Annotated in this window: 52 protein-coding genes and 2 pseudogenes (2 of these 54 only partly in view); 29 read left to right on the forward strand and 25 right to left on the reverse strand. The window is 71.3% G+C overall.

Annotation, left to right across the window (positions count from 1 at the left end; genetic code table 11):
- On the reverse strand, nt 1-502 hold the start of the coding sequence (locus tag ACQPYA_RS04855) for a phospho-sugar mutase (RefSeq protein WP_433531440.1). Its footprint begins 1271 nt before the window's first position; only the first 502 of its 1773 coding nucleotides appear in the window; the start codon lies at nt 500-502; its stop codon lies off the left edge, out of view.
- 48 nt (nt 503-550) lie between these two features.
- Nucleotides 551-2590, reverse strand: a complete 2040-nt coding sequence (locus ACQPYA_RS04860) for a serine/threonine-protein kinase (protein ID WP_433531441.1) — start codon at nt 2588-2590, stop codon at nt 551-553.
- A gap of 247 nt (nt 2591-2837) precedes the next feature.
- Between ACQPYA_RS04860 and ACQPYA_RS04865 the strand changes: the two genes are divergently transcribed.
- Entirely contained in the window at nt 2838-4421 is a 1584-nt protein-coding gene (locus ACQPYA_RS04865) for an acyl-CoA mutase large subunit family protein (RefSeq protein WP_433531442.1), read from the forward strand.
- A gap of 461 nt (nt 4422-4882) precedes the next feature.
- Nucleotides 4883-6142, forward strand: coding sequence for an amidohydrolase (locus ACQPYA_RS04870; RefSeq protein WP_433531443.1), 1260 nt, complete (start codon nt 4883-4885; stop codon nt 6140-6142).
- On the opposite strand, the gene ACQPYA_RS04875 is transcribed toward ACQPYA_RS04870, so the two are convergent.
- Nucleotides 6099-7070, reverse strand: coding sequence for a DUF4349 domain-containing protein (locus ACQPYA_RS04875; RefSeq protein WP_433531444.1), 972 nt, complete (start codon nt 7068-7070; stop codon nt 6099-6101). The two genes, ACQPYA_RS04870 and ACQPYA_RS04875, sit on opposite strands and share 44 nt — an antisense overlap.
- 118 nt (nt 7071-7188) lie before the next feature.
- Here ACQPYA_RS04875 and ACQPYA_RS04880 point away from each other — a divergent pair, with 118 nt between their 5' ends.
- Genes ACQPYA_RS04880 through ACQPYA_RS04890 form a run of 3 tightly spaced genes read left to right on the forward strand, consistent with a single transcriptional unit; the run spans nt 7189 to nt 9572 of the window.
- Nucleotides 7189-7821: an MBL fold metallo-hydrolase gene (locus ACQPYA_RS04880; protein WP_433531445.1), complete on the forward strand. Its 633-nt coding sequence runs from the start codon at nt 7189-7191 to the stop codon at nt 7819-7821.
- 4 nt (nt 7822-7825) lie between these two features.
- Nucleotides 7826-8761 (forward strand): hypothetical protein, encoded by a 936-nt coding sequence (locus ACQPYA_RS04885; RefSeq protein ID WP_433531446.1) that lies wholly within the window; start codon nt 7826-7828, stop codon nt 8759-8761.
- A gap of 31 nt (nt 8762-8792) precedes the next feature.
- Nucleotides 8793-9572 carry an SCO6745 family protein gene (locus tag ACQPYA_RS04890; RefSeq protein ID WP_433531447.1) on the forward strand — a complete coding sequence of 260 codons (780 nt, stop codon included), beginning with the start codon at nt 8793-8795 and terminating at the stop codon, nt 9570-9572.
- A gap of 74 nt (nt 9573-9646) precedes the next feature.
- Here ACQPYA_RS04890 and ACQPYA_RS04895 read toward each other — a convergent pair whose 3' ends face one another.
- On the reverse strand, nt 9647-10102 hold the full coding sequence (locus ACQPYA_RS04895; protein WP_433531448.1) for a gamma-glutamylcyclotransferase: 456 nt from the start codon (nt 10100-10102) through the stop codon (nt 9647-9649).
- A 106-nt stretch (nt 10103-10208) separates the two neighbouring features.
- Here ACQPYA_RS04895 and ACQPYA_RS04900 point away from each other — a divergent pair, with 106 nt between their 5' ends.
- On the forward strand, nt 10209-11612 hold the full coding sequence (locus tag ACQPYA_RS04900; RefSeq protein ID WP_433531449.1) for an NAD(P)H-quinone dehydrogenase: 1404 nt from the start codon (nt 10209-10211) through the stop codon (nt 11610-11612).
- A gap of 42 nt (nt 11613-11654) precedes the next feature.
- On the opposite strand, the gene ACQPYA_RS04905 is transcribed toward ACQPYA_RS04900, so the two are convergent.
- Nucleotides 11655-12395: a DUF998 domain-containing protein gene (locus ACQPYA_RS04905; protein ID WP_433531450.1), complete on the reverse strand. Its 741-nt coding sequence runs from the start codon at nt 12393-12395 to the stop codon at nt 11655-11657.
- 625 nt (nt 12396-13020) lie between these two features.
- Here ACQPYA_RS04905 and thrS point away from each other — a divergent pair.
- The gene (thrS, locus tag ACQPYA_RS04910) at nt 13021-14244 is read left to right on the forward strand and encodes a threonine--tRNA ligase (RefSeq protein ID WP_433531451.1); all 1224 of its coding nucleotides are present in this window, start codon (nt 13021-13023) and stop codon (nt 14242-14244) included.
- Nucleotides 14245-14388: 144 nt separating this feature from the next.
- On the opposite strand, the gene ACQPYA_RS04915 is transcribed toward thrS, so the two are convergent.
- The 5 genes from ACQPYA_RS04915 to ACQPYA_RS04935 form a co-directional block, all read right to left on the reverse strand.
- Entirely contained in the window at nt 14389-16323 is a 1935-nt protein-coding gene (locus ACQPYA_RS04915; protein WP_433533379.1) for an ABC transporter ATP-binding protein, read from the reverse strand.
- 247 nt (nt 16324-16570) lie between these two features.
- Nucleotides 16571-18304, reverse strand: a complete 1734-nt coding sequence (locus ACQPYA_RS04920) for an ABC transporter ATP-binding protein (protein WP_433531452.1) — start codon at nt 18302-18304, stop codon at nt 16571-16573.
- A complete protein-coding gene (locus ACQPYA_RS04925) occupies nt 18298-18765 on the reverse strand; it encodes a MarR family winged helix-turn-helix transcriptional regulator (protein WP_433531453.1) in 468 nt (155 codons plus the stop codon). The genes ACQPYA_RS04920 and ACQPYA_RS04925 overlap by 7 nt, the downstream gene beginning before the upstream one ends.
- Before the next feature lie 80 nt (nt 18766-18845).
- Nucleotides 18846-20285, reverse strand: a complete 1440-nt coding sequence (locus ACQPYA_RS04930) for a GuaB1 family IMP dehydrogenase-related protein (protein WP_433531454.1) — start codon at nt 20283-20285, stop codon at nt 18846-18848.
- Between the two features lie 15 nt (nt 20286-20300).
- The gene (locus ACQPYA_RS04935; RefSeq protein ID WP_433531455.1) at nt 20301-20897 is read right to left on the reverse strand and encodes a LysE/ArgO family amino acid transporter; all 597 of its coding nucleotides are present in this window, start codon (nt 20895-20897) and stop codon (nt 20301-20303) included.
- Between the two features lie 51 nt (nt 20898-20948).
- Here ACQPYA_RS04935 and ACQPYA_RS04940 point away from each other — a divergent pair, with 51 nt between their 5' ends.
- The gene (locus ACQPYA_RS04940; RefSeq protein ID WP_433531456.1) at nt 20949-21863 is read left to right on the forward strand and encodes a LysR family transcriptional regulator ArgP; all 915 of its coding nucleotides are present in this window, start codon (nt 20949-20951) and stop codon (nt 21861-21863) included.
- Nucleotides 21864-21951: 88 nt separating this feature from the next.
- On the opposite strand, the gene ACQPYA_RS04945 is transcribed toward ACQPYA_RS04940, so the two are convergent.
- Complete coding sequence (locus tag ACQPYA_RS04945) at nt 21952-23703, reverse strand: acetyl/propionyl/methylcrotonyl-CoA carboxylase subunit alpha (RefSeq protein WP_433531457.1); 1752 nt, start codon at nt 23701-23703, stop codon at nt 21952-21954.
- A gap of 183 nt (nt 23704-23886) precedes the next feature.
- Between ACQPYA_RS04945 and ACQPYA_RS04950 the strand changes: the two genes are divergently transcribed.
- The 3 genes from ACQPYA_RS04950 to ACQPYA_RS04960 all read left to right on the forward strand — a co-directional run bounded on the left by ACQPYA_RS04950 (nt 23887) and on the right by ACQPYA_RS04960 (nt 26901).
- Nucleotides 23887-24846: an ATP-binding cassette domain-containing protein gene (locus ACQPYA_RS04950; RefSeq protein WP_433531458.1), complete on the forward strand. Its 960-nt coding sequence runs from the start codon at nt 23887-23889 to the stop codon at nt 24844-24846.
- Between the two features lie 17 nt (nt 24847-24863).
- Nucleotides 24864-25619: an ABC transporter permease gene (locus tag ACQPYA_RS04955; protein ID WP_433531459.1), complete on the forward strand. Its 756-nt coding sequence runs from the start codon at nt 24864-24866 to the stop codon at nt 25617-25619.
- A 70-nt stretch (nt 25620-25689) separates the two neighbouring features.
- On the forward strand, nt 25690-26901 hold the full coding sequence (locus tag ACQPYA_RS04960) for an MFS transporter (RefSeq protein ID WP_433531460.1): 1212 nt from the start codon (nt 25690-25692) through the stop codon (nt 26899-26901).
- Nucleotides 26902-26925: 24 nt separating this feature from the next.
- On the opposite strand, the gene ACQPYA_RS04965 is transcribed toward ACQPYA_RS04960, so the two are convergent.
- The 5 genes from ACQPYA_RS04965 to ACQPYA_RS04985 form a co-directional block, all read right to left on the reverse strand.
- Entirely contained in the window at nt 26926-27579 is a 654-nt protein-coding gene (locus ACQPYA_RS04965; protein WP_433531461.1) for an O-methyltransferase, read from the reverse strand.
- A 9-nt stretch (nt 27580-27588) separates the two neighbouring features.
- A complete protein-coding gene (locus tag ACQPYA_RS04970; protein ID WP_433531462.1) occupies nt 27589-28248 on the reverse strand; it encodes a Maf family protein in 660 nt (219 codons plus the stop codon).
- A gap of 177 nt (nt 28249-28425) precedes the next feature.
- Complete coding sequence (gene mycP / locus ACQPYA_RS04975; RefSeq protein ID WP_433533380.1) at nt 28426-29559, reverse strand: type VII secretion-associated serine protease mycosin; 1134 nt, start codon at nt 29557-29559, stop codon at nt 28426-28428.
- Nucleotides 29560-30967: 1408 nt separating this feature from the next.
- Nucleotides 30968-31441 (reverse strand): hypothetical protein, encoded by a 474-nt coding sequence (locus tag ACQPYA_RS04980; protein ID WP_433531463.1) that lies wholly within the window; start codon nt 31439-31441, stop codon nt 30968-30970.
- Nucleotides 31442-31548: 107 nt separating this feature from the next.
- A complete protein-coding gene (locus tag ACQPYA_RS04985; protein WP_433531464.1) occupies nt 31549-31761 on the reverse strand; it encodes an acyl-CoA carboxylase subunit epsilon in 213 nt (70 codons plus the stop codon).
- 161 nt (nt 31762-31922) lie between these two features.
- Between ACQPYA_RS04985 and ACQPYA_RS04990 the strand changes: the two are divergent.
- Both ACQPYA_RS04990 and ACQPYA_RS04995 read left to right on the forward strand, forming a co-directional pair.
- Nucleotides 31923-33238 (forward strand): annotated as a pseudogene (locus ACQPYA_RS04990) (protein kinase domain-containing protein); the annotation flags it as partial.
- 30 nt (nt 33239-33268) lie between these two features.
- On the forward strand, nt 33269-34021 hold the full coding sequence (locus ACQPYA_RS04995; protein ID WP_433533728.1) for a hypothetical protein: 753 nt from the start codon (nt 33269-33271) through the stop codon (nt 34019-34021).
- A gap of 55 nt (nt 34022-34076) precedes the next feature.
- Here ACQPYA_RS04995 and ACQPYA_RS05000 read toward each other — a convergent pair whose 3' ends face one another.
- Nucleotides 34077-34832, reverse strand: coding sequence for a GH25 family lysozyme (locus ACQPYA_RS05000; RefSeq protein WP_433531465.1), 756 nt, complete (start codon nt 34830-34832; stop codon nt 34077-34079).
- Nucleotides 34833-35037: 205 nt separating this feature from the next.
- On the opposite strand from ACQPYA_RS05000, the gene ACQPYA_RS05005 reads away from it, so the two are divergent.
- The 3 genes from ACQPYA_RS05005 to ACQPYA_RS05015 are packed head-to-tail and all read left to right on the forward strand — an operon-like array spanning nt 35038 to nt 37213.
- Nucleotides 35038-35781 carry a M50 family metallopeptidase gene (locus ACQPYA_RS05005; RefSeq protein ID WP_433531466.1) on the forward strand — a complete coding sequence of 248 codons (744 nt, stop codon included), beginning with the start codon at nt 35038-35040 and terminating at the stop codon, nt 35779-35781.
- 60 nt (nt 35782-35841) lie between these two features.
- The gene (locus ACQPYA_RS05010; protein ID WP_433531467.1) at nt 35842-36342 is read left to right on the forward strand and encodes a SigE family RNA polymerase sigma factor; all 501 of its coding nucleotides are present in this window, start codon (nt 35842-35844) and stop codon (nt 36340-36342) included.
- Nucleotides 36335-37213, forward strand: a complete 879-nt coding sequence (locus ACQPYA_RS05015) for a hypothetical protein (protein ID WP_433531468.1) — start codon at nt 36335-36337, stop codon at nt 37211-37213. The genes ACQPYA_RS05010 and ACQPYA_RS05015 overlap by 8 nt, the downstream gene beginning before the upstream one ends.
- 67 nt (nt 37214-37280) lie before the next feature.
- On the opposite strand, the gene ACQPYA_RS05020 is transcribed toward ACQPYA_RS05015, so the two are convergent.
- The gene (locus ACQPYA_RS05020; RefSeq protein WP_433531469.1) at nt 37281-38864 is read right to left on the reverse strand and encodes an acyl-CoA carboxylase subunit beta; all 1584 of its coding nucleotides are present in this window, start codon (nt 38862-38864) and stop codon (nt 37281-37283) included.
- Nucleotides 38865-38940: 76 nt separating this feature from the next.
- On the opposite strand from ACQPYA_RS05020, the gene ACQPYA_RS05025 reads away from it, so the two are divergent.
- The gene (locus tag ACQPYA_RS05025; protein ID WP_433531470.1) at nt 38941-39825 is read left to right on the forward strand and encodes a biotin--[acetyl-CoA-carboxylase] ligase; all 885 of its coding nucleotides are present in this window, start codon (nt 38941-38943) and stop codon (nt 39823-39825) included.
- A 189-nt stretch (nt 39826-40014) separates the two neighbouring features.
- Nucleotides 40015-40569, forward strand: coding sequence for a PH domain-containing protein (locus ACQPYA_RS05030; RefSeq protein ID WP_433531471.1), 555 nt, complete (start codon nt 40015-40017; stop codon nt 40567-40569).
- Between the two features lie 72 nt (nt 40570-40641).
- Here ACQPYA_RS05030 and ACQPYA_RS05035 read toward each other — a convergent pair whose 3' ends face one another.
- Entirely contained in the window at nt 40642-41358 is a 717-nt protein-coding gene (locus tag ACQPYA_RS05035) for a GtrA family protein (RefSeq protein WP_433531472.1), read from the reverse strand.
- A gap of 63 nt (nt 41359-41421) precedes the next feature.
- Nucleotides 41422-41949: a GtrA family protein gene (locus ACQPYA_RS05040; RefSeq protein WP_433533381.1), complete on the reverse strand. Its 528-nt coding sequence runs from the start codon at nt 41947-41949 to the stop codon at nt 41422-41424.
- Between the two features lie 428 nt (nt 41950-42377).
- Between ACQPYA_RS05040 and ACQPYA_RS05045 the strand changes: the two genes are divergently transcribed.
- The 3 genes and pseudogenes from ACQPYA_RS05045 (at nt 42378) to ACQPYA_RS05055 (ending at nt 45958) form a co-directional block, all read left to right on the forward strand.
- Nucleotides 42378-44228 (forward strand): phosphoenolpyruvate carboxykinase (GTP), encoded by a 1851-nt coding sequence (locus ACQPYA_RS05045; RefSeq protein WP_433531473.1) that lies wholly within the window; start codon nt 42378-42380, stop codon nt 44226-44228.
- A gap of 31 nt (nt 44229-44259) precedes the next feature.
- Nucleotides 44260-45099: pseudogene (locus ACQPYA_RS05050) on the forward strand (hypothetical protein); the annotation flags it as partial.
- A gap of 88 nt (nt 45100-45187) precedes the next feature.
- Nucleotides 45188-45958 (forward strand): isoprenyl transferase, encoded by a 771-nt coding sequence (locus ACQPYA_RS05055; protein WP_433531474.1) that lies wholly within the window; start codon nt 45188-45190, stop codon nt 45956-45958.
- Nucleotides 45959-45999: 41 nt separating this feature from the next.
- On the opposite strand, the gene otsB is transcribed toward ACQPYA_RS05055, so the two are convergent.
- From otsB to ACQPYA_RS05070, 3 genes are all read right to left on the reverse strand, one after another.
- Nucleotides 46000-46824, reverse strand: coding sequence for a trehalose-phosphatase (gene otsB / locus ACQPYA_RS05060; RefSeq protein WP_433531475.1), 825 nt, complete (start codon nt 46822-46824; stop codon nt 46000-46002).
- Nucleotides 46825-46893: 69 nt separating this feature from the next.
- Complete coding sequence (locus tag ACQPYA_RS05065) at nt 46894-47247, reverse strand: hypothetical protein (protein ID WP_433531476.1); 354 nt, start codon at nt 47245-47247, stop codon at nt 46894-46896.
- Nucleotides 47248-47406: 159 nt separating this feature from the next.
- The gene (locus ACQPYA_RS05070) at nt 47407-47847 is read right to left on the reverse strand and encodes a helix-turn-helix domain-containing protein (RefSeq protein ID WP_433531477.1); all 441 of its coding nucleotides are present in this window, start codon (nt 47845-47847) and stop codon (nt 47407-47409) included.
- 264 nt (nt 47848-48111) lie between these two features.
- On the opposite strand from ACQPYA_RS05070, the gene ACQPYA_RS05075 reads away from it, so the two are divergent.
- From ACQPYA_RS05075 to ACQPYA_RS05095, 5 genes are all read left to right on the forward strand, one after another.
- Nucleotides 48112-48456, forward strand: a complete 345-nt coding sequence (locus ACQPYA_RS05075) for a hypothetical protein (RefSeq protein WP_433531478.1) — start codon at nt 48112-48114, stop codon at nt 48454-48456.
- 28 nt (nt 48457-48484) lie between these two features.
- Nucleotides 48485-48817 (forward strand): hypothetical protein, encoded by a 333-nt coding sequence (locus ACQPYA_RS05080; RefSeq protein WP_433531479.1) that lies wholly within the window; start codon nt 48485-48487, stop codon nt 48815-48817.
- A 343-nt stretch (nt 48818-49160) separates the two neighbouring features.
- On the forward strand, nt 49161-50585 hold the full coding sequence (locus ACQPYA_RS05085; RefSeq protein WP_433531480.1) for a PhoH family protein: 1425 nt from the start codon (nt 49161-49163) through the stop codon (nt 50583-50585).
- Nucleotides 50586-50876: 291 nt separating this feature from the next.
- Entirely contained in the window at nt 50877-51548 is a 672-nt protein-coding gene (locus ACQPYA_RS05090; RefSeq protein ID WP_433531481.1) for a lytic transglycosylase domain-containing protein, read from the forward strand.
- Nucleotides 51549-51701: 153 nt separating this feature from the next.
- Nucleotides 51702-52355, forward strand: a complete 654-nt coding sequence (locus ACQPYA_RS05095) for a rhomboid family intramembrane serine protease (RefSeq protein WP_433531482.1) — start codon at nt 51702-51704, stop codon at nt 52353-52355.
- Nucleotides 52356-52459: 104 nt separating this feature from the next.
- Here the strand turns inward: ACQPYA_RS05095 and glpX are convergent, their stop codons facing one another.
- Nucleotides 52460-53491 carry a class II fructose-bisphosphatase gene (glpX, locus tag ACQPYA_RS05100; protein WP_433531483.1) on the reverse strand — a complete coding sequence of 344 codons (1032 nt, stop codon included), beginning with the start codon at nt 53489-53491 and terminating at the stop codon, nt 52460-52462.
- 135 nt (nt 53492-53626) lie between these two features.
- Here glpX and ACQPYA_RS05105 point away from each other — a divergent pair, with 135 nt between their 5' ends.
- From ACQPYA_RS05105 to ACQPYA_RS05115, 3 genes are all read left to right on the forward strand, one after another.
- A complete protein-coding gene (locus ACQPYA_RS05105; RefSeq protein WP_433531484.1) occupies nt 53627-54217 on the forward strand; it encodes a DUF4245 domain-containing protein in 591 nt (196 codons plus the stop codon).
- A gap of 107 nt (nt 54218-54324) precedes the next feature.
- Nucleotides 54325-55122 carry a hypothetical protein gene (locus ACQPYA_RS05110; RefSeq protein ID WP_433531485.1) on the forward strand — a complete coding sequence of 266 codons (798 nt, stop codon included), beginning with the start codon at nt 54325-54327 and terminating at the stop codon, nt 55120-55122.
- A gap of 170 nt (nt 55123-55292) precedes the next feature.
- A complete protein-coding gene (locus tag ACQPYA_RS05115; RefSeq protein WP_433531486.1) occupies nt 55293-56123 on the forward strand; it encodes a hypothetical protein in 831 nt (276 codons plus the stop codon).
- A gap of 50 nt (nt 56124-56173) precedes the next feature.
- Here the strand turns inward: ACQPYA_RS05115 and ACQPYA_RS05120 are convergent, their stop codons facing one another.
- On the reverse strand, nt 56174-56299 hold the 3' portion of the coding sequence (locus tag ACQPYA_RS05120) for an exodeoxyribonuclease VII small subunit (RefSeq protein WP_433531487.1). It continues 99 nt past the right edge of the window; only the last 126 of its 225 coding nucleotides appear in the window; its start codon lies beyond the right edge, outside the window — the gene reads right to left on this strand; its stop codon occupies nt 56174-56176.

A 56299-nucleotide genomic window follows, 5' to 3' on the forward strand; every position in this document is an offset into this window, starting at 1 on the left:
CGAGATAGACCTTGTAGCCGTTGTCCTGCGGCGGGTTGTGGCTGGCGGTCACCATCACCCCGGCGACCGCGCCCAGGTGCCGCACCGCGTACGCGAGCACCGGGGTGGGCAGCGGGCGGGGGAGCAGCAGCGCCGGGCGTCCGGCCCCGGTGGCCACCCGGGCGGTCTGTTCGGCGAAGGCGTGCGAGCCACGCCGGGCGTCGTACCCGATCACCAGGGGGCCGGTGCCGCCCTGGGCCGCGAGCCAGGCGACCAGCCCGGCGGCGGCCTGGGTGACCACCGCGAGGTTCATCCCGTTGGGGCCGGCGCGCAGCGGCCCACGTAGCCCGGCCGTGCCGAAGGTCAGCGGCCCGGCGAACCGGTCGGCCAACTCCGGCGCGCTGGTCGGGAGTAGGTCGAGCACCGCCCGCAGCTCCGCCCGGTCGGCCGGGTCGGGGTCGTCGGCGAGCCAGCGCTCGGCCCGCTCGCGGATGGTGTCGATGTCAGTGGTCTCCGCCGCCATTGGCCCTTGATAGCACGGCGACGGATCACCACGGACGCGTGCCCCGGCTCAGCCTGCGGAGGTGAGCTGGAAGGACTTGACCATCTCCTCGTAGATCGGCTTGCTCTCCTCGAACTGGGCGTCGTTCGAGGTGAGGTAGAAGGAGTAGATCCGCCCGTCGTGGGCCACCCCGTGCCACACCCCGTGCCGCATGCTCTCGCCCTCGCCGCAGGTGTACTCGAACTCGGCCGAGGGCTTGCCGGCCAGCTCCTTCTCGGCCATGGAGATCTGGGTGTACGGCCGGACGCAGCTGGTCGACGTGGTCTTCAGGCGGTTCTCGGCGCCCTGCGCCCAACGGGTGGAGCTGCCGCTGTATCGCTCGTTGAGGATGCGTACCCGGCGACCGTTGTCCTCGGGGTCGGTGTAGTCGATGTAGACGGCGCCTGAGGGGGCGGTCCGCTTCCAGCCCTTGGGCACCAGCACCTGGATGCCGCGCGCCGAGTGCTCCTGCATCTCGATGCCGGGGCCTTCGTCGGCGGTGCTGGACGGCTCGGCTACCGGGCTGGTGGGCGTGTCGCCATTACCGGTGAACGCCACGATGCTGACCAGCAGCAGCACCGCGAGGCCACCGGCCGCGGCCAGCTGCACCTTGCGCGGCCAGCCCTTCACCGTGCCGACCAGGCGGGTGCCGGTGGCCTTCGCCTTGTCGAGCGGGCCATCGCCGCCGCCGGTCGGGGCGGAAGCGCCGTACGGCTGGCTGGGCGCCGCCGGCCACCGGCCGCCGTAGTCGCCGCCGAGCCGCTGGGTCGCCTCCGGCTGGCCGGAGAAGCCGTACGTGCCGGCCGTTCCGGCGCCGATCCGCTGGGTGGCGTCGGCCCCGATGCGTTGGGTGGCGTCCGCGCCGATGCGTTGGGTGGCGTCCGCGCCGCCGTAGGTGCGACCCGTCGGCGCAGACGTGGCGGCACCCTGCTGCGGGCGGGCCAGTGCGTCGGCGCTGGTGTCCTCCATCGCGCCGGCGCTGGCCGCGGCGGCCTGGCCGGGGTGCTCGCCCCGGCGCAGCGCGGCCAGCCGGTCGGTCAGCGACTCGCCGGCGGCGAGCATCGCCCGGCCGCCGATCTGCCCGGAGGGCGTGGGCTTCGCCGGTGCGGCCGGCGCGGTGACCGGCGCGGGTTGCGGCACCTGCATCACCGAGTACGGGTCGGTCATCGAGTTGACCGCGGCGGCGGTGCTGCTCAGCGGCCCGGCGAGCAGTTCGCGCAGCATGGCGCGGGCGGTGTGCACGTCGAGCCGGCGGGCCGGGTCCTTCTCCAGCAGGCCCATCAGCACCCGGGTCAGCGAACCGCTGCGCTGCGGCGGGGCCGGCGGGTCCTCCACCACCGCGTGCATGGTCTCGATCGGGTCGCCGCGGTCGAAGGGCGGCCGGCCCTCGACCGCGGTGTAGAGCGTCACGCCGAGCGAGAAGAGGTCGCTGGGCGGGCCGAACTCCTGCCCCATGGCCCGTTCCGGCGAGATGAAGTGCGGCGAGCCGAGCACCATGCCCGGCGTGGTGAGCTGCACGTCGGTGGGCATCCGGGCGACGCCGAAGTCGGTCAGCACGCAGCGCCCGTCGGAGCCGATCAGCACGTTGGCGGGCTTGACGTCGCGGTGCAACACACCGATCGCGTGGGCCACCTCCAGCGCGCCGAGCAGCGCGATCCCGATCTTGGCGACCACCCGCTGGGCGATCGGCCCGTCCTCGATCACCATGTCGGCGAGGCTGCGGGCGTCGAGCAGCTCCATCACGATCCACGGCCGGCCACCCTCGGTGACCACGTCGTACACCTGCACCACCGCCGGGTGGGCGATGGCGGCTGCCGCACGGGCCTCGCGCAGGGTGCGTTCGTACATCGCGTCGCGGTCGCTCGGGGCCAGGCCCGGCGGGAGGACGACCTCCTTGACCGCCACGTCGCGGCGCAGAAGTGTGTCTGTGGCCCGCCAGACCGTACCCATGCCACCGTTGCCCACCGTGGAGCGCAACGAGTACCGGTCACCGATGACGGTGCCGGGTGTCGCGCGCGCGTTGGTGGGGGTGCTGACTGGTCCGCCGCTCCACGTCGGGATCTGAGTCACAGAAAAGCCACCGGGGGAAATCGAGAGGGCTGGGACACAACCCCCCTATCTTGCTGGTTCAGACGCCCGATGCGAAAGCCGGCGCGACGGACGATTACCATACTCGACGGTACGTGTTCGGCTCCTCACCTCTTGTCGTCGCTGGTCGGCGCGGTGTCGTCGCCGGTCGGCGGGGTGTCGTCGCCAGCTGGCGCGGTGTGCGGTATCCCTCACCCAGCCAGCGGCCCGATCGTCCTACCATCCGGTGATGAGCGAGCGGCGGTCGAGCGAGTCCGGTTTCCCGATCAAGGGCGTCTACACGGCGTCCGACCTTCCGGGCGATCTGGATTCCCGGCTGGGCGCGCCGGGCGAGTACCCGTACACCCGCGGGGTCTACCCGACCATGTACACCTCCCGTCCCTGGACCATGCGCCAGTACGCCGGCTTCGGCACCGCCACCGAGTCCAACGCGCGCTACCACCAGTTGTTGCGGGCCGGCACGATGGGTCTCTCGGTCGCCTTCGACCTGCCCACCCAGATGGGCTACGACTCCGACGACCCGATCGCGCACGGCGAGGTGGGCAAGGTCGGCGTGGCCATTGACTCGATCGAGGACATGCGGCTGCTCTTCGACGGCATCCCGCTGGACAAGGTCTCCACCTCGATGACGATCAACGCACCCGGCTCGGTGCTGCTCCTGCTCTACCAGCTGGTGGCCGAGGAGAACGGGGTGCCGGGCGCGGCGCTCAACGGCACCATCCAGAACGACATCCTCAAGGAGTACATCGCCCGGGGGACGTACATCTTCCCGCCGAAGCCCTCGCTGCGGCTGGTCGCCGACACGTTCGGCTACTGCCGGACCGAGGTGCCCAAGTGGAACACCATCTCCATCTCGGGCTACCACATGGCCGAGGCGGGCGCCTCCCCGGTCCAGGAGATCGCCTTCACGCTGGCCAACGGCGTCGAGTACGTGCGGGCCGCGATCGCCGCCGGGCTGGCCGTGGACGACTTCGCCCCTCGGCTGTCGTTCTTCTTCGTCGCCCGGACCACCCTGCTGGAGGAGGTGGCGAAGTTCCGGGCGGCCCGGCGGATCTGGGCCCGGCTGATGCGCGACGAGTTCGGGGCGCGCAACCCCAAGTCGCTGATGCTGCGCTTCCACACCCAGACCGCCGGTGTGCAGCTGACCGCCCAGCAGCCCGAGGTGAACCTGGTCCGGGTGGCGGTGCAGGGGCTCGGCGCGGTGCTCGGCGGCACCCAGTCGCTGCACACCAACAGCTTCGACGAGGCGATCGCCCTGCCCACCGAGAAGGCGGCCCGGCTGGCGCTGCGTACCCAGCAGGTGCTGGCGTATGAGACGGACCTCACCGGCACCGTCGACCCGTTCGCCGGCTCCTACGTGGTGGAGGCGATGACCGCCGAGATCGAGGCGGCGGCGGACGCGCTGATGGGCCGGGTCTTCGAGCACGGGTCGGCGGTGGACGCCATCGAGGCGGGTTTCCAGAAGCGGGAGATCGAGCAGTCCGCGTACCGGATCGCGCAGGAGATCGACTCGGGTGAGCGGGTGGTGGTCGGGCTCAACCGGTTCGCCATCGACGCCGAGGAGCCGTACGAGCCGCTGCGGGTCGACCCGACGATCGAGGCGGCGCAGGGCGAACGGCTGGCCAAGCTGCGCGCCGAGCGCGATGGCATCGCCGTCGAGCGGGCGCTGGCCGAGCTGCGTACGGCCGCGTCGGGCACCGGTAACGTGTTGTACCCGATGAAGGCGGCGCTGCGCGAGCGCGCCACCGTCGGTGAGGTGTGCGGGGCGCTGCGCGAGGTGTGGGGGCTGTACCGCCCGACCGACCGGTTCTGAACCGGCTCGGAGCGGCCTTCCGCTCGCGGAGCGTGTCGGGGCGGCCGTCCCGGGTACTCCCTCCCGGGTGATCTCTTCGACGCACAGATTGTGCGGTCGCCGGCTGCCCGAACGTGTGAATGTCCACGGGTCTCCGTTGCCAAGAGTGGTCGGGTAATTGTCGTACCGTCAGTTCATCGGCGTGACTAATGCGACAATTCGGAACGACGGCGAAGGGTTTCAAAGAGATTCCTGGCCAGTTGGCACGGTTACGCGTTGTAGGAGGTGAGGAGTGGATGACGGCGTTCGACCGCGATCTACCTGCTGTCCCGCTCACCTGCGGGCGCTCTCAGCAGGGCATACGTGACGCTGTGCGGTCCGATCATCACCGGAACGAGGTTGCGCAGCGTTACCGTCGGGGGTCTACGCTGTCTGCTGTCCCGGATGATCCATCCATTTCTAGTGATCGAGAAGAATTCGACGTGACGAGTGCGTTGACGATGCCGACCGGCAACCAGCTGGCGCCGTCCTGGCCGGAGGCGCTGTCCGGTGCCCAACCCCTGCCCTTCGAGCTGGACCACCTGCTCGCCCTCCGGGTACCGGGCCTGATCGCTACCCGCCGTCATATTCACTCACACCCCGAGCTCTCCGGCACCGAGTTCGAGACCGCCGCGCTGATCGCCCGGGAACTCTCCCTGGCCGGGCTGAACCCCCGCCTGCTGCCCAAGGGCAACGGGGTCATCTGCGACATCGACGGCCGCCCGGACGGGCCGGTGATCGCGCTGCGCGCCGACATCGACGCACTGCCGCTGACCGACGTGAAGGACGTGCCGTACCGCTCCACCGTGGACGGCGTCTGCCACGCCTGCGGCCACGACGTGCACACCACGGTCATGCTCGGCGTCGGCATGCTGCTCGCGCAGCTCGCCGACCTGGGCGAGCTGCCCGGTCGGGTCCGGCTGATCTTCCAGCCCGCCGAGGAGATCCTGCCCTGCGGCTCGCTGGAGGTGATCGAGGCCGGCGGCCTCGACGACGTGGTGCAGATCTTCGCGGTGCACTGCGACCCGAGCCTGCCGGTTGGCAAGGTCGGACTGCGGGTGGGGCCGATCACTGCCGCCGCCGACAACGTCAGCGTCCGGCTCACCGGGCCGGGTGGCCACACCGCCCGCCCGCACCTGACCGTCGACCTGGTCGACGCCCTCGGCCGGCTCATCACCGAGGTGCCCGCCCTGGTCAGCCGGCGGGTGCCGGCGAACAGCGGCCTGCTGCTGGTCTTCGGCCACGCCTCCGCCGGCACCCGGTACAACGTCATCCCCTCCGAGGCCTCCGCCTCCGGCACCCTGCGGGTGATGGACCGCGAGGCATGGGAGCTGGCCCCGAAGATCGTTTCTCAGGTGGTCCGGGACGTCATCGCCCCGACCGGGGCCACGGTCGACCTGGAGTACCTGCGCGGACGTCCGCCGGTCTGCAACGACGCGGCGGCCATCAAGGTGCTGACCGCGGCGACCACCACCGCGCTCGGCCCGGAGGGCGTCGCAGAGACCCCGCAGAGCATGGGCGGCGAGGACTTCTCCTGGTACCTGGAGTACGTCCCCGGCGCGCTGGCCCGGCTCGGGGTCGGCCGCTCCGGGCCGAACGTGGACCTGCACCGGGCGTCGTTCGACGTGGACGAACGGGCCATCCCGGCGGGCGTACGGCTCATGGTGCAGACCGCGCTCCAGGCACTGGCGGCGGCGCGCTGACGCCCGCCGGTGGCGGCGCGCCGACCGGCGCGACCGGAGCCGGTGCCACCGGCCGGCTCCGGCGGCGTCGACGGCTCAGCCACCACAGTGCCCCCAGCGGTACGCCGAACGCCAGCAGCCACGGCAGGACCGCCCCGAGCACGGTGAGCAGCACGGTCATCGAGGTCAGGAAGACCTTCCAGCCGCCCTTGAGCCCGACCAGGAAGCCGAGCTGGTTCTCCTCCTCGGCGGTGCTCGCCTCCGGCCCCACCAGGGTGACGGTGATCGTGGAGAGCGCGGTCAGGTCGCCCAGCCGCCGCTTCTTCGCCTCCAACGAGGCGAGGTCGGCCTCCCGGCGGCCCAGCTCGTTCTCCACGGTCACCAGGTCACCGATCGAGCTGGCCTGGGCGAGCAGCCGTCGCGCGCTCTCCACCCGGGCCCGCTGGCTGGTGATCCGCGCGTCGAGGTCGATGGTCTCCTCGGTCACGTCCTGGGTGTCGATCTGCCGGCGCTGCGGGACGCCGAGGCCCGCCAGCTGCTCCACGACCGCGTAGAACCGGTCCGCCGGCACCCGCAGCTGCAACTCCGCCACCGCGTCGGCGTCGACGCTGCGCCGCTGGTCCCCGCCGACGAAACCACCGGCCCGGGTGGCCGTGGCGACGGCGTCCCGCGCGGCGGTCTCCACATCGTCCACCTTCACCTGGATCGATCCGGTGTAGATGATCGACCGCTGGTCGACCCGGGTGTCCGCGGCACCCGCGCCGGCCTGCTCCGGCACCCTGCCCGTGTCGCCACCCGCCTCGGCCGGCGCGGCGACGCCGCCGGCCGCGTTGTCCGATGTCGCCGCAGAGTCGTCGCTGCCACTACTGCTGCAACCGGCCAACACCAGCAGCGTGAGCAGCGCCGCCAGCGCCGTCGTGCGGTGCCGGCGGATTCCTCTCACAGCCATCCCCGTTCCCCTTTCGTCTTTGCCCGCATCGAGGTGTTAGCTCGGACGCCACGCACCACCCCACGGGTTCCGGCAGACTGCGCTCAGGACGTCACGATTCGATATGGGAGGCATCACGATGCGGCTCACCAAGTACGCCCACTCGTGCCTGCGGGTCGAGCACGATGGGGGAGTGCTGGTCGTCGATCCCGGAGTGTTCAGCGAACCGGCCGTGGCGCTGGACGGGGCCGACGCGGTGCTGATCACCCACGAGCACCCCGACCACCTCGACGTCGAGGCGGTCAACCGGCAGCTGGCGCGGCGTCCCTTCGTCATCCACGGCCCAGCCTCGTTGGCCGGCCCGCTCGGTGACGCGGCCGAGGTGCTGCGCCCGGTCAACCCCGGGGAATCGTTCACCGCCGCCGGTGTCCCGGTACGCGCCCACGGCGGGCGGCACGCGGTGATCCACCCCGACATCCCGGTGGTGGAGAACCTCGGCTATCTGATCAACGACATCGCCTACCACCCGGGAGACTCCCTCGTCGTCCCGGACGACGTGCAGGTCGACACCCTCTTCGCACCGATCCACGCGCCCTGGTCGAAGTTCTCCGAGGTGGTCGACTTCATCCGCGCGGTGGCCCCGCGCCGGGTCTTCGCGCTGCACGACGCCCTGCTCAACGACCGCGGCTACGCGGTGCTCGACCGGCAGTACACGGCCCTGTCCGGCAGCGAATACCGACGGCTGGATCCGGGCAGCAGGATCGACGGCTGAGCCGATGCCCGACCCGCCACCCGATCTCGTCGAGGAGCTCTACCGCACGCCGCCGGACCAGTTCGTCGCCGCCCGGGACGCCGCCGCGGCCGAGGCGCGCCGGGCCGGCGACCCGCGGTCCGCCCGGGAGATAGCCCGGCTGCGCCGGCCCACGGTGGCCGCCTGGCTGGTCAACCTGCTCGCCATCGAACGACCGGAGCTGGTGGCCGACCTGGTGCAGCTGGCCGACGCGCTGCGGGACGCCCAGCGCGAGCTACGCGGCCCCCGCCTGCGGGAGCTTTCCGCGCAGCGGCGGGCTGTGGTCGGCGCGCTGGTCACCGAGGTACGCCGGCTCGCCGCCGGTGTCGACGGGGCCCCGTCGGCCGGGAAGCTGCCGTTGGCCGAGGTCGAGGCGACCCTGAACGCCGCCCTCGCCGACGCCGGGGTGGCCGAGCAGGTGCGCTCCGGCCGGCTGCTGCGACCCGCCCGGTACGCCGGGTTCGGCGAGGTGCCCCGGCCGCAGCTGCGCCTGGTGACCGGTGGGGAGGAGACGCCGCCCGTCACACCGGCCCGGCAGCGCCGGCCGGACCGGGGCGCATTCCGCGCCGAACAGGCGCAGCGGGCCGCTCGGGCCGAGCGGGCCCGCCGTCGCAGCGCGCTGGAGAAGGAGCTGGCGCGGGCGCGTACCGACCAGGAAGGGGCCGAGGCGGACCTGGCCGGCGCGGTGGCGGCCGAACGCGACGGGGTCGCCGCCCTGGACGCCGTCGAGACGGAACTGGCCGAGTTGGAACGCCGACGGGCCGTCGCCGAGCAGGAACTCAGCCGGTCCCGGTTGGCCCGCCGGGCCGCCGAACGGGCCGCCACCGCCGCCCGGCGTCGCAGCGGCGAGGTCGAGGCCGCAGTGGAGGCGCTGGACGCCGAGGAGGGGGATGCCGAGGCGGGCGACGGGCCGGCAGACTGACGCACATGGGTGGACCTTCGGGTGGACAGGGATGACGCCGGAGCAGCTCGCCACGGCCAGCAAGCCGACGGTGCTCGCGCTCGGGGAGGCGTACAGCCGGTGCCCCACCACGCTGCGCCGGGCCCGGCTGCTCGGCATCTCCGGCTGGGCCTTCTACGTTGCCGGGCGGGCCGGTGCGCTCGGGGACGTGCGGGCCGAGACGGCGGCCGCCACGCTCGGCTTCATCGCCCCCGATGCGGTGGCCGACGGCTGGGACGCCGCCCTCCGCGTGGTACGGCCGTCCGAGGTGGCCGCCGCCAGCCTCGCCGAGTGCTGCCGTTGGGGCGATGACCGGCTGACCGCCCTGCCCCAGGTCGACCGGCTGGCCGCGCTGCTGGAACGGGCCGTGACGGCGGCCGACGCCAGCGGGATGCCGCTCTTCGCGGCGTGGCGGGCGATGCCCTCGCCGGCCCGCACCCCGGGCGCCCGGGTCGCCGCCGGGCTGCGCCTGCTCCGGGAGCACTTCACCGGAGCCCACCTGCTCGCGGTGCGGGCCAGTGGGATGACACCGCTGGAGGCGGTGCTGGCCGGCCCGGAGGGGGAGAGCGGGGCGATGGCCTGCGGCTGGCCGCCGCCGTACCCGCCGGTCGGGTCGCTGGTGCGGCGTCGGCTCTGGGCCGAGGCGGTGACCGATCGGCTGGTCGCGCCCGCGTTCGCGACACTCGGCCCGGCCGACGACACCGAGCTGCTGGAGCTGCTGGCCGCGGCGCGGACGTACACGCAGGGGCTGAGGGCGCTGCCGGCACGGGCGACAAAACCGTCCGGATCGTGATGTACCGCCCGGTGTCCGGGGCCGGCACCCGGGCCGATGGCGGCCGGTAGCAGACTGGGGGCGTGGGATACGCGCTACGCCGACGCGGTGCCGGTGGGGCGGGACCGCAGTTCGATGACGTAGTCGTCCGGCGCGCCCGCCTTCTCGGCGGCGTTCGCGATCTCCGAGAGGTACCACGAGGTGGGCAAGCCGCCCTCGTAGCCGTCGAAGACGTACACCCAGGCCGTCACCTCGCCGTCCAACGTCGAGATGCGCACGGTCAGCTTCCGGTACGTGCCGGAGGTGACACCCTCGATCTCGTCCAGCTGCGCCGCGTCGTACGGGTGGATGTCGTAGAGCGCCACGAACACCCGCTCACCGGGCGACTCGGCCACCGTGCTGACCGCGCCCTCCCAGCCGATGACGTCCTCACCGGCGAAGGTGAGCCGCCAGCCCTCCAGCCAGCCCACGCCCACCATCGGCGAGTGCGGGCAGTAGGCGCGCATTCGGGCGGGGTCCAGGTTCGAGCCGTAGGCGGCGTAATGACGCACGGCGATGACGATAGCCCGCCCGGCGCGTGGGGGAGAATACGACGGTGCGTGTCGGACACCTCGGGGAGAAGAAAGTCACTGTGAGCATGGACGAGGGGCGGTCTTGGTGAGCCGGATCGTGATCATCGGCGGGGGGCCGGCCGGCTACGAGGCGGCCCTGGTCGCCGCCCAGTTGGACGCCGACGTCACCGTCGTGGAGGCCGACGGCGCCGGCGGGGCCTGCGTACTCTCCGACTGCGTACCCTCCAAGACCTTCATCGCCAGCTCGGAGGTGGTGACCGGGTACCGCGACACCGAGGTGTTCGGGGTGCACTCCGACGGCCTGGAGGCGGTCACCGTCGACGCCCAGGCGGTCCACGACCGGGTTAAGCGACTCGCCCTGGCGCAGTCCGCCGACATCCACGCCAAGCTGCTCAAGGCCGGGGTCACCTTCGTGGCCGGCCGGGCCCGGCTGGGCGAGGACACGCTCGGTCACACCCACCGGGTGATCGTCACGCCGGGCGACGACGAGGCGGCGTACTCGATCGACGCCTCGACGGTGCTGATCGCCACCGGGGCCACCCCGCGCCAGCTGCCCACCGCGGTCCCCGACGGCGAGCGCATCCTGACCTGGCGGCAGGTGTACGACCTGCCCGAACTGCCGGAGCACCTGATCGTGGTCGGCTCCGGCGTGACCGGTGCCGAGTTCGCCAGCGCGTACCTCGCGATGGGCATCGAGGTGACCCTGGTCTCCAGCCGGGACCGGGTGATGCCGCACGAGGACGCCGACGCCGCACAGGCGATCGAGCGGGTCTTCCGCGCCCGGGGCATGAGCATCCTGAACAATTCCCGCGCCGAGGGGGTACGCCGGACCGAGCGCGGCGTGGAGGTCACCCTCGCCGACGGTCGCCAGGTGTACGGCTCACACGCGTTGATCGCCGTCGGCTCCATCCCCAACACCACCGAGCTGGGCCTGGCGGAGTACGGCGTCGAGCTGGCCCGGGGCGGGTACGTCACGGTGGACCGGGTCTCCCGGACCAACGTCCCCGGCATCTACGCCGCCGGCGACTGCACCGGTGTGCTGCCGCTGGCCAGCGTCGCCGCCATGCAGGGCCGGATCGCCATGTGGCACGCGCTCGGCGAGGCGGTCCGGCCGCTGCGGCTGCGTACCGTCGCGGCGAACGTCTTCACCGACCCGGAGCTGGCCACCGTCGGCGTCTCACAGGACGAGGTGGACGCGGGCAAGGTGCCGGCCCGGCAGGTGATGCTGCCGCTGGCCGGCAACGCCCGGGCCAAGATGGACGAGGTGGCGGACGGCTTCGTCAAGCTCTTCTGCCGCCCCGCCAGCGGCCAGGTGATCGGCGGCGTCGTGGTCGCCCCCAAGGCCAGCGAGCTGATCCTCCCCATCACCATGGCCGTGGAGAACAACCTCACCGTCAACGAGCTGGCCCAGACCATCACCATCTACCCCAGCCTCTCCGGCTCGGTAACCGAAGCCGCCCGCCAACTGATGCTCCACGAACTCGAATAACCCCCCGCTCTCTCCCCCCGCCCCCACCCCCCGCCCCGCCGATCATGGAGTTGTGGTGGTCGATTGGTGGCGTTTGGTGCCCTTTGCGGGGCGCCACGACTGCATGATCGCGGGGCTGGGGGAGGCGCTGGGGCGGGGAGCGGGGGTCGGGAGGGTGAGGAGGGCCAGGAGGGTTACCTCGGTGAGGATCAGGGCGCGTTCGAGTAGGCCGTAGAGGGCGCGGTCGCCGGGGTAGGCGGACCAGGCCATGGCGGTGGCGAGCAGCAGGCTGGTCAGGGCCAGGGCGCGCAGCCAGCGGGCGGTGGTGTGGGCCTCGGCGGGTAACCGGGCGGCGAGCAGCCAGCCGGCGGCCGGCAGGGCCAGGAAGGCGACCACCGAGGCGTACCGGTGCACGTAGGCGGCGGTGTCCATCTCGGTGCCGGGCGGGTTGGTGGGCACCAGCCCGGACACCAGCAGCCCGCCGGCCCAGACCGCCAGCAGCAGTTGAGCCACCCCCACCCGATCCACGCCCACCCGTTCCGTCTCGGCCCGGTTTGGGCCCGGGTGTTCGGCGGTGTCGGGTGGAGCGAGACGGCGTAGCGTCGGGATGATCGCGGCCGACGCTACGGCGAGCGTGAGCATGGCGAGGTGGATGATGCCGCCGGAGTCGGAGACGGCGTAGTCGCTGACGGTCAGGGTCACCGGGTCGAGGTCGTCGACGCCCACGTGACCGATGACGGTGAGCAGCGCCGCGAGGGCGATCCCGCCGAGGGCCAGTACACCGCTGTTCCGGGTTCCAGGCATGCCTCAGCGTGGCTCCAGGCGCACCCCAGGCGGATCCGGGACGAGCACCGAAATCGGACCCCGGGACCACCCCTACCGGTCGTCGATCATCCCGGCTCCGCGACGACCAGTGACACCGGGGGTCGAGCCGTGCCGGGTGGCGGCAAGTGGCACTCTCCTCACCCTGAGGGCATCGAAGAGGGTTGTCGGTGGGCCGTAGTCGCCGGATCGTGCTCCGGCGGCGTACCGTTGTCGGCGCGCGGCCCGGTGAGCGTCGGGTCCCCCGTTCCCGACGCCCGGGCCGCCGCCGGGCTGCTGGCAGGTCCCGTGCCAGCGGCCCGGCCCCTCCCGCCAACCCCGTCGTCGCCGATCGTGCAGTTTCGGTCGGCATCATGCGGCTTTTGGCGCTCTGTGTCCGGATGGGAAGTGCAAGATCGCTGGCCGGGTTATCCGGGTGTGGTGTGGTACCTGGCGGAGTAGGGTGTGCGGCATGCGCAGTGTGGTGGGGACGACGACGCCGGGGGACCCTGGCGTGCCGCACTGACGTTTCTTCGTTGACTTCAGGCCCCGGGGCGGATCCGTCCCGGGGCCTCGCGCGTCTCGGCTGGGCGGTCGCCGGCGGGCCGTACCCGCAGAGGAGCGCGACATGATCGACCATCGCCGGCTCGGCCGGGAGCTGGAGCTGTTCGCCACCGATCCGCTCGCCGGCGCCGGGCTGCCGATCTGGCTGCCGGCTGGCGCCGCCGCCCGGCATGCCATCGAGGAGTACCTCCGTGACCTGGAGCGCCGGGCCGGCTACCAGCACGTGCACACCCCGCCGCTGGGCCGGCGTGAACTCTTCGAGACCTCCGGGCATCTGGGCTACTTCGCCGCCGAGATGTTCCCGGCCATGCGGCTCGGGGAGTCCGATGACGAGCTGATGCTCCGGCCGGCGCTCTGCCCGCACCACGCGCTGGTCTACCGGGCCCGCGGACGGTCCTATCGGGACCTGCCGCTGCGGGTGGCCGAGATCGGCGGGATGTACCGCGCGGAGCGCTCGGGGGTGCTCGGCGGACTGTCCCGGGTACGCGCCATCACCCTCAACGACGCGCACAATTTCTGTGCCCTGGAGCAGGTCGGCCAGGAGGTGTCGGAGATCCTCCGGTTGATCCGCGCGGCGCACGACGCGCTCGGGGTGCGGCCGGCGGGCGTACGGCTGTCGCGGCGCGGGCCGGGGGAGTACGTCGGCGACGACGCCGACTGGGCGTGGGCCGAGGAGTTGCTCCGCGCCGCGCTCGACGGCGAGGCGTACACCGAGGCACCCGGCGAGGCCGCCTTCTACGGGCCGAAGATCGATATCCAGGTGGTCGACGCCGCCGGGCGGGAGTCGACCATCTCCACCGTCCAGCTCGACTTCGACAAGCCGGAGCGGTTCGACCTGTCGTACACCGACCCCTACGGGGCGCGGCGGCGGCCGGTGATGGTGCACCGCAGCCTGGTCGGCAGCATGGAGCGGCTGTTCGCCTATCTGATCGAGGTGCACCAGGGCGCGTTCCCGCCCTGGTACGCGCCCGTGCAGCTGGTGGTGCTGCCGGTCGGCGGCGACCAGGCCGGCGCGGCCACCGAGCTGGCCGGTCTTGCCGAGGCGGCCGGACTGCGGGTCGAGGTGCAGGTCAGCGGCTCGCTGGGCGCCCGCATTCGGGACGCGGCCCACCGCCGGGCCCCGTACGTCGGCGTGGTCGGCCCCCGGGAGGCGGCCGACGGGTCGGTGTCCCTGCGCCTGCGCGACGGACGCGGGCTCGAACCGATGCCGGTCCCCGCCGCGGTCGCGCTGATCGCGGAGGTGGTGGCCGGTCGCGGCCACCACCTCCGGCCGCCGAGCCGCCGCTGATCTTCGGCCGAGCCGCCCGAGCCGCCGCTGATCCGTTGGGTCCCCGGCCGCCGTCGACGGCCGCCCGGGGCCGCCGCTCGACCCGGGTCGCGTGGCTGGCGGGTGTCGCCCGCCGGGACCGTCCCGGCGGGCGACACCGGAGCGTCACCCCGTGGGCGATCCCGCCGGTACGGCCACCGGGTCGTCGCCGCTCACCGCCTGCTGGAACTGGGACTGGTGGAGCCGGTGGTAGGCGCCGCGGGCCGCGAGCAACTCCTCGTGGGTGCCCTGCTCGACGATGCGGCCGTGCTCCATCATCAGGATCAGGTCGGCGTCGCGGATGGTGGAGAGCCGGTGCGCGATGACGAAGCTGGTCCGCTCCGACCGCAGCGCCGCCATCGCCCGCTGGAGCAGCACCTCGGTACGGGTGTCCACCGAACTGGTCGCCTCGTCGAGGATCAGCAACGATGGCTCGGCGAGGAAGGCCCGGGCGATGGTGATGAGCTGCCGCTCGCCGGCGCTGACGTTGCTGCCCTCCTCGTCGATCACCGTGTCGTAGCCCTCCGGCAGGCTGCGCACGAACCGGTCCACGAAGGTGGCCCGGGCGGCGGCGAGGATCTCCGCCTCGGTGGCCTCCGGTCGCCCGTACGCGATGTTGTCGCGGATGGTGCCCCCGAAGAGCCAGGTGTCCTGGAGCACCATGCCGATCCGGCCGCGCAGGTCGTCGCGGCGCATGGTGGCGACATCCACCCCGTCGAGCGTGATCCGGCCGGCATCCAGCTCGTAGAAGCGCATGATCAGGTTGACCAGGGTGGTCTTGCCGGCACCGGTCGGCCCGACGATGGCCACGGTGTGGCCGGGCTCGGCCACCAGCGACAGCCCCTCGATCAGCGGCTTGTCCAGGGCGTACCGGAAGGAGACCTGCTCGAACTCGACCCGACCGTGCGGGTCGGTCACCCGGGCCGGTGCCGCCGGGTCCGGGGTCTGTTCCTCGGCGTCCAGCACCGCGAAGACCCGCTCCGCCGAGGCCACGCCGGACTGGAGCAGGTTGGCCATCGAGGCGACCTGGGTGAGCGGCTGGGTGAACTGGCGGGAGTACTGGATGAACGCCTGCACGTCGCCGAGGCTCATCGTCCCCGACGCCACCCGCAGCCCGCCGACCACCGCGATCGCCACATAGCTGAGGTTCCCGATGAAGAACATCGCCGGCATGATGATCCCGGAGATGAACTGGGCGCCGAAGCTGGCCCTGAACAGCTCCTCGTTCTTGGCCTGGAAGGCCGCCTCCACCTCGCGCTGCCGACCGAAGACCTTGACCAGCTCGTGGCCGGAGAACGCCTCCTCGATCTGACCGTTCAGCTCGCCGGTGTGGGTCCACTGTGCGATGAACCGGCGCTGCGACCGCTTGGCGATCTGTGCGGTCACCACCACCGACAGCGGCACCGCGACCAGCGCCACCAGGGCGAGCAGCGGCGAGATCCAGAACATCATGCCGAGTACGCCGACCACGGTGAGCAGCGAGGTGAGCAGCTGGCTCAACGTCTGCTGGAGGCTCTGCGAGACGTTGTCGATGTCGTTGGTGACCCGGCTGAGCAGCTCGCCGCGGGGCTGCCGGTCGAAGTAGGGCAGCGGCAGCCGGTTGAGCTTCTCCTCCACGTCGGCACGGAGCTTGAGCACGGTCCGCTGGACCATTCCGTTGAGCAGCCAGCCCTGCCCCCACATCAGCAGGCTGGCCAGCAGATAGAGGCCCAGCGCCAGCAGCAGCACCCGACCCAGCGCCGCGAAGTCGATGCCCACCCCGGGCACCACGTCCATCCGGGCGAGCATGTCGGCGAAGTTGTCGTTGCCGGCCGCCCGGGCCGCGTCGACGGCCTGCTCGGCGCTGCCGCCCGCCGGGAGTCGTCGACCGATCACCCCGGTGAAGATCAGGTCGGTGGCGTGCCCGAGCACCTTCGGCCCGATCACGCTGAACCCGACGCTGACCACCGCCAGCGCGATGACCGCGATCAGGTGCAGGCGGTGCGGACGCAGCCGACCCAGCAGACGCCGGACGCTCGGCCCGAAGTTCATCGAGCGCTCCGCGGGCAGTCCCGCACTCATCCACGGGCCACCGCGCTGCCCACCCGGAGGCAGCCGCTTCGGCGTCCGCCCATCGCCGGCCACCTGCTGGGGTACGCCGTTCGTGCGCTGGGCCGGCCCTTCGCTCTGCTCCGGGCCGCCATGAGGCAGATTCGGGCTGAGCTGATGATTCGCTTGCTGGTGCTCGCTCATGCCGGCCCTCCGCTTCGCTCCGGGCCGCCATGAGACACATTCGCGCTGAGCCTGATGATTCGCTCGCTGCGCTCGCTCATGCCGGCACCTCCGTCGTCTGCTGGGACGCCACGATCTCGGCGTACGTCGGGCAGGTCTCCAGCAGGTCCTCGTGTCGGCCCATCCCGACCACGCCCCCGTCCTCCAACACGATGATCTGGTCGGCATCCACGATCGTGGAAACCCGCTGGGCGACGATGATCACCGCGGCGTCGGCGGTGACCGGCCGCAACGCCGCCCGTAGCCGGGCGTCGGTACCGAGGTCGAGCGCGGAGAACGAGTCGTCGAAGAGGTAGATCTCCGGCTGCCGGACCAGGGCCCGGGCGATCGCCAGCCGCTGCCGTTGACCGCCGGAGACGTTCGTGCCGCCCTGCGAGATCGGCGCGTCCAGCCCTTCGGGCATGGCCTCGACGAAGTCCCGGGCCTGGGCGATCTCCAGCGCCGTCCAGAGTTCGTCGTCGGTGGCGTCCGGATTGCCGTAGCGCAGGTTGCTCGCCACCGTGCCGGTGAACAGGTACGGCTTCTGCGGCACCAGCCCGATCCGGCGCCACAACTCGTCCGGCGCGAGGTCCCGGACGTCGACCCCGTCGACCAGCACCGCGCCGCCGGTCACGTCGACCAGCCGGGGAACCAGGGAGAGCAGGGTGGTCTTGCCCGCGCCGGTGCTGCCGATGACCGCCGTGGTGGTCCCCGGTGTCACCCGGAACGAGATGTCCCGCAGCACCGGCTCGGCGGCGCCCGGGTACTGGAACCGCACGCCGCGCAGCTCCAACTCGGCATGGGTTGGTGTCTCCGCGACGGGGTGTGCGGCGGGCAGCACCGAGGATTCGGTGTCGAGCACCTCGACGATCCGCTCGGCGCAGACCGCCGCACGCGGCGCCATCATCAACATGAAGGTGGCCATCATGACGGCCATCAGGATCTGCATCAGGTATTGCAGGAAGGCGGTGAGCGCGCCGACCTGGATGGCGCCGGCGTCCACCCGCTGCGCCCCGAACCAGAGCACCGCCACGCTGGAGACGTTGAGCACCAGCATCACCACGGGGAAGATCAACGCCATCAGTCGACCGGTACGCAGGGCGGTCGCGGTCAGGTCGGTGTTCGCGGTCGCGAAACGCCGGGTCTCGTACGGCTCCCGGACGAACGCCCGGACCACCCGGATCCCGGTGATCTGCTCCCGCAGCACCCGGTTGACCGTGTCGATCCGGGTCTGCATCAGCCGGAAGCCGGGCACCATCCGCCGGATGATCAGGCCCAGCGCGATCCCCAGCACCGGCACGCAGACCAGCATCAGCCAGGAGAGCCCGACGTCTTCCCGGAGCGCCATCACCACGCCGCCGACACTCATGATCGGGGCGGCGACCAGCATGGTGCAGCTCATCAGCACGAGCATCTGCACCTGTTGCACGTCGTTGGTGTTCCGGGTGATCAGCGAGGGAGCGCCGAAGCGGGCGACCTCCCGGGCCGAGAAGCGGTTGACGTGCCCGAAGACCGCGGCCCGCACGTCCCGGCCGAAGCCCATGGCGATCCGGGCGCCCAGGTAGACCGCCGCGATCGAGCAGACGATCTGCACCACGCTCACCGCGAGCATCCACCCGCCGGTACGCACGATGTAGTCGGTGTCGCCGCGGGCGACGCCGAGGTCGATGATGTCGGCGTTGAGGCTCGGCAGGTAGAGCGAGGCCATCGTGCCGACGAACTGGAGCAGCACCACGGCCGCCAGCGGCCGGTGGTACGGCCGCAGATGGTCGCGCAGCAGCCGGATCAACACTTCGGGCCTCCTGCCGTCGGGCCGAGATCGTCGCCGCTGCCGATGACCTCCAGGAGGAAACGCCGGACGACGGCCGCGTTGGCCGGGTCGGCGTCGACCGAGGTGAGCGGAGGTCGGGACTGGATCAGGGTGGTGAGCGCGTCGACCCGGGCCCGGCCGGCCGGGGTCAGCGCGAGTTTGATGCTGCGCCGGTCGTTGTCGTCGCGGTGCCGCTCCACCAGGCCGTCGCGTTCGAGGGTGTCGACGATGCCGGTGAGGGTGGCCGGGCGGACGAAGCACAGCTCGGCCACCGCCCGATGCGGCAGCTCGCCGTGCTGGGCGAGCGCCATCAGGGTGACCATCCCGGCCTGGGTGAGGCCGTGCTCGTCGGCGAGGTAGCGGTTCCACCGCTGGCTGGTGAGGTGCCCGGCGACCACCAGCAGCCGGCCGAGCGGCACGTCCCCCAACTGGATCAGACTCATGGCCCGTAGATTAGCTCCCTGACAGTCAGGGGCCAAACGAATATTCGGTCGCAGCGGTGACGAACCGGCCGCAACGTCGCTCACCAACTCGTCGGCAGCGGCATCCCCTCGGTGTAACCAGCGGTGCTCTGCACGCCGACCAACACCCGATCATGGAACTCGGCCAGGGTGCGCGCGCCCGCGTAGGTGAACGCGCTGCGTACCCCGGAAATGATCTCGTCGATCAAGTCCTCCACCCCCGGCCGGGTCGGATCCAGGTACATCCGGGCCGACGAGATGCCCTCCTCGAAGATCGCCTTGCGGGCCCGGTCGTACGGGCTGTCCTCGGCGGTCCGGGCGCTGACCGCCCGCGCCGAGGCCATCCCGAAGCTCTCCTTGTACCGCCGGCCGTCCGCGTCGGTGTAGAGGTCACCGGGCGACTCGTAGGTGCCGGCGAACCATGAGCCGATCATCACGTTCGACGCGCCCGCGGCGAGCGCCAGCGCCACGTCGCGCGGGTGCCGCACCCCGCCGTCGGCCCAGACGTGGCGGCCCAGTTCCCGGGCTGCCGCCGCGCAGTCGAGCACCGCCGAGAACTGCGGCCGGCCCACCCCGGTCATCATCCGGGTGGTGCACATCGCGCCCGGACCGACACCGACCTTGACGATGTCGGCACCCGCCTCGACCAGGTCGCGTACGCCATCGGCGGTCACCACGTTGCCGGCCGCCACCGGGACCTCCCGGTCGACCCCGCGGACGGTCCGCAGGGCGGAGATCATCCGCGCCTGGTGGCCGTGCGCGGTGTCCACGACCAGGGTGTCCACCCCGGCCGCCAGCAGCGCCGCCGCCTTGCCCGCCACATCGCCGTTGATCCCCACCGCCGCCGCGATCCGCAGCCTGCCCCGGTCGTCCACCGCCGGCTTGTAGAGCGTCGCCCGTAGGGCGCCCGGCCGGGTGAGCACCCCGACCAGCCGACCCGCGTCGTCCACCACCGGCGCCAGCCGGCGCCGGCCGGCGGAGAGCCGCTCGAAGCCGGTACGCGGATCCGCGTCCGCCGGCACGGTGTGCAACTCGGTCGACATCACGTGCTGCAACTGGGCGAAGCGGTCCACCCCGACGGTGTCGGCCTCGGTCACCACGCCCAGCGGGCGGCCGGCCTCGTCGACCACGACCACCGCGCCGTGCGCCCGCTTCGGCAGCAGGTGGATCGCGTCGCCGACGGTGTCGGTCGGACCGAGCGCGATCGGCGTGTCATGCACCAGGTGCCGCTGCTTGACCCAACCGACGACCTCGGCCACCACCTCGATCGGGATGTCCTGGGGGATCACCGCGATGCCGCCCCGCCGGGCCACCGTCTCGGCCATCCGCCGGCCGGCGACCGCCGTCATGTTCGCCACCACCAGCGGGATGGTGGTGCCCGTGCCGTCGCCGGTGGAGAGGTCGACGTCGAGCCGCGAACCCACCTCGGAGCGGGCCGGGGCCATGAAGACGTCGTTGTAGGTCAGGTCGTACGCCGGAGTCGCGTCGTTGAGGAACCGCACCCGGCCATCATTCCGTCAGCCCAGCAGCAGCGCGACCGCTACCACCACCATCATCACCGCGATCACGCCGTCGAGGAACTGCCAGACCCGGGTACGCGCGAGCAGCGGGGCGAGCCGGTAGGCGCCCGCGCCGAGCGCGGTGAACCAGAGCACGCTGGCCGCCGCCGCGCCGAGGCCGAACAGCCAGCGGTGCGGGTGTTGCTGGGCGATGCCGCCGAGCAGCAGCACGGTGTCGAGGTAGACGTGCGGGTTGAGGTAGGTGAAGGCGAGGCAGGCCAGCAACGTCGCGCCGAGCTGGGCCGGCGGGCGTTCGGCCGGCGTGAGCGTGCCGGGGCGCAGCGCGCGGCGGGCGGCGAGGGCCGCGTACCCGAGCAGGAACGCCGCGCCACCCCAGCGCACCGCGGCGAGCAGCTCGGGCCGCCCGGTCACCACCGACCCCACCCCGGCGATCCCGACCCCGATCAGCAGGGCGTCCGACACCGCGCAGGTCAGCACGACCGGCACCAGGTGTTCCCGGCGCAGGCCCTGGCGGAGCACGAAGGCGTTCTGCGCGCCGATGGCGACGATCAGGGCGAGGGAGAGCGAGAAGCCGGCGAGGGCCGAGGTGAGCATGTGCCGACGGTAGGAACGCGGCCCGCATCAGTCCAGCTAAAGATTCTTGGGATGGTTAAGCTCAGCTTCGTGAGCGCCCTGGACTCCACCCAGCTCCGTACGCTCGCGGCGGTCGTCGCCGAAGGCAGCTTCGAGGCGGCGGCGCGCCTGCTGCACATCACCCCGTCGGCGGTCAGCCAGCGCATCAAGGCGCTGGAGGAGACCGTCGGGCAGGTGCTCGTCCGCCGGCAGCGGCCGTGCGACGCCACCGGGGCGGGTCGCCCGCTGCTCCGCCTCGCCGGTCAGCTCGCGTTGCTCGAACGGGAGGCGCTGGCCGATGCGCGGGGGCCGCTCGGCGGCGACCGTGGTCGTACCCGGGTCGCCGTCGTGGTCAACGCCGACTCGCTCGCCACCTGGTTCCCGGCGGCGCTGGCCCGGCTGCCGGACCAGCCGGAACTCTCCTTCGACCTTCGACAGGACGACCAGGACCACAGCGCCGAGCTGCTGCGCGCCGGTGCGGTGACGGCCGCGGTGACCGCCCAGCGCGAGGCGGTGCAGGGCTGCCGGGTGCGGCGCCTCGGCGCGATGCGCTACCGGGCGCTGGCCGCGCCGCCGGTGGTGGAACGGTGGTTCGCCGACGGGCTCACCCGCCCGGCGCTCGCCGCCGCGCCGGTGGTGGTCTTCGACCGCAAGGACCGCGTGCAGCACCGGTTCCTGCGTACGGTGACCGGGCAGGCCCTGGACCCGCCGGTGCACTACGTGCCGTCGGTGCCGGCGTTCAGCGCGGCGATCCGGCTCGGCCTCGGCTGGGGGCTGGTGCCGGAGCAGATCGCCGAGGGCGACCTGGCCGGCGGTCACTGCGTGGACATCGCCCCGGGGCGGACGGTGGACATCCCGCTGTACTGGCAGCACTGGCGGCTCGACTCGCAGGTGTTGGCCGCGCTCACCGCCGCCGTCTGCGCGGTCGCCGCCCAGGCCCTCCGCTGACACCCACGCGCGCCCCCAGCGCTACGAACCCGTTAGGAGGGGGTCCCTTTACTACACGAGGCGTTAATAGGGGGCCCCTCCTTACATCTCAGGCGATGGTGCAGATGGGGGCGCCGGCGGTGATGACCGCGCCGACCTCGGCGGACAGGCCGCTGACCGTGCCCGCCTTGTGGGCGTGCAGCGGCTGCTCCATCTTCATCGCCTCCAACACCACGACCAGGTCGCCCTCGGCGACGGTGTCCCCGTCGGCGACCGCGATCTTGACGATGGTGCCCTGCATCGGGGAGGCGAGCGCGTCACCGCTGGCCGTCGCGCCGACCGTGGCCCCGCCGCCCCGACGGGCCGGCTTCCTCGCGGCCGGTGTGGCGGTGGCCGTACCGGCGCCGAGGCCGGCGGGGAGGGTCACCTCCAGCCGCTTGCCGCCCACCTCGACCACGACGGTCTCCCGCTCGGCCGGGCCGGCGACGGGGCCGGCGGCGGCGGTGAACGGCGGCACGGTGTTGTCGAACTCGGTCTCGATCCAGCGGGTGTGCACGACGAAGGGCTCGGCGGTGAACGCCGGGTCGCGGACCACCAGACGGTGGAACGGCAGCGCGGTGGCCATCCCCTCGACCACCATCTCGTCCAGCGCGCGCCGGGCCCGCTCCAGCGCCTCGGCCCGGGTCTCCCCGGTAATGATCACCTTGGCCAGCAGCGAGTCGAAGTTGCCGCCGATCACGTCGCCGGCCGAGATCCCGGTGTCCACCCGTACGCCGGGACCGGTCGGCAGCCGCAGCGCGGTGACCGTGCCGGGGGCAGGCAGGAAGTTGCGGCCCGGGTCCTCGCCGTTGATCCGGAACTCGATGGAGTGCCCGCGCGGGGTCGGGTCCCCGGTGTGCCGCAGCTTCTCGCCGTCGGCGATCCGGAACTGCTCGCGTACCAGGTCGATGCCGGCGGTCTCCTCGGTGACCGGGTGTTCCACCTGGAGCCGGGTGTTGACCTCCAGGAAGGAGATGGTGCCGTCGCGGCCGACCAGGTACTCGACCGTGCCCGCGCCGTGGTAACCGGCCTCCCGGCAGATGGCCTTGGCGCTGTCGTGGATCTGCGCCCGCTGCGCGGCGGTGAGGAACGGCGCCGGCGCCTCCTCGACCAGCTTCTGGTGGCGGCGCTGCAACGAGCAGTCCCGGGTGCCCACCACGATCACGTTGCCGTGCTGGTCGGCCAGGACCTGCGCCTCGACATGGCGCGGCTGGTCGAGGTAGCGCTCGACGAAGCACTCGCCCCGGCCGAACGCGGCGACCGCCTCGCGGGTGGCCGACTCGAACAGCTGCGGAATCTCCTCCATCGTGCGGGCGACCTTCAGGCCACGCCCGCCACCGCCGAAGGCTGCCTTGATCGCCACCGGCAGGCCGTGGTCGACGGCGAAGGCCATCACCTCGTCCGGGCTGCCCACCGGGTCGGGGGTGCCGGGCACCAGGGGAGCACCGGCGCGCTGGGCGATGTGCCGGGCGGTGACCTTGTCACCGAGGTCGCGGATCGCCTGCGGGCTGGGGCCGATCCAGGTCAGCCCGGCAGCGATGACGGCCTGGGCGAAGTCGGCGTTCTCGGCGAGGAAGCCGTACCCGGGGTGCACCGCGTCGGCGCCGGAGCGGGCGGCCACGTCGATCAGCTTGTCGATGCGCAGGTACGTGTCGGCGGCGGTGTCGCCACCGAGGGCGTACGCTTCGTCGGCGAGCGTGGCGTGCAGGGCCTCCCGGTCGGAGTCCGCATACACCGCGACGCTGCCCAGGCCGGCGTCCTGGCAGGCGCGGACGACCCGGACGGCGATCTCGCCCCGGTTGGCGATGAGTACCTTGCGCACCTTGGTGACTCCTCCCGGCGGGTTACTGACCGGGAGTTTATAGCTCACGCTGGCGGCCCAAACGATCGCTCAGTGTGGGATGGCGCACTGTCCGGCCAGGTCGCGGGCGGCGTGGTGTCGTACGGATGTGGTCGAGTGCCGGTGACGATGATGGCCGACAGCGGCCACGAGCGGGGAGTGCAGATGATCGAGACCAGAGGGCTGCGGAAGTCGTTCCGCAGCCGGGCCGGTCGGGAGACGAAGACCGTCGAGGCGGTACGCGGCGTCGACCTCGACGTCACGGCGGGGGAGATCTTCGGTTTCCTCGGCCCGAACGGCGCCGGCAAGACCACCACCCTCCGGATGCTGGCGACGCTGATCGAGCCGGACGGCGGCCAGGCCACCATCGCCGGTGCCGACCTGCTCAAGAATCCGGGCGAGGTGCGCCGCCGGATCGGTTACGTCGCCCAGGGCGGGAGCACCTGGGACGAGTCGACCGGCCGGGAGGAGCTGGTGCTCCAGGCCCGGATGTACGGCATCGGCAAGGCCGAGGCCCAGCGTCGGGCGGTACGCGCGCTGGAGGCGTTCCAGCTCACCGAGTTCGCCGACCGCAAGTGCAAGACGTACTCGGGTGGCCAGCGGCGGCGGGTCGAGATCGCGCTCGGCATCATCCACGAGCCGAAGATCGTTTTTCTGGACGAGCCCACCACCGGGCTCGACCCGCAGAGCCGGGCGCACATGTGGGACGAGATCCGGCGGCTGCGTACCGACGGGATGACGGTCTTCATCACCACGCACTATCTCGACGAGGCCGACGCGCTCTGCGACCGGATCGCGATCATGGACCATGGCGAGGTGGTCGCCGAGGGTACGCCGGCCGACCTCAAGCGGGAGATCTCCGGCGACGTGGTGCAGGTCGGCCTCGACCTCGCCGCCACCGGTGAGGTCGAGAAGGTGCTCGGCGGCGAGGAGTACGTGCACCGGCTGGAGGTCCTGGAGGAGGGCGGGCTGCGCCTCTTCGTGGACGAGGGCGCGACCGCCATCCCGCGCATCCTGCGCCGGATCGACGGCGCCGGTCTCGACCTGAAGTCGATCGAGCTGCACCGCCCGAGCCTCGACGACGTCTTCCTCACCAAGACCGGCCGCTCGCTGCGCGAGTCCTGACCCGACCAGGAGATCTCATGAAGCTCGCCCGCGACACCTGGCTGATCTTCCAGCGGCAGCTCCACCTGCTGCTGCGCAACCCCGTGTGGGTCTTCGTCGGCGTCTTCCAGCCGGTGATGTACCTGCTGCTGTTCGCCCCGCTGCTCAAGCCCGCGCTGAACGCGCCGACCCAGGCCGAGGCGTACAAAATCTTCGTGCCGGGCCTGCTGGTGCTGCTCGCCATCTTCGGCGGCCTGTTCCAGGGTTTCGGCCTGATCGCCGAGCTGCGCGCCGGGGTGATCGAACGCTCCCGGGTCACCCCGATCAGCCGGCTCGCCCTGCTGCTCGGCCGCTCCCTGCGCGACGTGGTGTCGCTGATGGCCCAGGCGGTCATCATCACCCTGCTCGCGCTCCTGTTCGACCTGCGCGTCTTCATCGGTGACCTGCTGCTGGCGTACCTCATGCTCGCCCTGATCGCGCTGATGACCTCGGCGGTCTCCTACGGGGTCGCGCTGAAGGTGAAGAGCGAGGACGCGCTGGCCCCGCTGATGAACACGGTGGCCCAGCCGGTGCTGCTGCTCTCCGGCATCCTGCTGCCGCTCGCCTTCGCGCCCGGCTGGTTGCAGGGCGTCGCCAGGTGGAACCCGTTCTCCTGGGCGGTCGACGGCACCCGGGCGCTCTTCAACGGCGACATCGGCAACGACCGGGTCTGGCAGGGGCTGACCATCATCGCGGTGCTCGCCGCCGCCAGCGTCTACTGGGCAGCCCGCCAGTTCGCCCGCAGCGTCCGCTGAGTGCGCAGCCGGCGAGAGTTCGCTCTCACCGTGGGCGGGGTGGGCACCACGCGCTTGTAGCGTGAGGTGCGTGCCCCGCCTCCGCCATGACCGGATCACCTGGCTCGCGTACGCCCAGCTCGGGGTCTGGGGCTTCTTCCTCTACGGCTTCGGGCCGGTCGTGCCACTGCTCCGCGACGAACAGGGCACCACCGCCGCCGTCGCCGGCCTGCACAGCACCGGCCTCGCGGTCGGCGCGCTGGCCGGCGGCGCACTCTTCGCACCGGCGGCCCGCCGGTTCGGCCGGAAACCGACGATCTGGCTCGGGCTGGCCGGCGTGGCGGCCGGAGTGGCCGGGCTCGCCCTGCTGCGCCCGCTGCCCGCCACCATCGCCGTCGTCATGCTGATCTCCTCCGCCGGCACGCTGGTGGTCAGCGGCGTGAACGTGGTGCTCACCTCCCGGCACGGGTCGGCCGCACCGGCGGCGTTGGCCGAGGCCAACGCCGCGTGCGCCGGCATGGGGATCCTCGCCCCGCTGGTGATCGGCCTCACTGTCAATGCCGGGTGGGGCTGGCGGCCGGCGTTGGCCGTCGTGGTCGGCCTGATCGCGCTTGTCGCCCTCGCCGCGCTGGCCTTCCGGGTACGCGGACCGAAAGCCGCCACCGCTGCCGCGGCTCCCCGGGTGACGGTGGCGGTACCGCGGGCCACCCGGCGGCTGCCCCGGGCGTACTGGATCGCCTGGGTGCTGATGGGGGTCACCGGTTCGATCGAGGTCTGCCTGTCACTGTGGACCGCCGACGTGCTGCGCTCGCACGCCGGGATGGCACCCGGGGCGGCCTCGGCGGCGGTGGCCGCGATCGTCTGTGGCATGTTCGTCGGCCGGCTCGCCGGGGGCCGCGTCGCACTGCGCTTCCGGCCGGTGCCGCTGCTGCTTGCCGCGCTGGGCGTGTCGCTGGCCGGCTTCACGCTGTTCTGGGTCGCCACGGCGGGCTGGCTGTCGGTCGCCGGCCTGGTGGTGCTCGGCCTCGGCAACGCGTTGCACTATCCGCTGGCCATCTCGCTCGCCCTCGCCGTCGCCGGGGACGCCGCGGACCAGGCGGCGGGCTGGTCCGCGTACTCGATGGGGGTGGGTTTCGGGATCGCGCCGGTCGCGCTCGGCTGGGTGGCCGACGGCGTCGGACCGCACCTGGCGTTCCTGCTGCTGCCCGGCTTCATCGCGACGGCGGTGCTGCTCGCGGTGCGGCTCGGCCGCGCCCTGCCGGCCCCGGCGCCGGTCGAGCGGCCGGCCCCCGCGCCGGCCTGACCGGCCGCCGGTCGGCCCGGCGGGTCAGTGCACGTACGCGAGGGTCAGGCCGTCGGCGATCGGCAGCATCACCGCATCCACCCGCACGTCGGCCAGCACGTCGTCGTTGAACGCCACGATCGCCCGGTCGTCGGCGCTCTGCGGCGCGATCACCCGCCCGTGTCGCAGCACGTTGTCGACGGCGATCACCCCACCCGGCCGCATCCGGGGCACCACCTCGGCCCAGTACACCGGGTAGCCGGTCTTGTCGGCGTCGATGAAGGCGAAGTCCAGGTACCGTTCGTTCGGCAGTTCCCGCAGCCGGTCACCGGCCGGGCCGATGCGCAGCTCGATCCGGTCGTCCACACCGGCCCGTGCCCAGTAGCGGCGCGCGATGCTCGTGTACTCCTCGGAGATGTCGAAGCAGGTCAACCGCCCGCCATCGGCCAGCCCGCGGGCGATCGCCAGCGAGGAGAGCCCGGTGAAGGTGCCCACCTCGACCGCGTGCCGGGCGCCGAGCAGCCGGGTGAGGAACGACAGGAAGGCGGCCTGCTCCGGGGCGACCTGCATCGAGGCGTGCTCGGGCAGGACGGCCAGCGTCTCCTCGGCGAGGTCGCGGACGACCGCGTCGGGCGGGGCACCGTGCGAGACCAGGTAGGTGTGCAAATCGTCGGTGAGCGGAATCGACTTGAGCGTCATGCTCGGACGCTAACCGAGCGGCTCGACCAACTGGTTGCCGGGCGCGACCTTCGTCCACAGATCGGTGATCCGCAGGTCCAACTCGGTGAGCAGTAGCCGCAACAGTGGTAGCGACAGCCCGACGACGGTGCCCGGATCACCCTCGATCCGTTCCACGAAGGCCCCACCGAGCCCGTCGATCGTGAACGCGCCGGCCACCGCGAGCGGCTCTCCGGTGCCGACGTAGGTGGCGATCTCGTCGTCGCTGATGTCGGCGAAGTGGACCACCGTCGAGGCCACCGCCTCCGCCCGACGTCCGCCCCCGACGTCAACGAGACAGTGGCCGCTGTGCAGCACGCCGCTACGGCCGCGCATCCGCCTCCACCGCCGGGTCGCGTCGGTCGCATCGTCGGGCTTGCCGAGGGTCTCCCCGTCGAAGGCGAGCACGGAGTCACAGCCCAGCACGAGGGTGCGCTGGTCGTCGGCGGGCCGCAGCCGGGTCAGCACGGCCTGCGCCTTGAGCCGGGCCAACTCCAGGCAGAGATCCTCGGCCCGGTCGGTCACCACGAGCGATTCGTCGACCCCGCTGACCAGCACGTCCGGCTCGATCCCGGCAGCCTGTAGCGTCTTGCGGCGGGCAGGGCTCGCCGAGGCGAGCACGAGGCGGAGCGGCAGCGTGGCATCAGGCACCCCGCCGACGTTACCGGCCGCTTCCGTACGCGTCCCCGCGGCCCACACATCTCCCCAGGAGCCTGATTTCACAGAGAAATATTTATGTCTCTGTGAAATCACCATCCCAGGGAAAACCATCGCCATCGCCATCGCGCGCCTCGGCTCGCATCGTCACGCCCTCGCGCCGTCGGCTCCTCAGCGAGTGATCCGGGGCGGTGGATCGTCCGACCGACGCCGCCGACGGACGAACAATGCCCACCCACCACCGGCCGCCAGCAGCACGCCGAGCGTCACCAGACCACGTACCGTCGCCGCCCGCTCCCCATCGCCTCGGGGCCGGTCTGCCGCCGCCGTGGTCGGCCCACCACCCCCCTGTGCGGTCGCCGGCACCGACTCAAAACCCCTCGGCGGTACGTCTGCCGTCAGCGCCGCCACCAGGTCGATGACCCCGTACCCGTACTGATCGTCACGCCCAGGCGGCCCCTTGTCGACCGCCGTAGCAGTCAACCGATGCACCACCTCATCCGCCGGCAAATACGGATACTTGGCCCGAATCAAAGCCACCGCCCCCGCCACAATCGCCGCAGCCCCAGAAGTCCCAGTTCCGCTCCGATATCCGCCGTCAGAATTGGTGCTGTAGATCTCAACTGCCGGCGCTACGACATCAACCTCTGCGCCCCTAACAGAAACGTCGGCGTGTTTCCCGTCCCTATCCACCCCGCCAACTGCAACGACGCCAGAGTATGCGGCGGGGAATCGAACTTCTTGGTCGCTGGGCTTGTTTCCGGCAGCAGCAACAACGACAACGTTAGCCGAAGTGGCAGCCTGGATTGCTTTCTGTTCGTCTACGTCTGGCTCTCCCCCTGACGAAATGCTAATTACGCTAGCGCCGCCACGGACCGCATAGTCGATAGCTCGGCTCAGGTCTTCGGCGGTGCCTTCCGAGTTGGCGAGCTTGAACCGGATCGGCAGAATATTTGCTTTAGGGGCGATTCCCAATGCGCCGCTTGTGTTATGGCTGTTGGCGGCGATGAGGCCGGCCATTGCTGTTCCGTGTCCGTCATTGTCCTGCCAGCCATCGCCACCTCTCCGGGCGATGACATCACTACCGGGAAGTAGATTGTTCCGAAGGTCGGGATGTGGATGCACGCCAGTGTCCAGCACCGCGACTGTGACGCCTTCGCCTTGGCTGATCTGGTGCGCCTTGCTCGTGGCGAGATATTTGAGGTGCCACTGCTGTTTGCGAATCTGTAAGCTGTTTTGATTGGGAAATGAACTTGTACCCTGAACGGGAGTCGGAATGGTCGCAAGCGGTGCGCTTGTTGACATAGCCAGCACTGCCCCGATAGCACAAAAGGCGGGGAAAATCACCGGTTTAGGCCGATGGCTGGACCGGGATCGATCGGCCCTTCCTCGTCCGGGGGCCGGACAACCGGACTTACACCTTGATCTGTCTGCCAGAGATTGTCTGGGTCCCATCGGCGTGTCTCTTCGACATTGGGGTTCCGTTGGTGGGCACTCCCGGCCGGGGTACCAAATCCGCCCAAGGAGCTTTGCTGCGGCGCACCTCCGATGGGTGTAAACCCGTGGGGCAGACTGAACCCTTTGCCCCCGCCGGGTCGCGAGCCGGCTCCGCCAGCGGGTGCGGTACCAGCGGCTCCGCCTCCAATGACGCCTCCGATTGGGTTAACTCGTCGGGGCTGGCCATTATTGACAGGTTGACCAAAACCTATTGCGGGGGTTCCGCCGATCAATCCTCCGGGCGGCATTGCTTTTGGCGTGGTTGTAGGTGGAACAGAGCTACGTTGCCCACTAACAGGCTGGCCGAGTTGACCGTTTGGGTGGCTCGCCGAAGCGGAAGCGCCTGGACGTATTCCCGGAGGCGGAAAGGGTACCTGCGCACCGACTCCGGATGTTGGGGATGGTGGCAAAGGGGGCGGCACCGTGGAAGTTCCGAAGGGAGGCATCCGCCCCGTCGCCGTGCCGCCGAGCACTGGTCCGACGGTAGGTGCCTTTGGCGTTGACGCCTGCCGCGTTGGGGAGGGCGTTCGAGTGGTCACCGACGGGGTTGTGGTTGGGTGAGGCACCGGCACGATCGGCGGGATGATCGGGGCGGAGCTTCCAGGGGCCGTCTCGGAAAAGGGCTGGTCATTTCCGGGTTTTGCCCGTGGGACTGAGGGGGGTTGGCGGAGCATTGTTTGGGCTTGTTGGAGTTCGGTGCTGAGGCCGTACATGATGCCGCGCGCTTGGGTGTTGAGGCGTTCCAGGTCGGCGTCGGTGACGGGCGGCTGACTCGTCCGGCTGCCGGCGACGGCCTTCGGGTCGGCGGCGGTCTCCTCCCAGGCTCGTTTCTGCTGGAGCTTGCCGGCGTACTCGTCGTAGATCTTCTTGAGTGCGCTGCGGGTGCTGGTGATGGCCTGGGTGGCGGCCGACAGGGCGCTCTGGTTGGCGGTGGCGGCGTCATGGGTACGCCGTACCTGCTCGATCAGTTCGTCCAGCTCGGCGATGTACGCGCGGGCGGCCGTGTTGGTGTCCGGCGGCCAGGCCAGGGCCAGGCTCTTGCGGTATGTCCTGAGTCGTCCGAGGTGCTGGTCGGCCAGCTCGCCGACCTTGCGCCAACCGGCGACGTGCCGCCAGTGGTCGTCGACCTTGTGGTCCTGGAGGCAGGCCCACATGTCCGCGACGTTCATCAGGTACCAGTCGGTGAGACCGCCGCTGCGGCCGATGCCCGGGTCTCTCACGGAAGCACCACCGGCCCGAAGCTGTCGGGTCCGGTGGGGTCGGTGAGCGACGGCGACGGCGACGGCGACGGCGCGGACTGGCCGGTCGGCCCGCCGCTTCGCCCGAGCGCCTGTTGGATGTCGGTGACCCGGGCCGCGGAGAACGCGTCGGCGTTGCCGTAACGGTCGGCGACCTCCTTGGCTGCCGCGGCGAGGTGGCCGGTGGTGTGGCCGAGGCCCCAGACCGCGTTGGTCGCCGCCTGCTGGGTCTCCCAGTGGGCGCGCATGAACTGCACCAGCTCGATGAAGGCGTCAGCCGGATTGGACACCTGGGTCAGCATGTCGTTGGCGATGTAAGACAGGTGCGGTGCGTAGTTGCTTTCCACCTCGGCGCGGAGCTTGTCGGCGAACTCTCGCATCTGGCGAATGTCCGCCTCGACCCCGCCGTAGCCACGCAACCAGGACGCTGGTCGATCCTCCTCAGGGATCATCGGCCCCTCCCAACCGTCACGGCCCCGTTCCCCTGAGTGAGGTTAGTGGGTCGATGCCGCCCCCGGCAGCCCCCGCTGCGGCCGGCGCAGGCCCGCGTACGTGATTGTCAGCGGGGTAGACCCGAGGCGCGCCACGCGCCGGGACCGGGCGCCAGGCCGGCCCCCGCCGGTCGCCCGCTGCGCGCCCACGCCGACACCGGCGTCGGTGCCGGCCCGGCCATCGGCCGGGACCGGGCGACGATCGCGCCCACCAACGCGGCCAGTTCCTCGGCGGTCGGCACCCCGCGCACCAGCCGGAACAGCGGCTCTTCGACAGACATGCCCCACAGGGTACGCGGCGTGAGCTTGATCTTCGTCGCACGGTGGCGTGCCGGGGGTGTGACGGTCGGCGCTGCCGGGTACCGTCTCAGCGATGTCAGACGCTTCCCCCCAACTCGTTGCCGACCGGTACCGGCTCATCTCGCCGCTCGGTCAGGGCGGCATGGGTCGGGTGTGGAGGGCACGCGACGAGGTGCTGCACCGCGATGTCGCGATCAAGGAACTCGTACCGCCGCCGGGCCTGACCGACGACGAGCGCCGCGAGATGCGGGAGCGCTCGCTGCGCGAGGCCCGCGCCATCGCCCGGCTCAACAACGTCAACGTGGTACGCATCTTCGACGTGCTCCGCACCGACGGTGATCCGTGGATCGTGATGGAGTACGTGGCGTCCCGGTCGTTGCAGGACGCCATCGCGGCGGACGGTCCGGTGCCGGCGGCCCGTGCCGTCGAGATCGGGCTGGGCGTGCTGAACGCGCTGAAGGCCGCGCACAAGGCCGGGATCATGCACCGCGACGTCAAGCCCGGCAACGTGCTGCTCGGCGACGACGGCCGGGTGGTGCTGACCGACTTCGGCCTGGCGACGATCCCGGGTGACCCGAACGTCACCCGCACCGGCATGGTGCTCGGATCACCGGCGTACATCGCGCCGGAGCGGGCCCGGGACGGCACCGCCGGGCCGGAGGCCGACCTGTGGTCGCTGGGCGCCACGCTCTACGCCGCGGTGGAGGGCAAGTCCCCGTACGCGCGACCGTCGGCGATCAGCACCCTGGCCGCGCTGGCCACCGAACCGGTGCCGCCCGCACGCAACGCCGGGCCGCTGAAGCAGGTGCTCAACGGGCTGCTCCGCAAGGATCCCCAGGAGCGGATCACCGCCGAGTCGGCCGAGCGCATGCTGCGTCGCGCCAGCGGCCGGCGGGCCCGGGGCATCTCGCTGCTCGACGGCGTACGCCGGCCGGGGCCGAACGGTCCGCGCGAGCCGCGCCCGCCGCTGGTGCCGGCCCCGCGCCCGTCGGGGGAGCAGCCGGCGTCGCCGGTCACCCCGCCCGCACCCCGTACGCCGCCGGCCGCCGGCCCCTCGTCGCGGGTGCCGCCGCGGCCGGCCCCACCCTGGACCCGTCGACCAGCACCCCGCCCGCCTCGGACGTCGCGCCGACCGAGAAGGTCGCCGCGTCCACCACGGGCTCGGACGCCGCGCCGACGGCGAAGGTGGATGCGGCCGGAACCGGCTCGGATACTGCGCGGGTCGACGCCGGGTCGAGCGGCCCTGGTGGCGGAGGAGTGGACGCGCAGCCCACCCCCGGCGTCGCGGAGACGGGCCCGGCGGCCACTGGGGACGCCGCCACGGCGGAGAGAGCGCCCACGGCGGCCTCGCACGCGCCGACCGCGAAGGTCGACCGGCCGGCGTCGGAGTCGGATGCCGAGCCGACCCGCCGGGTCGATCCGCCGTCACCGGCGGGCGACGCCACCCGGGCCGCGCCGCCGCAGACCTCGCTGATGCCGTCGGTGCCGGTGAGCCCCGCACCGGCCCGCGGCTCCGTCTTCACCTCCGGGCAGCTGAAGTCGGCACGGACCCGTCACGCCGTGGTCGTCGGCGCTCTGGTGGCCGTGCTGCTGCTCGGCCTGGTGGTGGCGGTGCCGCTGCTTCGGGGCGGCAACGACGGCGACGGGCAGACCCCGTCACAGGGCGGGGCGAGCGACACCGGCGCACCGGTGTCGACGACTCCCACGCCCGCGTCACCCTCACCGGCCGCCACCACCGCCTCGCCGAGCCCGTCCGCCTCACCGAGCCCCTCCGAGACCGCCGCCGGTGGCCTGCCCGCAGGCTGGACGCTGCGGAGCGATCCGGTGGGCTTCAAGGTCGCCGTGCCGGACGGCTGGCGGCGCACCTCCGGCAGCACCTGGGTGAAGTACCAGGATCCGAACGGCGTCAGCGAACTGACCATCGACCGTACCGACAGGCCGGGGAAGGACGCGGCCGCTGCCTGGCGGGCGATCGAGCCGAACCGGAAGAACGTCCGGGGCGTGCAAAATTACAAGCTCATCGAGATCAAGTCGTTTGACTGCCAGTGGCGGACCTGCGGTGACTGGGACTGGCTACAGACCCGCAACGGGGTTCAGATCCGGGTCCGTAACCGGGGCTTCGTCACGGCCAGCAACCGGGGTTTCGCCCTCCGCTGGGAGGTGCCGAACAAGGACTGGGAGGCGCAACTCCCGAACTTCGAGATGGTCTTCCGTGAGTTCGTGCCGGACCGCCGGAACTGAACGGCGGGCCGACGCCACCTGAGGTGGCGACGCCGGCCCGCCGCCGCGGCGTACCTCAGGCGGTGTTGTTGGCCAGGGCGATCAGCCGGCTGCGGTCGCCGTTCCAGTAGTTGCGGTCGACCGCGCCGCTGATGCCGGAGACGCTGCCGGAGTCGGTGTACTGCCAGAAGCTCCAGACCGGCGCGCCGGCCGGCAGGGTGCCTGCCGAGGAGGCCCAGCGGGCGACCCAGAGCGGGTGGTTGGCCCACGGGCCGGTCCAGCTTCCCGTGCACTGGTTCCACCAACTGGTGGTGGTGTAGATGACCGCGTAGCGGCCGGTGCGCGAGCGGTAGGTGTTGAGGAAGTCCTGCACCCAGTTGCGCATGCCGGTGGTGCTCAGGCCGTAGCAGTACCCGCCGGCGTACGGGTTCCCCTCCAGGTCCAGCGCTGCCGGGAGGGTGCGGCTGTCGGCCGACCAGGCGCCGCCGTTGGACGCCAGGTAGTTCGCCTGGACCGCGCCGGAGGAGATGTTGGGGCGGGCGAAATGGTACGCCCCGCGGATCACCCCGGCGTTGTACGCGGCGACGTAGTTGGTGTTGAACCTCGGATCCTTGTAGCTCGTGCCCTCGGTGGCCTTGATGTAGGCGAACTCGATGCCGGCGCTGCGGACGCTCGTCCAGTTGATGGCGCCCTGCCAGTTCGAGACGTCGATGCCCGGCACGGTGGCCGCGGCGGCCGGGGTCGCGGTGGCGACGAGCGCCGCCGCCGCGGTGGCGAGCACGGTGAGCGTGCCGGCGGCCAGCCGGCGCAGCGATGATCTGATCCGACGCATGACGTCCTCCTGAGACGGCGATCGATAGACCGCCATCATTGGAGGTGGGTGCCCGTCAGGGCAAGGGGTGCAAAGAAAACTTTCAATGTGAGGTATGTGGTGCGCGGCTACCTGGTCAACGCAACGTGACCGGGTCGACCTGCCAGCGGAACGGCTCGTACGGCCCCGGACCGGCGCCGCAGCGCGGGCGGTAGGCTCGCGCCCCATGGTGTCGATCGAGGGCTTGACCGGGTTCTGGGACCGCCTGCTCGGCGCGCAGCCCGACCCGCCCCCGCTGCTGGTGCTGCTCACCGGTCTCGTCGCGCTGCTGGTGGTCTCCACCCGGCTGCCCTGGCGGATCGCCCGCAACGCGATCACCATCGCGCACGAGGGCGGCCATGCGCTGGCCGCCCTGCTCACCGGGCGCAAGCTGCGCGGCATCCGGCTGCACTCGGACACCTCGGGGCTGACGCTCTCCGCCGGTCGTCCCACCGGCCCAGGGATGGTGCTCACCCTGCTCGCCGGCTATGTGGCCCCGCCGCTGGTCGGCCTGGGCGGGGCGTGGCTGATCGCCGGCAACCGGATCACCCTGCTGCTCTGGCTCGCCGTCGCCCTGCTGCTGGGCATGCTGGTCATGATCCGCAACGTCTTCGGGGTGCTCTCGCTGCTGGTCACCGGTGGCGCGGTGCTCGCCGTCTCCTGGTACGCCAGCCCCCAGGTGCAGGCCGCCTTCGCCTGGACCGGCGTGTGGTTCCTGCTGCTCGGCGGCGTACGCCCGGTGGTCGAACTGCAACGGCTGCGCGCCCGGGGCGGGATGCCGGCGTCCGACGCCGACCAGCTGGCCGGCATCACCGGCCTGCCGGCGTTCTTCTGGGTCGTCCTCTTCGGCCTGGTCAACCTTGCCGTCCTGGTGGTGGGCGGCCTGCTGCTGGCCGGCCCGTCGCTCGCCGAGGCCGGCATCACCTGGTAGCCGCGGCAACCTTCCCCACCCCCTGGTGCGTGTCCTCTTCGACCCTCAGGGAGGTAGCCCGTGCCGGACGTCGACGGGTTCGACGAGTTCTACCGGGACAGCCGCCATCGGCTGCTCGGCTTCGTGTACGTGCTGACCGGGGACCTCGCCGAGGCGCAGGACGCCGTGCAGGAGGCGTACATCCGGGCGTGGCAGCGCTGGTCGACGGTGAGCGGGTACGACGACCCCGAGGCGTGGGTACGGGTGGTGGCGAGCCGGCTCGCGGTGAGTCGCTGGCGTAGCCTGCGCAGCCGGGCGCGGGCGTACCTGCGGCACGGCGCGGTCGAGAGCGTCCCCGCTCCGGGCACCGAGACCGTCGAGGTGGTCGCCGCGCTGCGCCGCCTGCCCGAGGAACAGCGCATCGCGATCGCGCTGTACTACCTGGTCGGCCTGCCGGTCGCCGAGGTGGCGCGGCAGACCGCCGCCCCGGTCGGCACGGTCAAGGCCCGACTTTCCCGGGGGCGCACCGCGCTCGCCGGGCTGCTCGCCGTCTCTGATCTGGAGGAGGCTCCCGGTGCGTGACGAGTTGACGATCATCGAGCGCCTGCGCCACGACCTGCGGGACGTCCGCTGGCCGGAGCCGGCCAAGCTCCGGGCCGTGGCGAGGCGGCGCAGCAGGTTCAGAGCGGCGGGGGCCGCGGTCGGCGTCCTCGTCGTGATGTCGGCCTCGGCGGTGACCGCGGCCGCACTACCCGAGGAAGGCCTGCGTACGGTGACCGCGCCGGCCAGCGACCCGAGGGCCAGGGTGGAGATCCCGCTCGACGCGCTGCTGCAACCAGAAGACATGCCAACGCGGGTCGACCTTCCGTTCACCCAGGCCGGCTTCGGCGAGCCGATCAAGATCGAACCGGTGTGGACCCAGTGTCTGGAGGAGCGGGGCATATCGCCGGCCTGGGAGTCGTCCCGCTACTCCCGCTCGCAGCTGCTGCGGCGGGATCCACCGGTGGAGGACGAGTCAGTACCGGGGTGGGACAGATCGACCCTGCTCATTCAGGACGTCTACCGCATCAGCTCCGAGCTTGAACGGACGTTCTTCGCCGGCATCGAACGGCGCATCATGCCGTGCCTCGACTGGGGCAATGTCCAGCAGCGCCAGGTCGCCCCGGACGAGTGGGCCGACCTCTTCCAGCGGCAGCGCTGGGAGATGGTGGACAGGGCGTTCGCCGGGGACGAGTCGGTGCTGATCCGGCACTCGATCCTCGAGACCCGCCGGGACGATGCTAGGGGCGAGGTGCTTGGCGGCCCGACGACGCTGTTCACCATCGCGGTCGTACGCGTCGGTGACCTCATCACGGTCTTCAACATGGCAAGTTGGGGGAACGACCCGGAGCTGCGCCAGTTGGCGGTGGTCGCCGCGAAGCGGATGTGCGTGGCGGCCAACCCGCCCTGCTAACCGTCCCGTGTGTTAAGAGGGGGCCCTTCCTATGCACCAGGCGTTAAGAAGGGCCCCCTCCTTACACCTAGAGCGGGATGTTGCCGTGTTTCTTGGGGGGGAGGGTTTCGCGCTTGGTGCGTAGTGCCCGCAGGGCACGGACGATCTGGGTGCGGGTCTCGTGCGGCGGGATCACCGAGTCGACGTACCCGCGCTCGGCGGCGATGTACGGGTTGGCCAGGGTGTCCTCGTACTCGGCGATCTTCTCGGCCCGGACGGCGGCGGGGTCCTCGGCGGCGGCCAACTCGGACCGGTAGAGGATGTTCACCGCGCCCTGCGCCCCCATCACCGCGATCTGCGCGGTCGGCCAGGCGAAGTTCAGGTCCGCCCCCAGGTGCTTGGAGCCCATCACGTCGTACGCCCCGCCGTACGCCTTGCGGGTGATGACGGTGACCTTCGGCACGGTGGCCTCGGCGTACGCGTAGATGAGCTTGGCGCCCCGACGGATGATGCCGTCCCACTCCTGGCCGGTGCCGGGCAGGAACCCGGGCACGTCCACGAAGGTCAGCACCGGGATGTTGAACGCGTCGCAGGTGCGCACGAACCGGGCCGCCTTCTCGCTGGCCGCGATGTCCAGGGTGCCGGCGAAGTGCATCGGCTGGTTGGCCACCACGCCGACCGGGCGGCCCTCGACCCGGCCGAAGCCGACCACCATGTTCTGCGCGTAGAGCGGCTGGACCTCCAGGAACTCCCCGTCGTCGAGCACGTGCTCGATCACCCGGTGCATGTCGTACGGCTGGTTGGCCGAGTCCGGGATCAGCGTGTCCAGCTCCCGGTCGGCGTCGGTGACGGCCAGCTCCGCCGGGGCGTCGAAGATCGGCGGTTCGTCCAGGTTGTTCGACGGCAGGTGCGACAGCAGGGCCTTGACGTAGTCGACCGCGTCCTCCTCGTCGGTGGCGAGGTAGTGCGCATTGCCGCTGCGGGTGTTGTGGGTGCGGGCCCCACCCAGCTCCTCCATGCCGACGTCCTCACCGGTGACCGTTTTGATCACGTCGGGCCCGGTGATGAACATGTGCGAGGTCTGGTCGACCATCACGGTGAAGTCGGTGACCGCGGGGGAGTAGACCGCGCCGCCCGCGCAGGGGCCCATGATGAGCGAGATCTGCGGGATGACCCCGCTGGCCCGTACGTTGCGGAAGAAGATCTCGCCGTAGAGGCCGAGCGAGGCCACGCCCTCCTGGATCCGGGCGCCACCGGAGTCGTTGATGCCGATGACCGGGCAGCCGGTCTTCATGGCCAGGTCCATCACCTTGACGATCTTCTCGCCGAAGACCTCGCCGAGGGAGCCGCCGAAGACCGTGAAGTCCTGGGCGAAGACGCAGACCTGCCGGCCGTCGATGGTGCCGTAGCCGGTGATCACCCCGTCGCCGTACGGGCGGGTCTTGGCCAGGCCGAAGTTGGTGGACCGGTGCCGGGCGAACTCGTCCAGCTCGACGAAGGAACCCTCGTCGAGCAGCATCTCGATCCGCTCCCGGGCGGTCTTCTTGCCCCTCGTGTGCTGCTTCTCCACGGCGCGCGCCGATCCGGCGTGCACCGCCTCGTCGACCCGTCGTGCCAGGTCCGCCAGCTTGCCCGCGGTGCTGTGGATGTTGGTCCCGGTCTCGGTAGTCACCCTGGGAATATAACGATGGTTCAGGTCAGGCGTCGGTGTGCAGTTCGCCTCACTGCCGCCCCCGTAGGCTGGCGGAATGCCGGGCTCGCCGTACACCGATCTTGATCGTCCGCCGCTGTCGGCGGCCCGGCTGCGCCGGGCGCTGGTCGCGCCCTACGGGCCGTGGTCGCGCCTGGAACTGCGGGTGGAGACCGGCTCGACCAATGCCGACGTCGCCGAGGCGGCCCGGGACGGGGAGCCGGAGGGGCTGGTCGTGGTCGCCGAGCGGCAGACCGCGGGGCGGGGGCGGCGCGGGCGGATCTGGCATTCGCCGCCCCGGGCCGGCATCGCGACCAGCGTGCTGCTGCGGCCCGGGGAGGCCGCGCCGGACCGTGGCTGGCCACCCGCGCCCCCCACCGGGTACGGCTGGCTGCCGCTGCTGGCCGGCGTCGCGCTGGTCGAGGCGGTGACCCGGCTGGCCGAGCTGGACGCCGCCCTGAAGTGGCCGAACGACCTGCTGGTCGAGGGGGCCAAGTGCGCCGGGATCCTCGCCGAGGCGGTGCCGGGCCCCGGGCCGGGCGATCCGCCCGCGGTCGTGCTCGGGATCGGGCTGAACGTCACGCTGCGCGCCGACGAGTTGCCGGAGCACCCGACCGGCCTGGCGGCCACCTCGCTGCAACTGGCCGGCGCGGCGGCCACCGACCGGGATCCGCTGCTGCGCGCCCTGCTCCGCTCGGTCGCCGACTGGTACGCCCGGTGGCGTGCCGCCGGTGGCGACGCGGCGGCCAGCGGCCTGCGGGACGCGTACCTGGCGGTCTGCGACACGATCGGCCGCGAGGTCCGCGCCCTGCTTCCCGACGGCACCACCCTGACCGGGACCGCCACCGGAGTCGACCCCGACGGCCACCTCCTCCTGACCACCCCCACCCCCACCCCCACCACCCACTCCCTTCCCGCCGCCGACCTTCTCCACCTCCGCTAGCTTCCGCCCCCCACCACCCCACTTCGTTGATCACGAGATTTGCGGCAGCTGAGGAGATCGACTCCGCCGCCAACTTCATGATCAACGAGTCGGGGTGGGGTGGGTGTGGGTGGGATGGCCGCGTGGTGGATGTGGGCGGGTGGCGGTGGGGGGTTACGGTCGGCGCGTCCTTTCTACGAGGAGGTTTCCGTGGCGTTCCCTGAGGACGTGCTCACCGAGGACGAGCACGTCGTGCTGCACCTGCATCCGCACTGGAAGGCCCTGATCCGGCCGGTGGCGGTGCTGGTGCTCGCCATCGCCGCGGTGGCGGCCGGTGTCGTGTTCCTGCCGTCCGGTGGGGGTGGCTCGATCACGCTCGCCGTGATCGGTGGTCTGGCGGTGCTGGCCGTGCTGTTGCTGACGGCGTGGCCGTACATTTCCTGGCGTACCACGCACTATCTGTTCACCAACGAGCGGGTGGTGCTCCAGCACGGGGTGTTCTCCCGGGAGAGGCGGGACATCCCCCTCAGCCGGGTCAACGACCACTCGATGAACCAGCAGTTCATCGGGCGTGTGCTGGGCTATGGCACCCTCACCATCGAGTCGGCCGGTGAGCGCGGTCAGTCCGTGTTGCCCGACGTGCCGAAGGTGGACCGGGTCCAGACCAAGCTCTACGAGCTGGTCGAGGCGTTCCACGACAAGCACTCGCTGGGTGACGGCGAGCTGCGCGAGATCCTGGCCGAGCGCGACAACAAGGGTCTCTGACCCGTCCCGCGGCGCCCGCCAGGGGTGCTGGAACCACCCGCCCGCGATGCCGGGCGGGTGGTTCTGCGTTTCTCAGCGGCGGCGGAAGCGGCGGGTGGCCGGGGCGGGCTGGAGCTGGGCGGCCAGTTCGGCCTCCAGTTCCCTGTCCAGCGCCGCCGTCAGCTCGGCCTCGGCGCTCAGCGGCGCGGGCCGGGGCAGGACCGGCTTGCCGGTGATCCCGGGCCCGGTGGCCGGCGGCTCCTCTTCCTCCAGCTCGGTGATGGATTCGGCGAGTTCGGCCACCGGGTCCATCCCGGCCATCGTGTCCCACTCGTCGCGCGGCAGCCCCTGCCAGCTCTGGGACGCCTCGGCGGGCGCTGCGGGCTGGAAGACGAAGGTGCGGTACGACCAGAAGCGGAACAGGGTCGCCAGCACCACGCCGCCGGTCTTGGCGACGTTCAGCGCCAGCAGGCCGGTGACGCCCAGCCCGTATTTGGCGGCGGCGAGCACACCGAGTTCGATCAGCAGGCCGACCCCGTTGAAAAGGAAGAAAAGGGCATACTCCCGCTGCATGGCCGATTTTGGACGGTCCCGGTACGTCCAGTGCCGATTCATCAGGTACGAGGTGATGGTCGCCACCACCGTGGCGACAACCGTCGCCTTCAGTTGGCCGTCGACAAAAACGGTGAGTGCGAGTGCGTTGAACACGGCGTAATTGATGACCGTGTTGACGCCGCCGACCAGGCCGAATTTGAGCGCCTCATGGATGAACTTCTGCCAGCGCTCAGGCAGCAGACGGACAAGAGGCATGCGTAACACCTTAGGACAGTGGGCAGGGGCCGGCCGGCTCCGGCCGGACGGGTGGGCGGCGGGTCACGCGCCGCGGTCCTGGTTCACTTCCGCAACGGTGGGGGTTCCCGCATCCACGAAGACGAACCGTCGGTACGACCAGAATCGGAACAGCGTGCCGAGCCCGGTGCCCACCACGAAGCTGGCGATGTTGTCGGCCAGCCGGGTCTGGAAGATCTGCGGCCAGATGCTGCCGAGCCCGTATCTGCTGATGGCCAGGCAGGCCACCGCGATGCCCAGGCCCACCGCGTTGAAGAAGAAGAACAGCGCGTACTCGCGGGCCGGGTTGGAGCGCTTGCGGTGCCGCCAGGTCCAGAACCGGTTGCCCAGGAAGGCGAAGGTCGCGGCGACCACCGTGGAGATGGTCTTCGCGGTGACCTGCTCCACGTCGCGCAGGCCGATCAGGTAGTTGAACAGGATGAAGTCGATGATGAACGCGATCCCACCGACGGTCGCGAACTTGCTCAACTCCCGCACGAGGTGACCGAAACGGTCGAGCAGGGAGTGGACCAGACCCGGGCGGGTCTGCCGGGAGCCTGGCTCCCCGGTCATCGTGGCGGCCACCGTGCGAGCGTACCGGTTGAGGGCCCCATGGATGGGTAGCAACGACCACCGGCGTCCACCGGTGCCACGGCGCGGACGGGCACGAACGGAGCGTAACCGGATCCGTCCAATCGGGTGTCGTTTTCCGCTTTCGCTCGTCCCGTCGGAAAGCGGCGTCGTGGCGCGGGCCGGAGGGCCGCCGGCCGGAGGTCCACCGCAGGATTTGCGTGAAACTGCGCGTGAAAGCGGGTAAAGGCTCGTGATGCCGCAGCGCGGCCGTGCCTTGTGCAGTTCTTCACAACCAGTCCCACTGACTGGGGCTGTACATCGGATTACGCTGAGCCCAATCCCAGGTTCCCACGAAGGCGACCCGCATCGCGGCGCCGAGACTCGTGCACTCCATAGACCGGTCAGCGTCGACCACAAGGAGATGTGTCATGGTTGCTCCGGCCACTGTTCGGGGAATCGACCAAGCCCCGACGTCCCACCCCAAACTCCTCGCCTGGGTCCGTGAGGTCGCTGAACTGACCACCCCTGACCAGGTCGTCTGGGTGGACGGCTCCGATCAGGAATGGCGTCGCCTCACCGACGAACTGGTCGAGGCCGGCACCCTCATCCGGTTGAACCCGGAGAAGAAGCCCAACTCGTTCTACTCGCGTACGGACCCGACGGATGTCGCCCGGGTCGAGGAACGCACGTTCATCTGCTCCGTCGACGAAGCGGACGCCGGCCCCACCAACAACTGGATGGCGCCCGCCGAGATGAAGCGGACCATGACGGAGCTGTACCGCGGTTCGATGCGCGGGCGGACGATGTACGTCATCCCGTTCGTCATGGGTCCGGTCGAGGCCGAGAAGCCCATGTTCGGCGTGGAGATCACCGACAGCCCGTACGTGGTCGCCTCCATGCGGATCATGACCCGGATGGGCGCGAAGATCCTTGAGGCGATGGGCGACGACGCCGAGTTCGTGCACGCCCTTCACTCGATCGGCGCGCCGCTCGCCCCCGGTCAGCAGGACGTGGTCTGGCCGTGCAACGACACCAAGTACATCTCGCACTTCCCGGAGACCAGGGAGATCTGGTCCTTCGGCTCCGGCTACGGCGGCAACTCGCTGCTCGGCAAGAAGTGCTACTCGCTGCGGATCGCCAGCGTGATGGGGCGCGACGAGGGCTGGCTCGCCGAGCACATGCTGATCCTCAAGATCACCTCTCCGGAGGGGAAGGTCTACCACATCGCCGGCGCCTTCCCGTCCGCCTGCGGCAAGACCAACCTGGCCATGCTGGAGCCGACCATTCCCGGCTGGAAGGTCGAGACGATCGGCGACGACATCGCCTGGATGCGCTTCGGCCCGGACGGCCGGCTCTACGCGGTCAACCCGGAGTACGGCCTCTTCGGCGTCGCGCCCGGCACCGACTGGAAGACCAACGCCAACGCCATGCGGACGCTGGACCGGGGCAACTCCATCTTCACCAACGTCGCGCTCACCGACGACGGCGACATCTGGTGGGAGGGGATGGGTGAGCCGCCGGCGCACCTGATCGACTGGAAGGGCAACGACTGGACGCCGGAGAGCGAGAACCTCTCCTCGCACGCGAACAGCCGGTTCTGCACCCCGATCACCCAGTGCCCGATCCTCGCCGAGGACTACTACGACCCCAACGGGGTACCGATCGACGCGATCCTCTTCGGTGGCCGGCGCCGGGACACCGTTCCGCTGGTGACCGAGGCCCGGGACTGGGTGCACGGCGTCTACCTGGGCGCCACCCTCTCGTCGGAGACCACCGCCGCCGCCTCCGGCGCGGTCGGCGTGGTCCGCCGCGACCCGATGGCGATGCTGCCGTTCATCGGCTACCACGGCGGCGACTACTTCCGGCACTGGATCGAGATGGGCAAGGGCGCCGACGGCGACGAGTCGAAGCTGCCCAGCGTCTACTACGTCAACTGGTTCCGCAAGGACCCGGAGGGCAACTTCCTCTGGCCGGGCTTCGGCGAGAACTCGCGGGTGCTCAAGTGGATCGTGGAGCGGATCGAGGGCCGGGCGGAGGCCGTGGAGACCCCGATCGGCATGGTCCCGGCGCTGGACTCCCTCGACGTCGAGGGCCTGGACATGACCCCGGAGGACGTCCGGATCGCGCTCAAGGTCGACCCGGACGAGTGGCGGGACGAACTGCCGCTGGTCACCGAGTGGTTCGAGAAGTTCGGCGACAAGCTGCCCGGTGTCCTCTGGGCCGAGCTGGACGCCCTGCGTGCCCGGCTCGACGCGGAGCAGCCGCCGCGCGGGGTGTGATCGACGCCGGATCCGGGCATCATCGGATCCCATGAGGACGGCCGCCGAGACCGAGGTCCGGCGGCCGTCCGCCGTCCGGGCGCTGACCGCACTGCTCGCGGCGACCGCCGCGGCCACCGTCGTGGTCGAGCTGCTCAACTGGTGGTACGCCCCGGAGCAGGGCTTCGGGCTGGCGGTACGGACCGGCTGGGCGATGCTGCGGTCGTTCGGCTTCCTGCTGCTGATCGGGCACGTGCGCCGGGGCCGGACGGTGGCCCGCCCGCTCGGCCTGATCCTCGCGGTCACCACGGTCTTCGCGGTCGGCCGGCTGATCGTGCCCCGGCAGGGGGTGCCGCCGCTGCCCGGGATGCTCGGCTTCGCCCTGCTGACCCTGCTCTGTGCGGTCGTGGTCTGGCTGTTGTACCGGTCCCCGGCGCTCGCCGGGCACCTGGTGCGGCACCGGCCCCGCCTGGTCATCGACCGGTCCGGGATCTCCTGGCGGGAGGTGCCACCGTCCCGGCCGGAGGCGAACGGCTGGCTGCTGACCAGCCGGGTCGCCGCGTTCACGTACAGCCCGCTGATGCTGGTCCCGGCGCTGGTCGCCACGGCGGCGACCCTGGACGGGCGGCTGCTCGCCGTGCCCGCGGTGCTGTTCTGGCTCGGGGCCGGCATCGCGACGAGTTACCTGGTGCTGTTCTGCACCGCTTTCCTGATGCGTGGGAAACGCTGGGCGGGCATCCTGCTCGTCGTGGTCACCGTCGGGGTGCTCGCCGTCGACCTGCCGCTGTGCTGGTGGCTGCTCGGCGTCGACGGCCTGGTCCGCGACGGTGCGCCACTGCTCGCCGCCGCCGTCCTCGCCGTCTATGGTGTGTGCCGAGCCGCCCGGGTTCCCGCCCGAACGCAGCCGCCGAACGGGTCTCCCGGCGCGGCATCGGCCACCGGCACGCTCATCGGCTCGGCGGCTCGCTACCCTGAGGGTGATGACTCTGCGGAAACTTCTCTACTCCGTGTACGAGCGGCGGCTGACCGCCAAGCTCGCGGGCCGTCCGGTGCCCCGACACGTGGGCGTGATGTGTGACGGCAACCGCAGATGGGCCCGGGAGATGGGCCTGGTCGATCCGAACGACGGGCACCGGATGGGCGCCGAGCGGATCAAGGAGCTGCTCCGCTGGTGCGACGCGGCCGGCGTGGGGCACGTCACACTCTGGCTGCTCTCCACCGACAACCTCTCGCGTCCGGCGGCGGAGCTGGACCCGCTGCTCCAGATCATCGAGGACCTCACCACCGAGCTGGCCGAGGCGGGCAACCCCTGGCGGTTGCGGATGGTCGGGGCTCTCGACGTGCTGCCGGCGCAGCACGCGACGGCGCTCAAGGCCGCCGAGGAGCGGACCCGCGACCGCAGCGGCGGTGCCCAGGTCAACATCGCGGTCGGGTACGGCGGCCGGCGGGAGATCGCCGACGCGGTGCGCTCGCTGCTGCACGAGCACGCGGCGAACGGCGGCACCCTGGAGGAGTTGGCCGGCTCCCTCGACGTCGACGACATCTCGGAGCACCTCTACACCCGCGGGCTGCCGGACCCGGATCTGATCATCCGGACCAGCGGCGAGCAACGCCTCTCCGGCTTCATGCTGTGGCAGTCGGCGCACTCGGAGTTCTACTTCTGCGAACTCAACTGGCCGGACTTCCGGCGGGTCGACTTCCTCCGGGCCCTCCGCTCGTACGCCACCCGCCAGCGCCGATTCGGCGTCTGACCCAGACCGGCCCGCCGTGCCTCGCCGCCGGCCGGTCGGGGTCAGCTGAGGTGGTGAACGGCCTCGGTGAGGAAGTCGCCCAGGGCGGCCGGGGAGTCGATGGTGAGGTCGGCGGCCTCGGCGACCTCGTCGCCGGTCTCCGGGTTGGCGACGGCGACGCAGACACCCAGGAAGTCGGGATCGGTGGCGGCCCGGGCCCGCAGCGCGGCGAAGGCTTTGATGTCGGAGACGTCGTCGCCGAAGTACCAGGCGCCGCCGGCCCCCTGCACCAGTTCGTCGATCACCATGCCCTTGTCCCGGTCGACCGGCGGCTTGACCTCCAGCACCATCCGCCCGACCTGCACCCGCAGGCCGAGGCGTTCGGCCTGGGCGCGGCCCCACTGCTCGACGGTGGCGGCCAGTTGCGGGGCGGTACGCCAGTGCAGCGCCACGGAGAGCCGCTTGTACTCGACGAGGGTGCCCGGTGGCAGCTCGGCGCGGGCCAGGTCGGCGAGTTCGGCCATCGTCGGCACCCAGGGCAGCGCGGCCGGCTCGGTGACGGTCTCGCCGCCGGAGTGGCTGTGCTCCAGCCCGTAGAGCCCGTAGAGGTCGACGCCGGTCAACCCGTCGAAGTGTTCCCGCAGGAACTCCACCGGGCGGGCCGAGACGATCGCGACGCGGCGTACCACCGGCGCGAGGGCCTCGATCGCAGCCAGCACCTTCGGCGCTGGCTGTACCTGTGTCGGATCGTCGGCGACCGGCGCGAGCGTGCCGTCGAAGTCGAAGAAGAACACGGTCTCGGCCGCCCGGTCGGCAGTGGTCTGCCAGGCCCGGTCGGCGTTCAGCGGGGTCTTCGGCTGCTGGTTGCCCAGATTCAACGGTGGCACGCGCGACAGCGTACCCCGCGGATCGCCGGCCAATCCTGGGTTGGATCGGGCGCGGGCGGTGGGGGCCGATCAGCGTTCGGCGGCTCCACGTCCGCGCCGCCCGAAGGGCACCACGGCGGCCTCCTGGCCATGACTGAGCAGGTAACCCTCCACGAATCCGGTGTTCCGGTCGCCGGTGTGCGTCTCGATATCCCGGAGCCGCTCGACCAGGAACTCGGTGAGCGCGGTGAGCCGGTCGTTGAGCCGGTCGTGCAACTCGGCGACGACGGCCAGGACGATCGCGGTGCTCGCGGTGCTGAGCGCGAAGAGGTTGACGAGCAGCGGAAGCTGCCCACCATCCAGGGCCAGGGTCACCACGTTGCCGGTGACGCACAAGGTCACCGAGACCGTCGCAACCACGACTGCCGACCATTTCAGGGTCATGGAGAGACCCCCTTCTGTCCCGCAGGGCTGGGTTCGGCCTTGTCCCGTCCCCCCGCCGACGACGAGCCCAAGCAGTACGAATACGGACGCTAGCGCGCCCGTTCCTGCCCCGTAGCGAAACGAATGAGGCCGACCTGCCGTTCTTTCGCCATCTGAGAACTAACTGGCCGCATCGCCTCGTTTTCGGCCTACGGAGGGCAGTGTCGGGCGATATGCGAGGTAACGGACGGTCTCTCGGATGTGGAACTTCTCCGCATCCGAGACGTCGGGGTCGATCAGCCGGCGCAGCAGTGCCTCGACGTCCGGGTCCATCGGCGGCGGGGGCGGGGCGGCCCGGCGGGAGGCGGTCCGGTCCCAGCCCAGCGCCGCGAAGGCCGCGGCCGGGTCGAGCCCCAGCCCCTCGCAGAACGCCACCACCCGTTCGGCCTCCGGGTCGCTGGCCCAGTCGCCGCGTACCCAGCGGTTGATGGTCTGTCGTGAGACGCCGGTGCGCCGGGAGACCTCGGTGCCGGTCCATGCCCGGGTGGCACGGGCCTCGTCGAGCGCTCGTCGGACGAAGGTGGCGAAGGCGATCTTCCGCGCGTTGGCCGTCTCGGTCACCTCGTGACCGTACGGCCGTTGGGCTCGGGGTGGGGTCCCTGGCACGCGCTTGTCACGCTTGCGTGACGTGAATCCGGATCGGCCGGCAAGGGGTCCAGCACTGTTCCTGAGGGGTGTCACCTGGGCAGGATAGATGTACGTAGGTGCGGAGGCAAACAAACGAAAAGCTGATACTGTCACGCTCATGGGACAACCTACGGTGTGTCACGTGCATGAGACGATCAGTGCTCACTTGCGTCACGCGCCCGGGGCGGGGAGGGTGCGGTGACCGAACTGGCAACCCGCGCGCAGGCCTTCGGCCTGATCGCGGAGGGCGTCGCCGCCGGGTTGAGCGCGCCGTGGCGCCTCTACCTCGCCCGGGGCTGTCGCTACCTGTCGCTGAGTGTCAGCGACCGGGCCGAGTGGAACGCCTGGCGGACCCACCTCGGCTGCCCGGAGCTGAGCGTCCGGGTCTACGACGCCGGTGGGGAGATCCGCCGGTCGTCGGTGGCCGAGGTGGTCGTGGACGGCTGCCGGATCAGCGTCGAGCTGGTCGAGGAGATCGGCACCGACGACCTGGACCGGCTCCTGGTCGCCGATCCCACCCGGGTCGAACCGGAGGAGCGATGAGGGGCGAGCGGGGCACCGGAGCCGCCGGATGAGCCCCTTCCTCGCGATCTTCCTCGTCCTCGTGCTCGCCGCGACGAGCTACGCCGCCGGGCGGCTGCACGGGCAGCTCAGCTACCGGATCGGTTACCGCTTCGGCTACCGCCAGGGCTACTTCGACGGCGACCGGGGGGCATGGAACCGGCGTCGCCGGGACGCCCAGGCCGCGATCGCCTCCGCCCTCGCGGTCACCCGGCCCGCCACCCGGGTCTCCGCCACGGTGGTCCGCCCGGGCACCACGTACACCGGATCGTCGTTCGCGGAGCCGGCCGCCTCGGTCACCGGGCGGCAGCCGACCGGCACCCTCGTCCGGCGAACCGGCTGACACCGGTCGACGGGCCCGCGGGCCCGTTCACCGCGCGGCGCACCGTCCGTCGGACACGCGCCGCCGGGGCCACCTCGGACCGGCGACGGTGGTCCACCGGCCGGGATGCGCGCAGGGGGCATGCATCCCGGCCGGTTCACCTGCCGCCGGCGTCACAGATCGGCCTCTAGTGCGAAGGGTTGTGGGCAGCTAGCGTCTAGGCATGGCGCGGGATTGTCCCGAGCCAGCCGGCCCGCCCGGCCTGCGACCTCGCGCATGGGGCCCGCATCCGACCCCGTGACCCGCCGGGCACCGGAGGAGGCGGACCGCGGGTGGCCGGGTGCCCATCCGCCGGAGCAGGCCTGTGACGACTCGCCGTACGACCGCCGGTGCCGACCAGGGCTCGGCCTCGACTGCCTCTACTGCCACGACTCGCCGCACCGCCCGGAGCCGCCGTACCGCGGCCGCCGAACCGGCGGACACCAGGGAGCCCCGACCAGCGGGCCAGTCCTTCGTCCTGGACACCTCCGTCCTGCTCAGTGATCCGGCGGCGTTCCACCGCTTCGCCGAGCACGAGGTGGTGTTACCCCTGGTGGTGATCTCCGAGCTGGAGGGCAAGCGACACCACCCGGAGTTGGGCTGGTTCGCCCGGCAGTCCCTGCGCATGCTGGACGAGCTTCGGGTTCGCCATGGCCGGCTGGACCGGCCGGTGCCCGCCAACGACGTCGGCGGCACCCTGCGTGTGGAGCTCAACCACACCGACGACGGGGTGCTGCCGCCCGGCTTCCGCAACGAGTCGAACGACGCCCGGATCCTCTCCGTCGCGCTGAACCTCGCCGCCGAGGGGCGGGAGGTGACGCTGGTCAGCAAGGACATGCCGTTGCGGGTCAAGGCCGCCTCGGTGGGCCTGCGCGCGGACGAGTACCGGCACGGGCAGGCGAGCGATCCGACCTGGACCGGGATGGCCGAGCTGGAACTGGGCGAGGAGGACATCGCCCGGCTCTACGCCGGGGAGAGCATCGACGTCGACGCGGCGGCCGGCCTGCCCTGCCACACCGGTCTGGTGTTGCACTCGGCCCGGGGTTCGGCGCTCGGCCGGGTGTTGCCGGACAAGACCGTCCGGCTGGTCCGCGGTGACCGTGAGGCGTTCGGCGTGCACGGGCGCTCCGCCGAGCAGCGGGTCGCCCTCGACCTGCTGCTGGACGAGTCGATCGGCATCGTCTCGCTCGGCGGCCGGGCGGGCACCGGAAAGTCGGCCCTCGCGCTCTGCGCCGGGCTGGAGGCGGTGATGGAGCGCCGCCGGCACAAGAAGGTGATCGTCTTCCGCCCGCTCTACGCCGTCGGCGGCCAGGAGCTCGGCTACCTGCCGGGCTCGGAGTCGGAGAAGATGTCCCCCTGGGCGCAGGCGGTCTTCGACACGCTCGGCTCGGTGGTGCACGAGAACGTGCTGGAGGAGGTCACCTCGCGCGGTCTGCTCGAAGTGCTGCCGCTGACCCACATCCGCGGCCGTAGCCTGCACGACGCCTTCGTCATCGTCGACGAGGCGCAGTCGCTGGAGCGCGGAGTGCTGCTGACCGTGCTGTCCCGGATCGGCCAGGGCTCACGGGTGGCGCTGACCCATGATGTCGCCCAGCGGGACAACCTCCGGGTCGGTCGGCACGACGGGGTGACCGCAGTGATCGAGGCGCTCAAGGGGCATCAACTCTTCGCGCATGTCACGCTCAGCCGTTCGGAGCGTTCTCCGATTGCCGCGATGGTGACGGACCTGCTGGAGGACATCCCGCACTGATGACCGTTTCGGGGGTTTTTAAACCCATTTTTGGAGTGACGCACGCCACAATTGAGGCTGATGGTTTCCCATCAGCCTCACTGTGCGCAATGGTGTCCGACGGGCGCCCACGCACCCGACGCATCGTTGGTGATCGTTCGTCACCCCACGAGGGGGTCGGACGGCTCGCCGGGGAGGCGGACACGGTGCGTCCACGGCGACCGGCATGCCGGTCGCGGGCGCTCGCGGCACGCTTCGGCCCGGTGCGGCCGGGCCATGCCGCGTCCCTGACCCCGACGAAGGGATCACCTCGTGAGTCGGCTGTGGAGCCGGTTCGCCGCCCGTACCGCCGCTGTCGCCCTGCTCTCCGTGGGCGTTGCCGGCGGTTTCTATCTGGGCGAGGACCGCCAGTCTCAGCGCCCGGGGCCCGACGCGCAGGTAGCCGGCAACGTCACCGCGCTCGACGTCGACTACCGGCAGGAGCAGCAGGTCTCCCGCCAGGTACGGGCCGCCCGGCAGCAGGCCGCCGAGACCAGGCAGCGGGCCCGGGCCGCCGCCGAGAAGGCCCGCAAGGCCGAGGAGGCGGCGCGTAAGAAGGCCGCGGAGGAGAAGGCGGCCAGGGAGGCCGCAGCTCGGGCCGCGAAGCCGTACGACGGTCCGATCCCCGCCTCCTGTGAGGAGTACAGCGGCAACCGGAAGGTCGGCTGTGCTCTCATGATCGACGCGGGTTTCGCGATCGACCAGTTCCCCTGCCTGGACAAGCTCTGGAACAAGGAGAGCGGCTGGAACCCGAAGGCGCACAACCGGTCCTCCGGGGCGCACGGCATCCCGCAGGCGCGGCCGGGCAACAAGATGGCCTCGGTCGGCGCGGACTGGGAGACCAACCCGGTGACCCAGATCAAGTGGGGCCTCGGCTACATCGAGGGTCGGTACGGCACCCCGTGCAAGGCGTGGACGCACTCGCAGAACACGGGCTGGTACTGAGCTGACCGCGACGGCGGCGGGGCGCGGGTTCGCGCTCCGCCGCCGTATCGCCGTATTCGGGTGGGGCCGCCCCGAATGCCCCGGACGGGCGGTGGACCGGTGTCACGGGGTGAAAAGTGGCGGCGGTCGGCGTTTGCTGATAGCTGTTGACAGGTGACCCTGCACCCCGGAAGTGGCGACCCCCACCGGTTCGGCACCGAGGCCTTCTACGCTTCCCTCGGCCGGGCCTTCGTGGCCATGTGCGCGGTGGTGCCGATCCTCTTCCTGATCGAGGGCCTCGACCAGTGGCTCGGTGCCGGCTTCGACGCCGCCGCCGGCATCATCCCGAAGCGCATCGACGGGCTCGACGGTGTCTTCTTCTCGCCCTTCCTGCACCACGGCTTCGACCACCTCTACAGCAACAGCATCCCGCTGATCCTTCTCGGCACCTTCGTGCTGGCCGCGGGGGCCCGGCGGTTCCTCTGGTCCACCCTGGTGATCGTGCTGGTCAGTGGCCTCGGCGTGTGGTTCACCGGTTCGCCGAACACGATCGTCGTCGGGGCCAGCGGGGTGATCTTCGGCTACCTCGGCATCCTGCTGACCCGGGGCATCTTCGAGCGGAGCTGGTGGAACTTCGCCGTCTTCCTGCTGGTCGGCCTCCTCTACGGCGGCCAACTGGTCGGCGTGCTGCCCACCGACGAACGGATCTCCTGGCAGGGGCACCTGTTCGGGCTGCTCGGCGGCATCGTCGCCGCGATCATCTTCCGCCGCCGGCGACCCGATCTCGACGGGCCGTACCGCTCCGAGTCGCCGCTGACCATGCCCTGACCCGACCGTCACCGGGTCGGGTCGCCGCTGCGGCCGTGCTCACCCCCTCCGGGACGGCGCGGCGACACCGTGCGGCGCACCGCCGCCGCCCCGGAGGGGTTCGCTCACGCCTGCTCGTCCAGTGGCCGGCCGTCGAAGTCCACGGCCGAGTAGAGCGCCAGCTTCTCCAACCGGTGGTACGAGTCGATCACCCGGATCGTGCCGCTCTTCGAGCGCATCACGATCGACTGGGTGTACGCCCCACCGGCCCGGTAACGCACGCCGCGGAGCAGGTCACCGGAGGTGATGCCGGTCGCCACGAAGAAGCAGTTGTCGCCGGTGACCAGGTCGTCGGTGGTGAGTACCCGGTCCAGGTCGTGCCCGGCGGCGACCGCCTTCTCCCGCTCGGCGTCGTCGCGCGGCCAGAGCTTGGCCTGCATCATCCCGCCCATGCACTTGAGGGCGCAGGCGGCGGTGATCCCCTCCGGGGTGCCACCGATGCCCATCAGCACGTCGACGTCCGATTCGCCACGGGCGGCGGCGATGGCGCCGGCGATGTCGCCGTCGGAGATGAATCGGATGCCCGCGCCGCTCCGACGGATCTTGTCGACCAGGTCGTCGTGCCGGGAGCGGTCGAGCACGCAGACCGTCACCTCGGACACGCTGGAGCCCTTGACCTTGGCGATCCGGCGCAGATTTTCGGTGACTCCGGCGTTGATGTCCACCACGTCCGCGTAGGCCGGGCCGACGGCGAGCTTCTCCATGTAGAACACGGCGCTCGGGTCGAACATCGTTCCCCGCTCGGCGACCGCGAGCACCGCCAGGGCGTTCGGCATTCCCTTGCTCATCAGCGTGGTGCCGTCGATCGGGTCGACCGCGACGTCCACCTCAGGGCCGGTGCCGTCACCGACCTCTTCACCGTTGAAGAGCATCGGGGCGTTGTCCTTCTCGCCCTCGCCGATCACCACGACGCCCCGCATCGGAATCGAGTTGATCAGCTTGCGCATCGCGTCGACGGCGGCGCCGTCGCCGCCCTCCTTGTCGCCCCGGCCGACCCACCGGCCGGCGGCCATCGCCGCCGCCTCGGTGACCCGGACGAGATCCAGGGCAAGGTTACGGTCGAGATTCTGTGGGGTTCGCGTCCTGGTGGTCGTCATCGAACGGCTCCTCCTCGCGGCGGTGCGGGGTTGACCGGGCTTTGTTCCTGATCCTCACACGATGGCGGACGTACGACCGGAGCGGGGCGGTGATGGGCCGGATACCGCCGGTCGGGCGGCTGCGAGAATGGCGAGGTGGAACCCGCACAGCCTGCCGACCGCGTACCCGCCGACCCGCCGCCGGCCGTACCCGCCGACCCGCCGCCGGCCGCCGCATCCAGGTCCGAGAGATCGCCGAAGGACATGGCGATCTCGCTGCTGGTGTTGTTGATCCCGATCGCCCTGGTGTTCGCCTTCTACCGCGGCTTCCTCGGCGGGGACGAGCCGAACACGGTCGACCCGACGCCGGCCTTCGAGCAGGCCCGGTCGGCCGGCGTGTTTCCGGTGACCGAACCGGCCGGACTGGGCGACGGATGGCGGGCCGTGCGGGCCAACTACCGGACGACCGAGGACGGCGCGACACTGCGGGTGGGATATGTCACGCCGGAGGGTAGAGGTCTACAGCTGGTGCAGAGCAACGTGCCGCCGGAGCGGCTGCTGCCCGCCGAGCTGACCGACGAGGGCCGGCCGCAGGGACAGACCGATCTTGGGGCCAGCACCTGGCAGCGGTACACCGCCCGGGGCAACGAGCAGGCGCTGGTGCTGCTCCAGCCGGGCCGCACGGTGATCGTCGTCGGGGACGCCAGGGACAACGAACTGCGGGAGATGGCCACCTCCGTGGACTGAGTGACCGGCCCCCGGATGTCGGTCCCATCCGTTACGCTCCCCGGGTTCGATGCCCAGGGCCGGCCTGGTCCGGTGGGCAATCCCGGTTTTGGGAAGAGAGAATTTCTGTGAACATTCGACGGTGGAGTGTGGGCGTCATCGCCGCCACGCTGCTCGTTCCTGGTCTGGCCGCCTGCAATTCCGAGACTGCCGACTCGCCCTCGGCGTCCGCGCCGAGCATCCCGGCGGACCCGAAGGAGGCGCTGGTCGCCTCCACCAAGGGGTTGGCCGACGGCAACTTCACCTTTGCCATCACCGCCGACTCGATCACCGGCAAGGGCGTGGTCCACAAGCCCAGCGACAGCGCGCAGATGACCATGGCCATGGGGAACGAAGAGTTCACCATGGACTTCGACCTCATCCACATCAAGCCCGACACCTGGGTGAAGATGGACCTGGGCGACCTCTTCGCCGGGATGCCCGGCATGGACGCGTTCAAGGACAAGTACCAGCACCTCGACCCGGCCAAGGCCGGCGACCTCAAGGGCCTGGACCTGTTCAGCGAGGGCACCGACCCGGCCGAGGCCGCGGCGATGTTCAAGGGCATCGTCGACGCGCAGAAGACCGGCGAGGGCATTTACAGCGGCACGGTCGACCTCTCCGCGGTGAAGGACTCGATCGCCGCCGACGAGGAGATGCTCAAGGAGTTGGGCGACAAGGCCAAGGCGATCCCGTTCACCGCGAAGCTGGACGCCGAGGGCCGGCTGACCGAGCTGGTCATGTCCATCCCCGCGGCCGGGGAGGCCAAGGCGCAGGAGATCAAGATCACCTACGCCGACTACGGCTCCGCCCCCGCCGTGCAGAAGCCCCCGGCGGAGCAGGTCGTCGAGGCGGGCGACGAGACCTACGAGATCTTCAAGAACTGAGCGAGGTCTTCCAGCGGTACCCGGAACGGGGGCGGGCTCGATTCGTCCCCGTTTCGCGTGCCCTGCCCGCTGCCGTGCGGTTCGAGTGATTGGGCGACGCGGCTGCGGGGAACAGGAGGGTGAGCCTCCGGCGCGCGAGATGCGTCGGGTGACCCTGCTGGGAGACGCCGATGACTGTTCGACGATTGAGCGCCGGCCTCGTGGCCGCCGCGTTGCTCACGCCCGGAGTCGCCGCCTGCGCCAAGACCGGCGACGGCGCAGCCGGGCCCACCGCCACACCCTCCGCCACCGCCACCGGCACGCCAGTCGACTCCGACGCCAGGCAGGCGTTGCTGGACTCGACCCGGGAACTCGGCAACGGCAACTTCCGGTTCCGCATGTCCGGCGTGGGATCGATCGCCGAGGGGCAGGTCCACCAGCCGAGTCAGAGCGCGGAGCTACGGGTGAGCCTCGGCGAGCCGACCGACGACCTGGCGATGACCCTTGACCTCGTGCACGCCATGCCGGACAGCTGGGTCAAGCTGGACCTCAGCGGCGCGGCGGCGTCCAGCGTTCCCGGGCGGGACCGGCTCAACCTCGGCAAGTACCAGCACCTCGACCAGCGCCGGATCCAGGGCGATCGCAACCTCGGCTTCGACTTCGACCGGGTCGACCCGGCCGGCAGCGAGGTGCTCACCCGGGCCGTCACCGAGGTACGCCGTACCGGCGATGCCACGTACGCCGGCACCATCGACGTGTCGAAGGCGGCCGACGCCGGATCCATCGACCCGGGCCTGATCACCACGCTCGGCGCGCAGGCCAACTCGGTGCCCTTCACCGCGACGCTCGACGGAGAGGGGCGACTCACCGAACTGGTCCTCCAGATCCCCGGCACGGGCGAGACGGCGCCCCAGGAGATCCGGGTGACCTACCGCGACTACGGCAACGCCACCGCCGCCCAGAAGCCCCCGGCGGACCAGGTCGTGGAGGCGCCGCCGGAGCTGTACAACCTGTTCGACTGAGGTCGTGGCTGGTGCCCGGTGGCACACCGGACGAGCGGGCGGCGGCTGGCTCAGCCGGTGGTCGGCTCCTGCCGGGCGGCGTCGATGCGGGCGCGGGCGCCGTCGAGCCAGCCCTGGCAGATCACCGCCAGTGCCTCGCCGCGCTCCCAGAGCGCCAGCGACTCCTCCAGCGAGGT

Origin of the sequence: Micromonospora sp. CA-263727 (assembly GCF_050942455.1) — a bacterium.
Lineage (GTDB): Bacteria > Actinomycetota > Actinomycetes > Mycobacteriales > Micromonosporaceae > Micromonospora.

Bases quoted from the DNA above. Each gene is read 5' to 3' on its own strand.
- ACQPYA_RS04865 (WP_433531442.1), top strand. From the start codon at position 2,838: ATGAGCGAGCGGCGGTCGAGCGAGTCCGGTTTCCCGATCAAGGGCGTC.
- ACQPYA_RS04875 (WP_433531444.1), bottom strand. From the start codon at position 7,070: ATGGCTGTGAGAGGAATCCGCCGGCACCGCACGACGGCGCTGGCGGCG.
- ACQPYA_RS04880 (WP_433531445.1), top strand. From the start codon at position 7,189: ATGCGGCTCACCAAGTACGCCCACTCGTGCCTGCGGGTCGAGCACGAT.
- ACQPYA_RS04885 (WP_433531446.1), top strand. From the start codon at position 7,826: ATGCCCGACCCGCCACCCGATCTCGTCGAGGAGCTCTACCGCACGCCG.
- ACQPYA_RS04890 (WP_433531447.1), top strand. From the start codon at position 8,793: ATGACGCCGGAGCAGCTCGCCACGGCCAGCAAGCCGACGGTGCTCGCG.
- ACQPYA_RS04905 (WP_433531450.1), bottom strand. From the start codon at position 12,395: ATGCCTGGAACCCGGAACAGCGGTGTACTGGCCCTCGGCGGGATCGCC.
- thrS (WP_433531451.1), top strand. From the start codon at position 13,021: ATGATCGACCATCGCCGGCTCGGCCGGGAGCTGGAGCTGTTCGCCACC.
- ACQPYA_RS04915 (WP_433533379.1), bottom strand. From the start codon at position 16,323: ATGAGTGCGGGACTGCCCGCGGAGCGCTCGATGAACTTCGGGCCGAGC.
- ACQPYA_RS04925 (WP_433531453.1), bottom strand. From the start codon at position 18,765: ATGAGTCTGATCCAGTTGGGGGACGTGCCGCTCGGCCGGCTGCTGGTG.
- ACQPYA_RS04935 (WP_433531455.1), bottom strand. From the start codon at position 20,897: ATGCTCACCTCGGCCCTCGCCGGCTTCTCGCTCTCCCTCGCCCTGATC.
- ACQPYA_RS04940 (WP_433531456.1), top strand. From the start codon at position 20,949: ATGGTTAAGCTCAGCTTCGTGAGCGCCCTGGACTCCACCCAGCTCCGT.
- ACQPYA_RS04950 (WP_433531458.1), top strand. From the start codon at position 23,887: ATGATCGAGACCAGAGGGCTGCGGAAGTCGTTCCGCAGCCGGGCCGGT.
- ACQPYA_RS04955 (WP_433531459.1), top strand. From the start codon at position 24,864: ATGAAGCTCGCCCGCGACACCTGGCTGATCTTCCAGCGGCAGCTCCAC.
- ACQPYA_RS04965 (WP_433531461.1), bottom strand. From the start codon at position 27,579: ATGACGCTCAAGTCGATTCCGCTCACCGACGATTTGCACACCTACCTG.
- mycP (WP_433533380.1), bottom strand. From the start codon at position 29,559: ATGTCAACAAGCGCACCGCTTGCGACCATTCCGACTCCCGTTCAGGGT.
- ACQPYA_RS04980 (WP_433531463.1), bottom strand. From the start codon at position 31,441: ATGATCCCTGAGGAGGATCGACCAGCGTCCTGGTTGCGTGGCTACGGC.
- ACQPYA_RS04985 (WP_433531464.1), bottom strand. From the start codon at position 31,761: ATGTCTGTCGAAGAGCCGCTGTTCCGGCTGGTGCGCGGGGTGCCGACC.
- ACQPYA_RS05000 (WP_433531465.1), bottom strand. From the start codon at position 34,832: ATGCGTCGGATCAGATCATCGCTGCGCCGGCTGGCCGCCGGCACGCTC.
- ACQPYA_RS05005 (WP_433531466.1), top strand. From the start codon at position 35,038: ATGGTGTCGATCGAGGGCTTGACCGGGTTCTGGGACCGCCTGCTCGGC.
- ACQPYA_RS05025 (WP_433531470.1), top strand. From the start codon at position 38,941: ATGCCGGGCTCGCCGTACACCGATCTTGATCGTCCGCCGCTGTCGGCG.
- ACQPYA_RS05035 (WP_433531472.1), bottom strand. From the start codon at position 41,358: ATGCCTCTTGTCCGTCTGCTGCCTGAGCGCTGGCAGAAGTTCATCCAT.
- ACQPYA_RS05040 (WP_433533381.1), bottom strand. From the start codon at position 41,949: ATGACCGGGGAGCCAGGCTCCCGGCAGACCCGCCCGGGTCTGGTCCAC.
- ACQPYA_RS05045 (WP_433531473.1), top strand. From the start codon at position 42,378: ATGGTTGCTCCGGCCACTGTTCGGGGAATCGACCAAGCCCCGACGTCC.
- ACQPYA_RS05055 (WP_433531474.1), top strand. From the start codon at position 45,188: ATGACTCTGCGGAAACTTCTCTACTCCGTGTACGAGCGGCGGCTGACC.
- ACQPYA_RS05065 (WP_433531476.1), bottom strand. From the start codon at position 47,247: ATGACCCTGAAATGGTCGGCAGTCGTGGTTGCGACGGTCTCGGTGACC.
- ACQPYA_RS05080 (WP_433531479.1), top strand. From the start codon at position 48,485: ATGAGCCCCTTCCTCGCGATCTTCCTCGTCCTCGTGCTCGCCGCGACG.
- glpX (WP_433531483.1), bottom strand. From the start codon at position 53,491: ATGACGACCACCAGGACGCGAACCCCACAGAATCTCGACCGTAACCTT.
- ACQPYA_RS05115 (WP_433531486.1), top strand. From the start codon at position 55,293: ATGACTGTTCGACGATTGAGCGCCGGCCTCGTGGCCGCCGCGTTGCTC.